The following is a 57,671-nucleotide window of genomic DNA, read 5'->3' as shown; positions in this document are numbered from 1 at the left end:
TCAAGCTGCTGGGGCTGGCCTCCACCGGCATCATCGGCTCGCTGGTCGTCTCGGTCGTGGGGGCGGTGGTGTTGCTGTGGATCGTCTCGAAGGTCAAGTCCAAGGCCTGACGGCGCGATGTCGAGCCCCGTCAGGCGGTTGTCAGCAAGCGCAAGTCGCAAGTGCAAGCAGCAAGTGCAATCGTCAACAGCAAGTGAAGTCCCTTGCGGGTGTCTGGATGGATTCGATGTAGCCACCCGCCGCAGCAACGCCTCTTGTCACCCGGGCTCCTGACTGCCCGGTGATCTGTCACGGCGCCGAGAGGCGCCTTGTCGAGGCGTGTACCTGGACAGGAAGTACCTGGACAGGATGCACCTGGACAGGATGCACCTGGACAAGAATTACGCCGGCAAGAGGCGGCAAGGCCGAATCATCCTTCAGCGCCACATTGGTGGCGCGTTGCGGATCTAGCGAAAACAGGAGCGTTTGAGCATGGCGAGCAATGAGCACGATTCAGCACCTTCTTCCCAGTCGAATGCCGACAGTGCGAAGTGCCCCTATCACGAGGGCCAGAATCGCTCGGCAGAGGGAGAGAACCCCTATACCCACCCCAACCGCAACGGGCCGCACGACATCAGGCCCAATGCCGGTGACGGCCATGCCAAGGACGAGGCGCTGGAGACCTATCGCGCCGACGCCGAAGGGCATGACCTGCGCACCAACCAGGGGTTGCGCATCGCGGACAATCACAATTCGCTGAAGGCGGGGGAGCGCGGTCCGACCCTGATGGAAGACTTCATCTTCCGCGAGAAGATGAACCACTTCGACAATGAACGTATTCCTGAGCGTATCGTTCACGCGCGTGGCGCGGCCGCGCACGGGTATTTTCAGGCTTACGACAATGCCGCCAGGTATTCCAAGGCCGGCGTGTTCAGTGACCCGTCCAAGAAGACGCCGGTGTTCGTGCGCTTCTCGACCGTGCAGGGCTCGCGTGGTTCCAACGACACGGTACGTGACGTGCGCGGCTTCGCGACCAAGTTCTACACCGATGACGGCAACTGGGACCTGGTCGGCAACGACATGCCGGTCTTCTTCATCCAGGACGCGATGAAGTTCCCCGACTTCGTGCACGCCGTGAAGCCGGAGCCGCACAACGAGATTCCCCAGGGCCAGTCAGCCCACGACACCTTCTGGGACTTCGTGTCGTTGATGCCCGAAAGCACGCACATGGTGCTGTGGACCATGTCGGACCGCGCCTTCCCGCGCCATTACCGCAACATGGAAGGCTTCGGTGTCCATACCTTCCGTCTGATCGACCGTGAAGGTGTGTCGCGCTTCGTCAAGTTCCACTGGAAGCCGGTGGCCGGTACCTGCTCGCTGATCTGGGATGAAGCCCAGAAGCTGTGGGGGCGTGACCCGGACTTCAACCGTCGCATGATGTGGGATGACATCAAGAACGGTGCACCTCTGGAGTGGGAGCTGGGCATCCAGGTGGTCGAGGAGAAGGACGAGCATAGCTTCGACTTCGATATTCTCGATCCGACCAAGCTGATCCCCGAATCGCTGGTACCGGTGGTGCCGATCGGCAAGATGGTGCTGGACCGCAATCCGGACAACTACTTCGCCGAGACCGAGCAGGTCGCCTTCAATCCGGCCAACATCGTGCCGGGGATCGACTTCTCCAATGACCCGCTGCTGCAGGGGCGCCTGTTCTCCTATCTGGACACCCAGATGCTGCGTCTTGGTGGGCCGAACTTCCACGAGATTCCCATCAACCAGCCGGTGTGCCCGTTCCACAACAACCAGCGCGATGCCCAGCATCGTCAGACCATCAATACAGGACAGGCGTCCTACGAGCCGAACTCCATCGATGGCGGCTGGCCGGCCGAGACACCGCCGTCCCAGGACGCCCATGGTGGTTTCGAGCCGTATCATGAGCGCGTCGAGGCGCACAAGGTACGTGCGCGCAGCGCCTCCTTCGGGGATCACTATTCCCAGGCCACCCTGTTCTGGAACAGCCAGACTGACGTGGAGAAGGAACACATCATCGCGGCCTACACCTTCGAGCTCTCCAAGGTCGAGCGTCCGTGGATCCGTGAGCGGGTGATCACCGAGATCCTGCCCAATATCGATCTGGAGCTGGCACGTCGCGTCGGTGAGAATCACGGCATCGAGACACCGACCAGCAAGCCCGCGCCGGACGGTGAGCTGGGCACCAGCCAGGTCGAAAGCGATCCGGCGCTGAGCCTGATGGCGCGTCTGCCGGATTCCATCGCCACCCGCAAGGTCGCGATCCTGGCTGCCGATGGCGTCGCCATGGAAGATGTTCGCTCGATCAAGGATCAGCTGGCCGCCGAGGGTGCCGAAGGGCTGTTGATCGCCCCGAGCATGGCGCCGATCAAGGCCGGAGATGGCACCATGCTGTCGCCGGATGCGATGCTCAATGGCCTGCCGTCCGTGACGGTGGATGCCGTTGTCGTCGCTGGCGGCGTGGACAGCGTCGAGGCACTGAGCGGCTCGGGCCTTGGACTCTATTATGTTCAGGAAGCCTACAAGCACCTGAAGCCCATCGTGGCGATCTGCGAAGGCAAGGAGCTGCTGGCCGCCGCGCGTGTGCCGGTCGAGGAGGGCGTCATCCTGGTGGATGATGTACTCGCCGCCAGCCTGCCGCTGCGTGATGCCCTGATGGCTCACCGTGTGTGGTCGCGTGATGCGCGTGCCAATCAGATGCCGGCATGAGGCATTAGCACCCTAAAAAGGTATGATGCGACTCACGAAGCCCCCTGACCTGCGAAGGTCGGGGGGCTTTTTCTTGGTCATGAGGCGGTCATTTGTGGACGTGAAAATGGGGGGACGAAGAAAGGTGTAAACAGGGTTGGTGATACCACCGGATCGAGGGCCATCCTGTGGTTCTCGTCGCTGAGAGTGGCTGATAGGCTCAGTGATAGGGGCTGATTATCGAAGGCATGCTGGTAATTGATTATCACTAGAAGCACCAGATGCGTAAGGTAAGCAGGCATCAAGGGGCCACTAGCCAGCACATGCCGGGCAGGCATCGGCCCCGACCCGATTCGACAATGGGCTGCAGGCCTTCACATCAAGCAGCGCATGAAAATGTGACATCAGCAGTATCTGGCCTTGCCAGTCGAGTTTGATAGCGCTTTTTTCTACCTGACAGGAGAACGTCTACATGTCCCAGACTCCACGCTATACCACAGGTAACGGCGCCCCGGTGCCTCACGATGACATCAGCCAGACAGCGGGCCCGAATGGTTCACTGACCTTCGACAACTGGCGTCTGTTCGAGAAGCTGGCGCACTTCAACCGTGAGCGCATTCCGGAGCGTGTCGTCCACGCCCGTGGCGTCGCCGCTTACGGCACCTTCACCCTGACCCGTGACCTGTCTGATCTGACCATCGCCCGTTTCCTGCAGGGTGTCGGCAAGCAGACCCCGTTGCTGGCGCGTTTCTCCACCGTGGCCGGTGGCCAGGACAGCGGCGACAACACTCGCGACGTGCGCGGCTTCTCGCTGAAGTTCTACACCGAGGATGGCAACTGGGACATGGTCGGCAACAACACGCCGGTGTTCTTCATCCGCGAGCCGTCCAAGTTCCCTGACTTCATCCACACCCAGAAGAAAGACCCGCGTACCAACATGGTCGATTGGCAGAACCGTTGGGAATTCTGGGCCAACCATCCGCAGGCACTGCATCAGGTCACCATCCTGATGTCCGACCGCGGTATCCCGAAGTCGCTGACCACCATGAACGGCTACAGCTCGCACACCCTGAGCCTGTGGAACGACAAGGGCGAGCGTGTCTGGGTCAAGTGGCACTTCAAGACCGATCAGGGCCACGAGACACTGACCGATGACCAGGCGGCGCAGGTCGCCCCGGACTTCCACCAGCACGACCTGTTCACTCGTCTCGAGCGTGGCGAACGTCCGAGCTGGACCGTCAACCTGCAGGTGATGACTGAGCAGCAGGCGCGTGACTACCACATCAACCCGTTCGACCTCACCAAGGTGTGGCCGCACGGTGACTTCCCGCTGATGGAAGTCGGCAAGATGGAGCTCAACCGCAATCCGGAGAACTACTTCGCGGAAGTCGAGCAGTCCGTCTTCTCGCCGTCCAACTTCGTGCCGGGTATCGGCGCCTCGCCGGACCGCGTGCTGCAGGCACGTCTGTGGGCCTACGCCGATGCACACCGCTACCGTGTCGGTGCCAACGCCGAGCAGCTGCCGGTCAACCGTCCGGTCTGCCCGGTCAACCACTACCAGCGTGATGGCGTGATGGCGGGCATGTGCCCGGTCACCGGTCACGGTGGCGGCCCGCTGGGCGGCCAGGTCGGTCAGGGCGTGCCGGGAGAAACGAAGGAAGGTGGCCAGTACTCACGCACCAACTTCTATCCCAACGAGCGTGCCGATCAGGGTGCCCCGGTGCCGGACGCTACCGTCGCCGAGCCGGCGATGCCGCTGGAGCAGAATGCCTGGATGGGCTATCACGACAACAGCGATGAGGATAACTACAGCCAGGCCGGCAACCTCTATCGTCTGTTCGATGAAGGCCAGAAGACGCGCATCACCGACGTCATCGCCGGCACCATGGTAGGCGTCAGCCACGTGGTCCAGGACAAGATGATCGCGCACTTCCGTCAGGCGGATGCCGATTATGGTGATCGTATCGCCACCAAGCTGGCCAAGCTCGATCCGCGCTGAGTCAGTCATGGCATACCCTCGTCAGGTCAGTAGTGCTTCCTTGAGCTGACGAAAACATCAAGGCCCCCGCCGGGTAACCGGCGGGGGCCTTGTCGTATGCGGCTGTCAGGGACTATCTGACAATCAGGGCGCCGTGCAAGAGATACGCAGGCACACACCTCAGTCGTTGTCGCGCATGGCCTCATCAGCGTCGGCTTTCTCGCACACGCCCAGCGCCCACAGCAGGAAGGCATCCTGACGCGCATTGTCACGCCACGCCTTGAAGCGACCCGAGGCGCCGCCATGTCCGGCGCTCATGTCGGTGCGCAACAGGACCGGATGCGGTGTGCAGTCCATCTGGCGCAGCCGGGCATAGAGCTTGGCCGGCTCCCAGTAGGGCACGCGGGTGTCATGCCAGCTGCCCTGAAGGAACAGCGGCGGATAGGGCGCGGCGCTCAGGTTGTCCAGCGGGGAATAGGCGCGGATGCGCCGCCGCGCCTCGTTTTCGTGCGGGTTGCCCCACTCGGTGTACTCCGCGGTGGTCAGCGGCAGTTCCGGATTTTCCATGGTGCGCAGCACATCGACGAAGGGCACATCGAGCACCGCGGCGCAGAAGGCCTCGGGACGCTTGTTGAGGCTGGCGCCGACCAGCAGACCACCGGCGCTGGCACCGTAGGCGGCGATGCGATCCGCGGCCCCGACGCCGTGCTCGACCAGCGCATCACGCGCGGCGAGGAAGTCGTTGAAGCTGTTTTCCTTGTGCTCCAGCTTGCCGGCCAGATACCAGGGCTCGCCACGGTCCCCGCCGCCACGCACGTGGGCGACCGCGAAGGCAACGCCACGCGTCAGCAGTTCCAGGCGGGCGATCGAGAACCAGGGGTCCAGCGTCTCGCCGTAGGCGCCATAGCCGTAGAGCAATACCGGCGGCGGGGCGTGGGGGCGGCCTGCGTCATCACACAGATCGCGCCGCATGACCACCGAGACCGGCACCTGCTCGCCATCGTCGGAGGTCGCCCACAGGCGGCGGCTGATCAGCTGCTCGGGCGTGAGGTCACCATGCACGGTCTGGCGCTTGAGCAGGCGACGCTCGCCTGTGTCGAGGTCCAGCTCGATCCAGCTCGGCGGCGTGGTGAAGCTTTCCTCACGGATACGCAGGCGGCGAGCGTCGAAATGCGGGCAGTCGCCCAGCCCCTGGCTCAGCGGTTGCTCCGGCATCGCCAGGCGTTCGTCGCGGCATATCGTGTGCGCAGGCGCCGTGTCTTCGAATTCGATCACGCGTAGCCAGGCCTGGGCCTGACGGTGATCGCGTTCATCGACCATCAGCCCCCAGCTGAAGGCCTCGACGCCTTCCAGCGTCACTTCATCGCGGGTGGCGATCAGTGGCTGCCAGTCGTCGGGCGCATGCTCGGAGGCGATATCGAGCTGGAAGTGCGGTGCTTGCCTGTTGTGCAGCACATAGAAGTGGCCGGGACGGTGATCGACGCCATACTCGACACCGGTCTCGCGGGCGCGCACCAGACGCATCTCGCCCAGCGGGGTGTCGGCCTTGAGCAACCATGTCTCGCTGGTGTCCTTGGAGGCGGTCTCCAGAATCAGCCAGGCGCGTGAGCGGGTCTTGCCCATGCCGACCCAGAATTCGCTGTCTTCCTCACGATAGAGCAGCGTCTCTGCGCGGCTCGCCACATTCAGGCACCAGATCTCGAAGGGGCGCTGGGTGCTGTCATAGCGCGTGAACAGCAGGTGCTGGCCGTCCTCGGCCCACACCAGATCCGGCCCGATATCCTCCAGCAGACACTCGTCATCGTGGCCGGCGTTGCGTGAGTCGCCATTCGTCGCGTTCAGTGTTGCAAGACGCAGGCTGAACACCTCATCGCCGCTGGTGTCCAGAGTCCATGCCAGTTGCTGTTCATCCGGGGAGATGGCCATCTCGCCCAGTTCGACGAAGTCGTGATGGCGCGACAGGCTCTGCAGGTCCAGCAGGCATTCGTGCTGGCGGGTATCGGCGGGGTCGGCGCCGATCGCATGGCGCCACCAGACCGGATAGTCGGCGTCGGCGGCGGTCTCGCTCCAATAGACGTAGTGATCCAGTGCCTCGGCCAGGCTTGAGACGGCCAGTTCGCGGCGCGCAAGATGGCCGTGATAGAGGGCGTCGCTCAGCGGCGCGAGCGAGGCGAACCAGCGATCACTCTCGGCGTTGACCGCCGTGAGAAAGGTGGTGACCTCTGGCGTGTCGCGTTCTTCAAGCCAGTGCCATTCGGGGTCATCGGCACGATAATGGCGCTGGACGGGGCTATCGGGCATGGCTACCTCGTGAAAGTGGGGTGCTCGAGTGTGTCGGGCGGGCATGGAGTGTAACATTGAGCCTGTCCCACAGCGTGCGCAAGCCCTTGCCTCATGGGAGGCATCGCCGCCGTGAGAGATGAATGCGCAGCCTCTGATGCCACGCAACGTGTGGCCCCGATGATGGGATGACTCGATGGCTGAACTGAGGTGTCGGGTGCTTCTGCACAGGACAGGCACCCCTCAGAATGTCAGTCTCGACAGGATGTTATGACAGGAGTGAAGGGCATGATGATTTCCGATTCGCTGCCGCAGATGTGGCTGATCTATTTTGGCCTGGCGGCGGTAGTGCTGTTTACCGGCTATATGGCGGTGCGAATGCTGCCGCGTTTTCTGCGCTGGATCCTGGTCGGCGGCATCGCCGGCATGATCGCCGTGCCGACCAGTTTTCACGTCACGGCCAGCGTCGCGGAAGATGCCTACACCGGCCTTGCGCCAGCCATCGTGGCCTTTGCCGTCAGCGTGATACAGAAGGATGGTGGTGGCATGGCCTCGGCTTTCGGCATGCTGGTACTGGGTATCGGGGCCGGTGTGGTGCTGGGGCTGGTGATCTGGTGGCTGGGACGCGGGCGTGAACAACGTCGCCGTGCCGCCCAGCAGCGCCACCAGCCTCATGCCCACGGGCAGGAGGATGAGGAAGTGCGCGAGGGTAACGCCGCTGGCGCCAGCTTGCGTAGCGAGAAACGTGGCACCCCGGCCCGTGCGGCGGCGCGTACCCGCGCAGGCCGCGACCGTCAGGAACCGTCGCTCTGATCGAGCGTCGTTCGATCAGCGCCAGCCGTGCATTGTCCGAGCGTGGACTAAGGATCTGTCATGCCCCGTGATGTAGCTGTCACTTCGTTTCTTGAGCCAGTCCGTTCACCAGGGCATGTATCCGGCTCTTCATTCGGCCCTGTCGCAAAGGTTGCGGGGGCGCGCTGGCTGGCTGCCCTGATGCTGGCGGGCATCAGCCTCGCGTCGCCCTCGGCCTTCGCCGAGCAGGCATCGCCGGCGGAAAACGCCTCGGCCAGCGAGGCGATGAGTGAGTCGGTAAGTGGGCTGGTAGATGAGTCGGCCAGCGAACAGGCTGAGCAGATGCCGTTCGTGGCCCGGGATGTCGCGAGTGACGCGAACGCAGGCAATGGCTCGGCGCGCGACATTGCGCCTGACCTGCGCATGGCGATCGATGTCTCCGGCAGCATGAAGCACAACGACCCGACCAATCTGCGCGCCAGTGCGCTGGACCTGCTGGTCACCTTGCTGCCGGAGCGCTCGCGTGCAGGACTGTGGGGCTTCGGTGAGCAGGTACAGCCACTGCTGGCGCTGGGCGCGGTCGATGCGGGCTGGAAACAGGCGGCCCGCGGGCTGGAAGGGCGGCTGGACGATTACGAGCAGTACACTGACCTCGAGGCGGGGCTGCGAGCCGCCGCCGAGGGCGCCGATGCGAGCATCGATGGCCAGGGGCCGCGTCAGGTCATTCTGCTCTCCGATGGCATGGTCGACCTGCGTGAGCCGAGCAGAGAGAAGGCCGCCTCGGACAGCGCCTCGCGTCAGCGCATCACCGATGAGCTGACGCCACAGCTGGCGGCGCACAACATCACGGTGCACACCGTCGCGCTGTCGCGCAATGCCGATATCGATCTGCTGCAGCAGGTCGCCGATGGCACCGGCGGGTTGGCGACGGTTGCCGAGACCCCGGAAGACCTGCTGCGTGCCTTCCTCGGGGCGCTAGACCGTATCGTGCCCGGCGAGCTGGTGCCGCTCGAGGACAAGCGCTTCACCATCGATGGCAGCGTCGAGGAGTTCACGGCGCTGGTTTTCCATGGCCCCGATGACAGCGCGCCGGTGTTGATCGCGCCGGATGGTCAGCGCTATTCGCTGGCCGACAAGGCGTCGCTGCCCGAGGGCGTGCGCTGGGAACACCAGCCGCGCTATGACCTGATCACCGTGACCGACCCCGAGGCCGGGCAGTGGCGTATCGAAGGGCAGGTGGGTGTCGATAGCCGCATCACCGTGGTATCAGACCTGGCTCTGGTATCGCGCCCGCTGCCGGCCACACTGTACCGCGGCTTTGGTTATTCCCTTTCAGCCTCGCTGGTCGACGGCGCACGTGATGTCGACGAGCAGGACTTCCTGGCGACGCTGGACGGCAATGCGCGTCTGGTGCCGGAAGACGAGGGTGGCATGTCAGCAGAAACGGCAGTCGTGACCACCGCCCAGCAGCGCGGTCTTGAGCGTGACGGCGCGCAGTTCAGCGTCAACATGCCGCCGCCGCAGCAACCGGGTGGTGCTCGCCTGACGCTGACCATCGAGGGTCAGCGCGATGGCGCGCCCTTTGCGCGTCAGTTGAGCCAGCGCACCAGCGTGGTAGACCCGCTGCTGGTCGAGCCGATCGGTGGCAATGCGCAGAACTCGACGCCGCCGAGCGCGCTGGAGGTCAGCGCGCGTCATCCGCTGCTCAACACCGCCAATACCCAGCTGGACGCGACGCTGCAGGGTGAGCTGTTGAGTGTGGCGGAAGCGGGCGAGAGTCGCTGGCGTATCGAACTGCCGCCACTGGAACGTGACGTCAGTGCCGATGTGCAGATCAGTGCGCGCATCGTGCTGGGCGGGAGTTCGCGAGTGATCGATCTGGCGCCCTATACCCTCAACGAGAATGCGGCGCGGCGTGCCGCCAATCTGGACCGCTCGCCCATCGAGGGTGAGTCCTTCGGTGAGATTCAGGGCCTGGACCAGGCGGTAGAGGAGCAGGAAGACCTCAATGATCTGCTGATGAAGGGCCGCCTGCCCATCGACAAGGTGCCTGCGTTGATCAGTCAGTGGTTCGAAGGAGCTTCGGACTTTGCCCAGCGTGAGGCAGAATCACCGCAAAGCCGCATGATCGCTTACGCCGTTGCCGGTGTGATCGGCCTGCTGGTGGTGATCATGTTGGTGCGTCGCATGACGCGCAAGCCGACTCAGCGGGAGGAACCCCATGTGTGAACTGCTCGGCATGAGTGCCAATGTGCCGACCGATATCTGCTTCAGCTTCGCCGGTTTTCTGCAGCGAGGTGGTGGTACTGGTCCGCACCGCGATGGTTGGGGAATCGCCTTCTACGAAGAGGGCGGTTATCGCGAATTCCGTGACCCGCATCCGTCGGTGGATTCGCCCATCGCGCGCATGATTCTCGACTATCCGATCAAGTCGCAGATGGTCATCAGCCATATCCGCCAGGCCAATGTCGGCCAGGTGACGCTGGCCAATACCCACCCGTTCACGCGCGAGCTGTGGGGCCGACAGTGGTGCTATGCCCACAATGGTCAGCTGGCGGACTGGCAGGCGCTGCCCCTGCCGTACTATCGCCCGGTGGGCAGCACGGACAGCGAGCACGCTGCCTGCTTCCTGCTCGGCGAGATCCGGCGCGCCTTCCCGAATCCGCCGGCGCGGTGCGAAGACCTGTGGCGGCATCTGCACGCCCAGTGCGAGCGTCTGCGCGGGCTTGGCGTCTTCAATCTGCTGCTCTCCGACGGCGTGCATCTCTACGCCTACTGCTCCACCAGGCTGGCGCACATCACGCGCCGAGCGCCCTTCGGGCAGGCGAGTCTCACCGACTTCGAGATGAGCGTCGACTTCCAGCAGCACACCACCGATGCCGATGTTGTCTCGGTGATCGCCACCGATCCGCTGACCGACAACGAGCAATGGCAGCGCCTGCTGCCGGGGCAACTGGTGGTGTTCCGCGAAGGCGAGCTGGTCGCCAGTCTTGGCGGTGAGTTGCCGCTGAGCCAGGAAGAGCCAGGGCAGGAGCAGGCCGAGAGCGGGGCAGTCGATCGCACCGCGACCGCGCGTCGCAAGCCCGACTGGCTGGCGTCTGACTTGAGCTGCTGACGTTTGGTGATCTGAGTTGCTGACACTGAGCGACCGAGAAAGAGCTTGAACGCCAGATACACGAAGGGCCGCGATTGCGGCCCTTCGTGTTTGCGGCTTTTGCCTGGTCAATACGTGAGGCTCAGCCTTCGACGTCGTCGAACATGCCGGCGAACATCGGTGAGGACAGGTAGCGCTCGCCGCTGTCCGGCAGGATGACGACGATGGACTTGTCGGCGTAGGCCGGGTCTTCTGCCAGACGCAGCGCCGCGGTCATCGCCGCGCCGCAGGAGATGCCGCACATGATGCCTTCTTCCTGCATGATGCGACGCGCCATGGCCATGGCGTCTTCACTGGCGACGGGCTCGACGCGGTCGATCAGCGCCAGGTCCAGGTTGTCGGGAATGAAGTTGGCACCGATGCCCTGGATCTTGTGCGGGGCCGGCGTGATCGACTCGCCCTGCATGCGCTGGGTGATGATGGCGGACTCCGCCGGTTCCACCGCCACGGCTTCGAGTGACTGGCCGCGCACCGTCTTGAAGTAGCGGGCGATGCCGCTGATGGTGCCGCCGGTACCGACGCCCGCGACCAGCACATCCATTTCGCCATCCAGCGCGTCCCACAGCTCCGGGCCGGTGGTCTCTTCGTGGATGCGCGGGTTGGCCGGGTTGGAGAACTGCTGCGGCAGGAAGTAGCGTTCCGGCTCGGCCTTCTGCAGCTCGCAGGCCTTGTCGATGGCACCCTGCATGCCCTTGGCCGGGTCGGTCAGCACCAGATTGGCGCCGAGGGACTTCAGCACCTTGCGGCGCTCCATGCTCATGGAGGAGGGCATGGTCAGGGTGACGGGGTAGCCACGGGCCGCGCCGACGAAGGCCAGCGCGATACCGGTGTTGCCGGAGGTCGGCTCGATGATTTCCATGCCCGGCTTGAGCGCGCCGCGTTCCTCGGCGTCCCACACCATGCTGGCACCGATACGGCACTTGACCGAGAACGCCGGGTTGCGGGCTTCCACCTTGGCGTACAGGCGTGGATGGCTGCTGAGGCGGTTGATCTTGACCAGCGGCGTATTGCCGATGGCTTGCGAGTTGTCCTGATAGATCCTGGCCATGCGAGGTCCTCTGGGTATCTGGCGGCTAGACAGCGAGCAGGCCCGCTGCTTGAGTGAAGTGATGATGCTCAGCAGCGGCCGTCGCGACTGTATGAGCATAAGGTTAAGGGCTAGCCGAGCGCGACTCAAAGGCCTGAAGCGCATAACGACATGGCAAGGTTGGCAGTCGCGCTCAGCATCTGACCAAGGTCGTACAAGAGTAGTGGTCTGATTTTCCGAGTTTTTTTCGGATGTGAACGATGGTTTCAATCGGTCGTTTTACATCATTGGCCTGACTGGTTAAGGTGAAGCGCGGCGGCCCTGGAGGTTTTTGCCGAGATGTTGCCAAGGTGTTGCCGGTGCGTTGTCGACACCTGCGCGCGTATTGTCGTGCCGTCCTTTTCCCCATCACGCCGTCATTCATGTCATTGTTCACATGTGGGCGTGACGCCCTGATAACAACAAGTGCTGAATTCTCGCCTGTGGCTGCCAGTGAAAGACTTCGCGCCCGGCCACGATCCAGCAGACGAATGCAGTCATGGAGCCCAAGCCATGCATGATGCCAATCCTGCCAACGCCTCGGCAGACCCGGAAGCCGACAAGGCGTCTGATCCCGCTGGCCCCGTGACCGGGAACGCCAACCTGATCCTCAGTGGTGAGCCGTTGTCCGGTCTCGAGGATTACCCCTCGATTCTCGAGGTCTTCGAGGCCAGCTGCGCCAACTATGCCAACCGTCCGGCCTTCAGCTGCATGGGCAAGACGCTCAGCTACGCCGATGTGGACCGCCTGTCGCGCAATTTCGCCGCCTGGCTGGAACACGAGACCGGCCTTGAGCCCGGTGACCGCATCGCCATCCAGCTGCCGAACCTGCTGCAGTTCCCGGTGGCGGTATTCGGCGCGTTGCGCGCCGGCCTGGTGGTGGTCAACACCAACCCGCTCTACACCGAGCGCGAGATGCAGCACCAGTTCCATGACTCCGGCGCCCGCGCCATCGTGATTCTGGCCAACATGGCGGACAAGCTCGAGAAGGTGCTCAAGCGCACGTCCATCGAGGAGGTCATCATCACCGAGATCGGTGATCTGCATGACTTCCCCAAGCGTCCGCTGATCAATCTGGCGGTGCGCTACGTCAAGAAGATGGTGCCGAAGTACCACCTGCCCGACGCACACGGCCTGCGTGACGTGCTCAAGCGCGGGGCGGGCCTCTCGCACACGCGTGTCACGCGCCAGCCCGAGGACATCGCCGCTCTGCAGTACACCGGCGGTACCACCGGCGTCGCCAAGGGCACCATGCTGACCCACCGCAATCTGGTCGCCAACATGCTGCAGGCACGTGGCGTGATCAGTGATGTGCTCAATGAAGGCCAGGAGGTGCTGATCGCACCGCTGCCGGTCTATCACATCTATACCTTCACGGTGAATTGTCTCTACAGCATGGAGAGCGGCAACCACAGCGTGCTTATCACCAACCCGCGCGATATCGATGGCTTCATCAAGACGCTGGCCAAGACACCGTTCACCGCCTTCGTCGGCCTCAACACGCTGTTCTCGGCGCTGTGCCAGCGTGATGACTTCAAGACGCTGGACTTCTCGAGTCTCAAGCTGACCATCTCCGGCGGGATGGCGCTGACGCGCAGCGCGGCCGAGCGCTGGGAAGCCGTCACCGGCTGCCCGATCGCCGAGGGCTACGGCATGACCGAGACCTCGCCCATCGTCAGCTTCAATCCGCCGCGTGAGCTGCAGCTGGGTACCATCGGCAAGCCGGTGCCGGGCACCGAGCTCAAGGTGGTGGACGCCGATGGCGTGACGCTGGGGCGCGATGCGCCGGGCGAGCTGTGCGTGCGCGGCCCCCAGGTGATGAAGGGCTACTGGCAGCGTGACGACGCCACGCGTGAGGCGATGGATGACGAGGGCTTCATCCGCACCGGCGATATCGCGGTCATCCAGCAAGATGACTTCGTGCGCATCGTCGATCGCAAGAAGGACATGATCATCGTCTCCGGCTTCAATGTGTTCCCCAACGAGATCGAGGATGTGGTCAGCGGCCATCCGGATATCGTCGAGGCGGCGGCAGTGGGCGTGCCGGACGAGCAGAGCGGCGAGGCGATCAAGCTGTTCGTGGTCGCAAGCAACCCGGATCTCGATCGCGACACCCTGCGCAGCTGGTGCAAGGAGCAGCTGACCGGTTACAAGGTGCCGCGCTTCGTCGAATTCCGCGATGAACTGCCCAAGACCAACGTCGGCAAGGTGCTGCGCCGTGAGCTGCGCGACAGCGAAGAGAGCGGTGGCAATACACCGCTACGCGAGCACTGAGGGCAGCGCTGAATCGGCGGCGTGGCAGGGGACAAGCGCCGCCAAGGTTGGGCGCGGCTACGCGCAGGGCTACAATGGACGGCCCGTCACTTGTTGACGGGCCGTTTTGTCATTCAGGCGTCATGGCTTGCTGTCTCGTGCAGGCGAGCGTGAGGCTGAATTCCCGAGAGTTTCCGGCTGCGCGCGTGGCGTGTGGTCGCTGGTTGAGAAGAGGCAGTCCTTGAGCGACACCGCTACCGCACCGTCCGAACATGCGCGTCTTGAAGCCCTCGCGGCTCGCCTTGAACGCGCCCTGAGCCGTGATCAGCGCGAGCTGGGCAAGCGCCTGGCTGGCCTGCGGCGGCGTCTCAAGGATGGCAAGCCGGTCGATTGTGCCATCAACGACATCGAGAGCCGCCTGGAGGCGAGCATCGCCCAGCGCGCCGCGCGCGAGACGGCACTGGCACGCTGGCAGACACCCGCCGCGCTCAACTATCCGCCGGAGCTGCCGGTGGTGGAGCGTCGCGAAGATATCCTCGCCGCGCTTGCCGAGCATCAGATCGTGGTGGTCGCCGGTGAGACCGGCTCGGGCAAGACCACCCAGCTGCCCAAGCTGTGTCTGGAGATGGGGCTGGGGCGCAACGGCCTGATCGGCCACACCCAGCCACGTCGTCTGGCAGCACGCTCGGTGGCGGCGCGTCTGGCCGAGGAGCTCGAGACGACACTCGGCGAGACGGTCGGCTATCAGGTGCGCTTCAACGACACCACCGGCCCGTCGACGCTGATCAAGCTGATGACCGACGGCATCCTCCTGGCGGAAACCCAGCATGATCCGGACCTGAGCCGCTACGAGGCGATCATCATCGATGAGGCCCACGAGCGCAGTCTGAACATCGACTTCCTGCTCGGTTACCTCAAGCGTCTCACCGCGCGCCGTCCGGACCTCAAGATCATCATCACCTCGGCGACCATCGACGTGGAGCGCTTCAGTCAGCACTTCGCGGCCCAGGATGGCACGCCGGCGCCCATCGTCTCGGTCAGTGGGCGCAACTTCCCGGTCGAGACCCGGTACCTGCCGCTGGTGCGCGATGCCGAGGATGAGGAAGACCTCAGCCTGCAGGAAGGTATCCTGCGCGCGGTGGAAGAGCTGTCGGTGATCGAGCGCGAGAAGGGCTGGATGCGGGGCCCGCGTGACGTGCTGATCTTCCTGCCCGGCGAGCGCGAGATCCGTGCCACCGCTGACACCCTGCGTCGCGCCCAGCTGCGTGATACCGAGGTGCTGCCGCTGTACGCGCGACTCTCCAACGAAGAGCAGAACCGCGTCTTCCAGCCGCATCGTGGTCGCCGCATCGTGCTGGCCACCAATGTCGCCGAGACTTCGCTGACCGTGCCGGGCATCCGCTACGTGATCGATCCGGGCCTGGTGCGCATCAGCCGCTACAGCTATCGCTCCAAGATCCAGCGTCTGCCTGTGGAGCCGATCAGCCAGGCCAGCGCCAACCAGCGCAAGGGCCGCTGCGGGCGTATCGCCGAAGGCCTGTGCATCCGCCTCTACAGCGAGGAGGACTTCCTCGCGCGTCCGGAATACACCGAGCCGGAAATCCAGCGCACCAACCTGGCCTCGGTGATCCTGTCGATGCTGTCGCTCAAGCTGGGTGACATCGAGAAGTTCCCCTTCGTCGATGCGCCGGATTCGCGCTTCGTCACCGATGGCTTCCGCCTGCTGCGCGAACTGGGCGCGGTGGATGAACACAACCGTCTGAGCCGTGATGGCCGCACCCTGGCGCGTCTGCCCATCGACCCGCGTCTGGCGCGCATGGTGCTTGAGGGCGCCTCGCGCGGCTGCCTGCGAGAAGTGCTGATCATCGTCAGCGCGCTGTCGATCCAGGACCCGCGCGAGCGTCCCGCCGACAAGCGCCAGCAGGCCGATCAGATCCACCATGAGTGGGATGACGACAACTCCGACTTCGTCAGCTGGCTGAATCTGTGGGAAGGCTTCGAACTGGCGCGGGATGCGCTGGGTGCCAACCCGCTGCGCCGCTGGTGCAAGGCGCGCTTCCTCAACTATCTGCGCCTGCGCGAGTGGCATGACACCTTCCGCCAGCTCAAGCAGCTGACGCGTGACCTGGGGCTGGAGATGACCAGCGCCCAGCATGAGCGCGACGCCGAGGCGCAGGCCGAGGTCACCGCGCGGGTGCTGGCCTCACCGGGACAGGGCCGCCGCCCGTCGGTGGCCATTGATCACGAATCACTGCATCGCGCGCTGTTGACCGGGCTGCTCTCCAATCTCGGCCTCAAGCAGGAAAATCGCGAGTATCTCGGCGCGCGCAATCGACGCTTCTTCGTTCACCCGGGCTCCGGTGTGGCCAAGAAGTCGCCCAAGTGGGTGATGGCGGCCGAGATGGTCGAGACCACCAAGCTCTACGCGCGTCAGGTCGCGGCGATCAAGCCCGAGTGGGTCGAGCCGCTGGCCGAGCATCTGGTCAAGCGCAGCTACAGCGAGCCGCACTGGGAGATGAAGCGCGCCCAGGTGGTCGCCAGTGAGCAGGTGACCCTGTTCGGGCTGCCCATCGTCACCGCGCGCAAGGTGCATTACGGCCCGCTGGCGCCACAGGAGTCCCGCGAGCTGTTCATTCGCCGTGCGCTGGTCGAGGGCGAATTCCAGACCCGTGCGCCGTTCTTCGCCCACAATCGCAGCCTGATGGATGAGGTTGGCGAGCTTGAGGACCGCGCGCGCAAGCGGGACATCCTCGTCGACGAAGAGACGCTGTTCGCCTTCTATGCCGAGCGGATTCCGGAAGGCATCTACAACGGGCGCAGCTTCGACAAGTGGCGCAAGGAGGCCGAGCGCGACAATCCCGATGTCCTGCATCTGAATCTCGACGACCTGATGGCGCGCGACGCCGAGGAAGTCACCGTCGCGCGCTACCCCGAACAGCTGCACCACAACAGCGTCGCCTACCCGCTGAGCTATCACTTCGCGCCCGGCGCGGTGGATGACGGCGTGACGATGATCGTGCCGGCGGCGATGCTCTCGCAGCTGCCGCGCTATCGCATCGAATGGCTGGTGCCGGGGCTTCTGCGTGACAAGGCCATCGCGCTGATGAAGTCGCTGCCCAAGCAGTACCGCAAGCAGGTGGTGCCGATTCCCAACTGGGTCGATGCCGCACTTGAGGCGCTGACCCCGGACGACGTGCCTCTGACCGATGCGCTAGCCGAGTTCATGCGCGTCAAGACTGGTCTGCGTCTGCCGCAGGATGCCTGGGCGCCCGAAACGCTGGAACCGCACCTGAAGATGAACCTGCGCATCGTCGATCAGGACGGCAAGGTGCTGGGTGAAGGGCGAGATCTCGAAGCGCTGGAAGCTCGCTTCAAGGACTCGGCCGCGGCCGCGGCGCGGGCGATGGCCAACCGCAGCCGTGCAGCCGACAGCGAAGTGCTGGAGGATCTGCCGGAGACGCCGATCGCCACCTCGCACAGCACCACCCAGGCGGGCATTCGCGTCGAGGCTTATCCGGCGCTGGTGGTGAAGGCGGCGGCGCCTGCCGACGGGGGCATGAGTGCCAAGCAGCGCAAGCTGGCGCGCAAGACCGGCAAGAACAGCGCGCCATCCAGCCATGCGCCTGCCAGCGCGACGGCTCAGGTCGAGCAGAATCTGAGCGTGGAGCTGTTCGATCATCCGGCCAAGGCCGCCGCCGCGCACCGTGATGGCATCACGCGTCTGGCGATGGCACGCCTGCCGGACCAGGTGCGCTATCTGGACCGTGACCTCAAGGCGCTGGAGCGCTGTGCGCTGCTGTTCGCCAAGGTCGGCACGCGTCGCCAGCTGGCGGATGACTTCATCTACAGCGTCTTCGAGCAGGTGATGGCCGTCGAGCCGCTGCCGCGTTCGCGCAGCGAGCTGCAGGCGCGTCTCGATGACAAGCGGGCCGAGCTGGTGCCGCACGCCGAGGCGCTGCTCAAGCCATTGGAAGCCGCGCTCAAGCAGCATCTGGAGCTTTCCAAGCGTCTCAAGGGCAAGATCGACTTCTCGATGGCGCTGGTGGTGGCTGATCTCAAGGCCCAGCAGGCGCGCCTGATCACGCCGGGCTTCATCCAGGCCTCCGGTGAATGGCTGCATCAGCTGCCGCGTTATGTGGAGGCGATGTTGATCCGTCTCGACAAGGCGCCGCGTGAGCGCATGCGTGACCAGCGTGACATGGAAGAGGTCAAGGGCTTCGAATCCCGCCTTGATGCCCGCCTGAGCAAGGCGCGTGAGCAGGGACTGCCGGATGCGGAGCTGGAAGAGTTCGGCTGGTGGCTGCAGGAACTGCGCGTCTCGCTGTTTGCCCAGCAGCTCGGCACCCTGGAGACCGTCTCTGCCAAGCGCCTCGAGAAGCGCTGGCAGGAGCTGATGGCGCGCCGCTGATGTCCTGGGGCTGGGCTTTGTTCTGGCTGAGCTTTGACTTGGCTGAAGTTCTGCCTTGGCTGAAGCTCGGCCTTGTCTGGGGCAGCGCCAGGGCGTTGTGCGCGGCATCAGAGTCTTGCGTGACCGGTACGTGGAGGCGTGCCGAGGCGGGATGGCCCAAGCTGCAGACAGGAATTGCTGTTTAAGCATTCACTGTGGTCGCCCGACAAATGCTGACTCGGGCGTCTGGAATCGCCGAGACAGCGTACACTGAACATGGGGCATGACGACGCGGTACCGGGTCGTGCCCCGCTCAATTCTGGTGATATCCCGCGGGATAGCACTGTCAGGAGTGGATGCATGCCAAACAATGACAATGTTCACGCTGCCGATACGCAACACGCCAACGCCGGTCAGTCCATGAGCGCCAGCGGCAATCATCGGGTACTGATCACCGGCAGCGGGCTCTACACGCCGCCCAACGCCATCAGCAACGAGGCACTGGTGGCGTCCTTCAATGCCTGGGTGGCGGCGGACAATGCCGCCAATGCCGACGCCATCGCGCGTGGTGAGCGTGAGGCGCGTACCGAGTCCAGTGCCGAATTCATCGTCAAGGCCTCGGGTATCCACAGCCGCTACGTGCTGGATGCCGAGGGCATTCTCGACCCGGAGCGCATGCGTCCACGCCTGCCAGCGCGCGCCAATGACCAGCCCTCGGTGCAGTGCGAGATGGGCGTGGCGGCCGCGCGTGAAGCACTGGCAGCGGCGGGCGTCAACGCCGCGGACCTGGATCTGGTCATCGTGGCCTGTTCCAACCTCGAGCGCCCCTATCCGGCGGTGGCGGTGGAGCTGCAGGCCGCGCTTGAGGCCGGTGGCTATGCCTTCGACATGAACGTGGCGTGCAGCTCCGCCACCTTCGGCATCGAGACCGCCGCCAACGCGATTCGCAGCGGCAGTGCCAGGCGTGTGCTGATGGTCAATCCGGAGATCTGCAGCGCGCACCTGAATTTCCGCGATCGTGACAGCCACTTCATCTTCGGGGATGCTTGCACGGCCGTGGTGCTGGAGGCTGCGGATGTCGCCACGCGCACCGATGGTTTCGAGGTGCTCGGCACGCGTCTGGTGACGCGCTTCTCCAACGCGATACGCAACAATTTCGGCTTCCTCAATCGCACGGCGGTGCTTGAGGACGATGTGGCATCCGCGATGACACTCGACAGCGCAAGCCTTCGTGAACAGGCCGATGACAAGCTGTTCATCCAGGAAGGTCGGCGTGTCTTCCGCGAGGTCTGCCCGATGGTGGCCGAGCTGATCACCACCCATCTGGGCGAGATCGAGGCGGACGGCGGGGATCTTGATCGCATGTGGCTGCACCAGGCCAACCGCCACATGAACGACATGATCGCGCGGCGTGTGCTGGGGCGTGACCCGTCGAGCGAGGAAGCGCCGATCATTCTCGATCGCTACGCCAATACCAGCTCCGCGGGCTCGGTGATCGCTTTCCACCTCCATCATGCGGATCTGGCGCCGGGGAGCCTTGGGGTATTGTGTTCTTTCGGGGCAGGCTACAGTGCCGGCAGCGTGCTGCTGAAACGCTGCGGTTGAAGCAGGACATTGCGCGAATCCACGTGGCCTGTGCTGGCTCTTGGCGGGCGCGGAACGTATAAAGAAGGCCGGACCTGACAGCCAGGGATGTGGCAAGGACCGCTGCAGGAATCCAATAGACTTACAGGTGACGAGATGCACACGATCAAGACTTCCCTGCCGGCACTGCTGGCCATGTCCCTGCTGGCGGGTTGCGCCAGCACCGGAGACAGCGAGCCGAATCCTCAGGACCCCTGGGAGGGCTTCAACCGTAACGTCTATACCTTCAATGACACCCTGGACCGCTATGCCCTCAAGCCGGTGGCACAGGGCTATGACTATGTGACGCCGGAGCTGGTGCAGGATGGCGTGGGCAACTTCTTCTCCAATCTCGGAGAGGTCCGTACCATGTTCAACTCGGTGCTGCAGTGGAAGTGGGCCAATGCTGGTGTCTCCACCGGCCGCCTGCTGCTCAACTCCACCGTCGGCATCGGCGGTCTGTTTGACCCGGCCAGCGAACTGGGCTGGACAGTGGACGAGGAAGACTTCGGTCAGACCCTCGCCGTCTGGGGAGCAGGGCAGGGGCCATATCTCGTTCTGCCGTTGTTTGGTCCGAGTACCGTGCGTGATACCGCGGGCATGCCGGTGGATTACTTCGCTGACCCCGTCAACTACGTCGAAGATGACAAGGTGCGTTACGGCCTGAAGGCGCTGGATCTGGTCGACACCCGTGCCGGTCTGCTCGAGCAGGAGAAGTTGATCCAGGGCGATCGCTACAGCTTCATTCGTGATGCCTACCTGCAGCGTCGCAACTTCGAGATCAACGATGGCAAGCTGGGCGATGATCCCTTCGCCAGCGACAGCTTCGATGATGCCGATCTCGATGGTGCCTTCGCACCGGAAGACGACAGCCAGTAACGCGTCATCCGCAGCAGGCGGCCGGTGTCGTTGAGCGGCAGCTGGCACCGGCCGTGAGGGCAAGCAGCATCAAGACTGCGAGTGGATGGCAGCAAGGACGGGAATGAGGGGTTGGCATGGCGGATGAGCAAGGCAAGCGTCTGTTGATCGGTCTGATTGATCTTCCCGGCTCGCGGCGTGATGCGCTGGCGAACCTGTTGACGGATGAACGCTGTGCGGTGGCGGCCTGTGATGGCATCGCGGCACTGCCCAGCGGGGTGGCGGTGGTGGTCGCGCATGTCGAGGCCGTTTCCAGTCATGAGTGGGCGCGTCTGGCCGAGCGCCTGCCGACGGTAGTGGTGGCCGAGAGCCGTGGCGATGAGTGCCTGTTGCCGGCGGTGGAGGCCGGGCTGGTCGATTACCTCATCTCGCCGCGCGAGCATGGCTCGGTATTGCGCAGTCTGCTCAAGCGGGCGGCGGAGCATCACCAGCTGGCCCATGAGCACGCCAAGGCACGCGCGCGCCTCGAGGAGCTCAACGAGCACCTGGAGACGCATCTGGCGCTGCTGCGTCAGGACCAGCAGGCCGGGGGCCAGATCCAGCAGCGCCTGCTGCCCCAGAGCGGGCAGCACATCAATGGCGTCAGTTATGAGTACTGCCTGTCGCCGTCACTGTATCTCTCGGGTGACTTCCTCGAGTATCAGGCGATCGACGAACGCTTCAGCCTGTTCTACTTTGCGGATGTCTCCGGTCATGGCGCCTCATCGGCCTTCGTGACCGTGCTGCTCAAGCTGTTGTTCGCGCGGGCGACCCGGCATTGGGAGGAACATACGCCGGAAACCTTCGGCCCCGAGTGGCTGGCATTGCTCAACCGTGAACTGATCGACAGTGGTATCGGCAAGCATGCCACGGTGATGTGTGGTGTGATGGACCGTGACACGCGCACGCTGCATTACACCCTGGGCGCCCAGTTGCCGATGCCGGTACTGGTCACGCCCGAGGGCGAACTGTGTGAGCTGGAAGGCAGCGGTCGGCCGGTAGGGCTCTTCCCAGACACCCGCTATCCAGCGTATCGTGTGGCGCTCCCTGAGCGCTTCCGTCTGTGGCTGGCCAGTGATGGTGTACTGGAATGCCTGCCGGGCGACGCGCTGGAGGACAGGACTCGAGCACTGCATCAACGGATTCTGAGCAGTGAGGATGTGCAAGGATTGCGTCGTGGTCTGGCGCTGGATGGCGAGCTGCCGGATGACCTTACCTTGATGACGCTGACAGGATTCCATGATGGATGAAGGACGTATCCAGGCCGTGTTCGAAGATGGCCTGTTCGTGCTCAAGCTATCCGGTGATGTACGCCTGACGCTGTGTGCCACGCTGGATCAGCAGGTACAGCGCGTGGCTGCGGTTGAGGGACTGGAAAGCGTGATCATCGATCTGCGCGAAGCGACCAATGTCGATTCCACCGCACTGGGCTTTCTGGCCAAGCTGGCGCTGGCGGTCCGCGACCGGCTGGTGATGCCGGCGCAGGTGGTGGCTTCCCATCCCGACGTGCTGACCATGCTCAAGGTGATGGGGTTCGACGAGGTGGCCAGTGTCGTGGACGCCGGCAGCCTGCCGGAGGCGGACCAGGCCGATCTGGACGGGGCTTCCTGCTGCAACGCGCCGGCGCTGAACGAGTCTCAGGATGACGCCGATGCCTCGCCCCAGCAGGAACAGGAGCTGCGCGGGCGCATTCTCGAGGCTCACCGGCTGTTGATGTGCCTGAACGGCCACAATCGCCTGGAATTCCAGCCGCTGATCGAACTGCTGGAAAGCGAGGAGCATCGCCAGCCGCACTGAAGGCGCGTGCCGGGACGTTGAGCCTGACAGCACGATTCAGAATGCACGATGCAAAAGCGCCTGCCGTGAAACACGGCAGGCGCTTTTTGTTGCCTTGGCCATTCAATGAGCTCTTGCTTAACAAGAGTTCACTATCGGCGCTAGGCTCAGTGGCTGCGCAGTTCGGCCAGCAGGGTCTCGAGCTTGCGCTGATCGGCCATGAACTTGCGGATACCTTCGCCCATCTTCTCGGTGGCCATGGCATCTTCGTTCATGTCCCAGCGGAAGTTGGACTCGGTCAGCACTTCCGGCACGTTCTGCTCGGCATCGCCGGCCAGCAGGCGACGTTCCAGCGTGCCGGTGCTCTCGGCCAGCTCACCCAGCAGTGCTGGCGAGATGGTCAGGCGATCACAGCCGGCCAGCGCTTCGATCTCGCCGGTGTTGCGGAAGCTGGCGCCCATCACGATGGTCTTGTAGCCGTGTCCCTTGTAGTGCTCGTAGATGGCCTTGACGGACTTCACACCCGGGTCGTTGTCGCCGCTGAAGTCGGCGTCCGGCTGATTGGCCTTGTGCCAGTCGAGGATACGGCCGACGAAGGGCGAGATCAGCGTCACGCCGGCATCGGCACAGGCCTGGGCCTGGGCGAAGCTGAACAGCAGCGTCAGGTTGGTGCGGATACCTTCGCGCTCGAGCTTCTCGGCGGCGCGGATGCCTTCCCAGGTGGAGGCGGTCTTGATCAGGATGCGTTCCTGACCGACGCCATTGGCGGCGTAGCGCTCGATGATGCGATGCGCGCGACGGATGGTCTCATCGGCATCGAAGGACAGACGGGCACTGACCTCGGTGGAGACATAGCCCGGCACCAGGCCGGCGATCTCGGTGCCGATGTCCACGGCCACGGCGTCGACGGCATCATCGATGTCGGTGGCCTTGCGCGCGACTTCGGTCAGGCGCTCGCGACGTGACGGGTCCTGAGCGGCCTGCAGGATCAGTGACGGGTTGGTGGTAGCATCAGTGGGCGCGAAGCGACGAATGGCCTCGAGGTCACCGGTGTCGGCGACGACGGTGGTCATTTCCTTGAGTTGGGAGAGCTTGTCCTGTGCCATGCAAGAGTTTCCTGTACTGAGCGTGAGCCACCCGAAGGGGTGAGTGGCCCTCATGAATAAGGCAAGAGGTGAAGGGCAGGGGCCGCCGGAGCGAGCGCTGCCACCGAGTGTGCACCCACGCCTGCCGGCTGTGAAGACACCTCGGGCCGATCGCCCCAAGTGGATGATCCGCGGGGATTTCATCAGCTTGATGTGACATTCGTCACCTGTGTAGGTCAACTGTATCAATTGTGCGGCGGCGCGCCCACTGTCGTCATCTGACGGCAAGGGCGTGGCGTTTTCGGCACGTGGCTATACCATCGACGAACGATTGCAGGAGGGGATGTGGACAAGCGTCAAACCCGTCAGCTGGCCTTGCTGGTCGCGGCCAATACGGCCCTGGCTCCATTGGCCATCGATGCCTACCTGCCGGCACTGCCGGCCATGGCGGAAGACCTGGCGACCACGGTGCACCATACGGAGCTGTCGCTGTCGATCTTCCTGCTCGGCTTCTCGCTGGGGCAGTTGATCTTCGGCCCGCTGTCAGACCGTATCGGGCGCAAGCCGGTCCTGCTGTCAGGTATCTTCGTCTTCCTGCTGGCGAGTCTGGCCATCACCCGGGTCGAGAGCCTCGAGGGACTCTATGCGCTGCGCTTCCTGCAGGCGCTGGGCGGCGGCGCCTCGGTGGTCAATTCCTCGGCGATCGTGCGCGATTGCTTCAGTGGCCGAGAGGCGGCCAAGGTGCTGTCCACCGTCGCGGTGATCATGATGCTGGCGCCCTTGATCGCGCCTGCCATCGGCAGTCTGCTGCTGGGCATGGCGGGCTGGTGGCTGATCTTCGCCTTCCTGGCCATGTATGCCGCCTTCCTGCTGGTGGTGCTGCCACTGCGCTTGCCCGAGACCCGGCGCAAGCGCGAGGCGGACGAACCCCCGGCCAGTCTCATGCAGGTTGTGCGTGACTATGCCAGCGTGCTGCGTCACGGGCCGGCGATGGGGTATGCGCTGACGCAGGCGATGGGCTTCGGTGGCATGTTCGCCTTCATCACCGCGTCGCCTTACGTCTATATGCAGCATTTTGGAGTGACGGCGGCCTGGTACCCGGTGCTGTTCGGCGCCAACATCCTGTTCATGTTCACCGCCAACCGGCTCAATGTGCGTCTGCTGTCACGCCTGTCGCCGCCGCGTCTGCTGCGCATCGGCATCGGTATCCAGCTGTCTGCCGCCATCCTGCTGGTATCGGCGCTGGCACTGGGGCTGGACCTGCTCTACGTCATCGCGCCGTTGCTGATGGTGTTCGTCGGGGCCAACGGCATGGTGGCGCCCAACGCGATCTCCTCGGCGCTGGAGTATTTCCCGCGCATCAGCGCCACGGCCAATGCGCTGATCGGCAGCATGCAGTTTGCCAGTGGCGCCGTGATCGGCATGCTGATCGCAGGCCTGGCGATGGATAGCCTGTGGCCGATGATTCTCGGCATGCTGGGCACGGCGCTGGTCAGCAATATTCTGCTGCGGGTGCTGGCAGGGCGCCGCGCTCTGGCGCGCCATGCGACGCCGCCCGACTGAGAATGGCTTGAGTCGGCGACTGTCACACAGTTGTCATGAATGCTTGGCAAGGTACTCCCTGTAGACAAGAAGCCACCTCACTGGCTCATTCCTATCGCAAGGAGTTTCAGGCATGAAGGCGTTCCTCAAGTCCGGTCTCGCAGTGGCTGTCATCGCTGCATCAGTGGGTGCAGCAGAAGCCCGTGAACAGCTGCGTATCGTGGGGTCTTCCACGGTCTATCCGTTCTCCAGCTACGTCGCTGAAGAGCTGGGTGCCACCAGCGATTTCCCGACTCCGGTCATCGAATCCACCGGTTCCGGCGGCGGCATGAAGCTGTTCTGTGAAGGTGTCGGTGACAGCACTCCGGACATCACCAACGCCTCTCGTCGCATGAAGACGTCTGAATTCGAGCGCTGTGAAGAGAACGGCGTGACCGATATCACCGAAGCGATGATCGGCTTCGACGGTATCGCCTTTGCCCAGTCTGTCCGCGATGGAAGCATCGACCTGACCCGTGAGCAGATCACCCTGGCGGTCGCCGCTCAGGTGCCGGTTGACGGCAAGCTGGTCGACAACCCCTACACCAAGTGGTCCGAGATCGACTCCTCCCTGCCGGACCGCAAGATCACCATCTACGGGCCGCCTTCCACTTCCGGTACCCGTGACGCCTTCGAAGAGCTGGTGATGGAAGTCTCCACCGAAGAGATGGAAGGCTACGGCGGTGAGGGTTACACCAACATCCGTCAGGACGGTCACTACATCGCTGCCGGCGAGAATGACAACCTGATCATCCAGAAGCTGGTCGAGAACACCGAAGCCTTCGGTATCTTCGGCTACTCCTTCCTCGAAGAGAATGCTGACAAGGTCGTCGGTGCTTCCATCGATGGCGTGCAGCCGGAAGCCGATGCCATCTCTTCTGGCGAGTACCCGGTTTCCCGCTCCCTGTTCTACTACGTGAAGAACCAGCACAAGGATGACGTGCCGGCTCAGCAGGCCTACAACGACTTGTTCATGAGCGAGAAGATGATCGGCGAGCTGGGCTACCTCAAGGGCATCGGTCTGATCCCGCTGCCGAAGGAAGAGCGCGCCACGCTTCGTGAGCAGGTCGCTGAGCGCACCAAGCTGACTCTGGCCGACCTCCAGAAGTAAGCAACGCAGCTGACCCTCTGACGCGGCCGGTTGCCCTTGGCAGCCGGCCCGTTTGCTTGACTGGTCGCAGGGTTTCGCAAGGCCTGAAGCCTTCCCCCTGTGAACAACGCGACTCCGGGATCCGAAAGATGCAGACTCAGCAGATCTTTCTCTTCTTCATAGGCATCGTGGCGCTGGTTGGCCTGGTGGCCTTCTTCAGCGGCCGCAGCAAGGCACAGCGCGTGCGTGCCAGCGGTGCTGAAATGTACGCCCAGCCGGATCAGTACGGCTGGTTCACGGCAATTTCCAGCGCAGGGCCTGCTCTGCTGGTCGGTCTGGCAGCCGTCGTTGCGATTGCCACCGCTGATATCGATATCGAAGGCATGCAGCTGCTGATCGCCAGTCTGGTCGTCGCAGCCGTCGGCCTGGTCATCGGCCTCGCCCTGGTGAAGCCTGATTTCCATGCGCGCAATGCCATCGAGACCCTCATTCGCTATGTGTTGATCGGCGCGGCGATGATTTCCATCGTCACGACGTTCGGCATTCTGGTCTCCATCATCTTCGAGGCCATCCGCTTCTTCCAGATGGAAAGCTTCTGGACCTTCATCACCGGGACCACCTGGGATCCGGGCAACAGTTTCCAGATGGCCGCCGGCCGTGGCGAAGGTGTCGAGAGCACCGCCAACTTCGGCGCCGTACCGCTGTTCGCCGGTACCTTCATGATCACCCTGATCGCGATGCTGGTGGCCATTCCCATTGGTCTGCTCGCCGCGGTCTACATGGCAGAGTTCGCCCCCGAGAAAGTGCGTACCGTCGCCAAGCCGGTACTGGAAGTGCTCGCCGGAATCCCGACCGTGGTGTATGGCTTCTTCGCTGCCATCACCGTCGCGCCGCTGATCGTCGACATCTTCTCGCCGCTGGGTATCGAGGCGTCCTACAACAACGCGCTGGCACCGGGTCTGGTCATGGGCATCATGATCATTCCGTTCATCTCCTCTCTGTCTGATGACGTCATCACTTCTGTCCCGGACACCATGCGTCAGGGTTCTCTGGCGCTGGGCATGACCCACGGCGAGACCATCCGCAACGTCATCCTGCCGGCCGCGTTGCCGGGCATCATCTCCGCGTCTCTGCTGGCCATGTCACGCGCCCTCGGCGAGACGATGATCGTGGTGATGGCGGCGGGCATGCGTCCGAACCTGACCGCCAACCCGCTGGAAGACATGACCACCGTCACGGTGCGCATCGTTGCCGCGTTGACCGGCGACCAGGAATTCGCGAGTGCCGAGACACTGTCGGCCTTCGCGCTGGGTCTGGTGCTGTTCGTTGTCACTCTGCTGCTGAACATGGTCTCGGTGGTCCTGATCCGCCGCTTCCGTGAGAAGTACAGCGCCAACAATCTCTGAGGCCGAGACTAGACATGAGCCATTCATTCGACGATATCTCGGCCCAGCTGAAGGGCCGTCATCGCCGCACCAAGCGCCTGAAATTCATGTCCATGGGCGCACTTGCCCTGGCCGCCACCTTCCTGGTGGTCTTCATCGGCGACATGGTCATGCGCGGCTATCCGGCCTTCCAGCAGGCAGAACTGCACGTGCCGGTCACCTACAGCGAGCAGTCGCAGGAAATACCGCTGGCAGCGGTGGAGGAAGACGTGCGTGATCTGGTCAGCCGCGGCTGGCTGCGGCAGCTGCCGCGCGACATGGCCGCGGACGCCAGCCTGATGGGTCAGACGATCGACCGCTGGGTGATCGCCGATGACCAGGTCGATCAGTATCTCAAGGGCCACAAGTCACACCTGAAGCCCAGGCAGACCGCCGTGCTGGATCGCATGGTCGAGAACGGCACGGCCGAGCTCAAGTTCAACATCAACTTCTTCACCACCGGTGACTCGAAGCTGCCGGAATACGCCGGTATCTGGTCGGCGGCGATGGGGACGATCCTGACGCTGCTGGTCACGCTGGCCTTCGCCTTCCCGGTCGGGGTGCTGACGGCGGTCTACCTGGAGGAGTTCGCACCGGACAATCGCTTCACCCAGGCGATCGAGGTCAACATCAACAACCTGGCGGCGGTGCCGTCGATCCTGTTCGGTCTGCTGGGTCTGGCGATCTTCATCAACTTCTTCGGCATGCCGCGCTCCTCACCGCTGGTCGGCGGTCTGACGCTGGGTCTGATGACCTTGCCGGTGATCATCATCACCACGCGCTCGGCTCTGCGCAGCGTGCCCGACACCATTCGTCAGGCCGCCTTCGGCGTCGGCTGCTCCCGCTGGCAGGTAGTGCGTGACCACGTTCTGCCGCTGTCACTGCCGGGAATCCTGACCGGTTCGATCATCGGCCTGGCACAGGCAATGGGCGAGACCGCGCCGCTGATCATCGTCGGCATGGTGGCCTTCATTCCGGATGCGCCGACGGCCATCACCCAGGCCGCCACCGTGCTGCCGGCTCAGATATTCACCTGGGCGGGCGAGCCGGAGCAGGCCTATGTTGAACGTACTGCGGCGGGCATCCTGGTGCTGCTGTCAGTGCTGATCTTCCTCAATGCCGCAGCCGTGATGCTGCGCAAGAAATTCGAGCGTCGCTGGTAGGCCGCTGCGAGGCGGCCCGCCGAATGGTCGGTCGCCTGCATCTCCGGCCCGGACCCACGACCCATCAAGGAATACGAGACATGAACAGCACCGTCGCTACTCCCGCCAAGCCTGCCGTCGCCACGCGTGCCGGAAGCCCGGTCGTCATCAATGAAGATGCCAACCATGATCTGGCCATTCGCGTGGAAGACCTCAACCTGTGGTACGGCGAGAAGCAGGCCCTGAAGAACATCAACATCGACATCTTCCAGAAGAATGTCACCGCTCTGATCGGGCCGTCCGGATGCGGAAAATCGACCTTCCTGCGCTGCCTGAACCGCATGAACGACTTGATCCGCAGCGTGTGCATCGAAGGCCTGGTCGAGATGGATGGCCGTGACGTCAACGCGCGCGACATGGATGAAGTGGCCCTGCGTCGTCGTGTCGGCATGGTGTTCCAGAAGCCTAACCCGTTCCCCAAGTCCATCTACGACAACATTGCCTACGCGCCGACCATGCACGACCTGGTCAGCCGTCGCGCCGACAAGGATGAGCTGGTCGAGAGAGCGCTGCGTGACGCGGGTCTGTGGGAAGAAGTGAAGGACATTCTCGACCAGCCGGGCACTTCGCTGTCTGGTGGTCAGCAGCAGCGTCTGTGCATCGCGCGTGCCATCGCGGTCAAGCCGGACGTCATCCTGATGGATGAGCCGACCTCGGCGCTCGACCCGATCTCCACCGCGACCATCGAAGACCTGATGGACAAGTTAAAGACCCAGTTCTCCATCGTCACCGTGACGCACAACATGCAGCAGGCGGCACGTGTCGCGGATTACACCGCCTTCTTCCACATGGGCGAGCTGGTGGAGTACAACGACACCAAGACGATGTTCTCCAATCCGAATACCAAGAAGGCCGAGGACTACATCACCGGTCGCTATGGTTGAACACCTTGGTTGAACACCTGACAGCTTCGTGAGTGCCTTGCAGACCCCATGACGACACTGGCCCGGATCAATGATCCGGGCCAGTGTCGTTGCAGCATCAGGTCGAGTCAGTGTCGAGTGGGATGTCAGTCTTCCAGCTCGACGGCGATCGCGGTGGCTTCGCCGCCGCCGATACACAGCGCCGCGATGCCACGTTTCTTGCCACGGCGCTCCAGCGCGTTGATCAGAGTGACGATGATGCGCGAGCCGGTGGAGCCGACCGGATGCCCCTGGGCGCAGGCCCCTCCGAAGACATTGACCTTCTCATGCGGGATATCGTGGGCATCCATCGCCAGCAGGGTGACCACCGCGAAGGCCTCGTTGATCTCGAACAGGTCGACGTCGTCGGTGGTCCACTCCAGGCGCTTCATCAGCGAGTCGATGGCGCCGATGGGCGCCAGCGTGAATTCGCTGGGGTGCTGGGAGTGGGTGCTGTGACCGAGGATACGCGCCTTGACGGCCAGCCCGCGTCGTTCGGCTTCATCACGGCGCGTCAGCACCAGCGCCGAGGCGCCGTCGGAGATGGAGCTGGCATTGGCGGCGGTGATGGTGCCGTCCTTGGCGAAGGCCGGACGCAGGGCGGGGATCTTGTCGAGATTGGCCTGGAAGGGCTGCTCGTCCTGCTCGACCACGCTCTCGCCCTTGCGGCTCTTGACCGTGACGGCGGCGATTTCCGGCGCGATGTCGCCCGACTCGGTGGCCGTCATGGCACGCCTGAGCGATTCGATGGCGAAGTCGTCCATGCGCTGGCGATCGTAGCCTCGGGCATCGGCCACTTCCTGGGCGAACACGCCCATCAGCTTGCCGGTCTCGGCATCTTCCAGCCCATCGAAGAACATGTGGTCCTTCAGCTCGCCATGGCCGAGGCGATAGCCGCCACGTGCCTGGGTGAGCAGATGCGGGGCGTTGGACATCGACTCCATCCCGCCGGCCAGCATGATGCGGTTGGTGCCTGCGCGTATCAGGTCATGCGCCAGCATGGTGGCCTTCATGCCGGAACCACACAGCTTGTTGATGGTGGTGGCACCGATGCTGTCCGGCACACCGGCCTGGCGCATGGCCTGACGCGCCGGACCCTGCTTGACGCCAGCGGGCAGCACGCAGCCGAAGATGCCCTCGTCGACATCGGCAGGCGTGAGGCCCGCACGTTCGATGGCCGCCTTGATGGCCACGGCGGCAAGCTGTGGCGCGCTCAGCGTCGAGAGTGAGCCCTTGAGGCCACCCATCGGCGTGCGGGCTCCGGCGAGAATCACGATGTCATCGCTGCTGGCGGCAGGGCTTGGCGTAGTGCGGGAAGCGGTCGTCATGACGGTCTCCTGTGTCTTGTTATTGGAAGAACGAGTCGTGCAGTCGGCGTTGTGATCACTGCGTGGCTATGCTTTGATCCATTCAATCCCATAAACCAAGCAAGCGCTAGTTATACGATGAATGTAGCCACCGCCTCACCCCGTCGCAAGGAGCTGGTCCGCATCGCTGCCCGCCTGTTCGTCGAGGAGGGTTTCGATCGCACCACCGTCCGCATGCTGGCCCAGGAAATGGGCATCAAGTCCGGCAGTCTCTTCCATCACTTCGCCGACAAGCAGGAAATCCTGTGCGCCGTGATCGAGGAGGGCATGTTCAGTGCGCTGGCCATCGCCCGTGATCATCTGGCACGCTGCGAGCCGTACCAAGCAAGCGAAGTGACCGCCTCGGCAGCGTCACAGCAGCAGGCGCGTGAGCGACTGCTGGCCCTGGCGCGCGCGCATCTGGACACGCTGCTCACCGACCGCAATGCCCATGTGGTCGCGCTCTATGAGTGGCGACGGCTGGAAGGCCCGGCGCGCGAGCATCTCGTCCAGCTGCGCGATGACTACGAGGACCTGTGGCGTGATGCCATCGTCTCTGCCGTCGCTGCAGGGCTGCTCAAGGGCGACGCCGCGCTGCTGCGCCAGTTCATGCTTGGCGCGCTCAACTGGACGGTACGCTGGTATCGCCCCGATGGAGAGCGCTCGCCCGATGAGCTGGCCGAAGCGCTGGTCGACAGCCTGTGTCGTCTGTCCTGATCGAACGTCCGTTACACGCCATCTGCTAGACAGCGTCCGTTACACGGCGTCCGTTACACGGCGTCTGCTACACAGCGTGCGTTACACGCCGTCTGCAACTTTTGGCCAGTGGAGCGTCACAATGCTTGCCGCCCGACAGGCTTGTCGCTAACTTGACGTTTACGTTAACTGTAGATGGCTGGCGTCCAGTCATCTCACATCGCCCCGGAGCACCACTCAGGAGCCAGTCACGCCATGACGCCAAGCGATACAACAACAAACCGCACGTCACGCGCCGCCTCTGCTGTATCTACGAACTTACACGCCATGCAACCTGCCGCCAGTCAGACGCTGAGCGATTATCTGGCCGCCTTCGATATTCAGGCATTGCGCGATGAACTGTTCACCACGCCGCCTGACGCCGATGTCGAGGGCGAGTTCGGCAATGCCTATGAGGCGTGTGTCGGGCGTCATCTGCGCGCCGGGCAGGGCGAACGTATCGCGCTGGTCCATGAAGATGAACAGGGCCGGGTGCGTGAGCTGAGTTACGCACAGCTCGACGAGCAGAGCGCGCGGATGGCGGCTGCCTTGAAGGCACAGGGCGTGATGGCGGGGCAGCGGGTCGCCTGCATGCTGTCGCGTACGCCGGAGCTGATGATCGCGCTGGTCGCGACCTGGCGGCTGGGCGCCGTCTATCAGCCGCTGTTCACCGCCTTCGGCACCGATGCGCTCGACTATCGCCTGTCGCGCGCCGAGACGCAGATCGTGATCACCGAGACGAGCCAGCGCAGCAAGTTCACTGAGCTTGCCCGCCATCCCGTGATCATCTGCGTGCGTGGTGAGGGAGATGCGCTGGAGGCGGGCGATCTCGACTGGCAGACATTGTTGCAGAGCGAGCCACTGACCGAGCCGCCAGTGTGGCTTCCGGCGGAGGCGCCCTTCCTGCAGATGTTCACCTCCGGCACGGTCGGCAAGCCCAAGGGCGTGGCGGTGGCGCTGAATGCGTTGCCTGCCTTCTGGCTCTATCAACGCCTGGCGGTGGATCTGCGCCCTGGCGAGCGCTTCTGGAACATGGCCGACCCCGGCTGGGCCTACGGGCTCTACTACGCCATCACCGGCCCGCTGTTGCTGGGCGCCACTACCTACTTCATGCAGGCACCGTTCAGTGCAGAAGGCGGGTTGGCCTTCCTGGAGCGTCATCGCATCGACAATTTCGCGGCCGCGCCCACGGCCTATCGCATGCTCAAGGCCTCCGGGCTCGGTGAAGGGGCCTTCGAGCGCTTGAACCTGCGGGTCGCAAGCTCCGCTGGCGAGCCCCTCAACACCGAGGTGGTGGGCTGGGTCGCGCGGGAGCTGGGCTGTGCGGTGATGGACCATTACGGCCAGACCGAGACCGGCATGACCTGCTGCAATCATCACGCGCTGGCCCATGAGGTCGTGGTCGGCAGTGTCGGCTTCCCGCTGCCCGGCTATCGACTGGCCGTGCTCGACGCCGAGTATCGTGAGCTGCCGCCGGGCGAGCCGGGAGTGCTGGCGGTGGATATCGCCCGCTCTCCCGCGCACTTCTTCGCCGGCTACACCTGGCAGGAGAAGCAACCCTGCGTCGAGGGCTATTACCTGACAGGAGACGTGGTGGTGGCAGAGCCCGATGGCCGCTTCACCTTTGCCGGGCGTGATGACGACATCATTACCACCGCGGGCTATCGCGTCGGTCCGGCGGATGTCGAGAACGCTGTGCTGGTGCATCCGGCGGTGGCGGAATCGGCGGCGGTCGGCAAGCCGGATGCGCTGCGCGGCGAGATCATCAAGGCCTATGTGGTGTTGCGCGATGGCCATGTCGGCAGTGACGAACTGGCGGAGGAAATTCGTGCCAGCGTGCGTCAGCGTCTCTCGGCGCACAGCTACCCTCGCGAGATCGACTTCGTCGACAGCCTGCCCAAGACGCCGTCGGGCAAGATCCAGCGTTTCCTGTTGCGGGCACAGGCGCGCGAAAGCTGAACGCCGAGCCATATACGGGACTTTTCTGTCATCGCCTGCCTCTCATCACCTTTCCTGCCATCACCTTTCGGGAGACTCGTTTCATGAAGATCGCCGACCACTGCTTTCTGATCACCGGCGCAGCATCCGGCCTCGGGGCCGCCACGGCATCACGTATCGTCGCGGCCGGCGGCCAGGTGGTGCTGGCCGATCTCTCGGAGAGTGCACGTGAACAGGCCGATGCGCTGGGGGAGGCAGCACGCTTCTGTCATTGCGATATTACCGACAGTGCCAATGTCGAGGCCGCGCTGGATGTCGCGGAGCAGGCCTTCGGAGCCATCCATGGGGTGATCCATTGTGCGGGGGTGGTGAGCGTCGCCAAGCTGGTGGATCGTGACGGCGAGCCTGCTCCGCTGGAGGGCTTCGAGAAGACGCTGTCGATCAATCTGAGCGGTACCTTCAACGTGGCGCGCCTGACGGCGGCACGCATGGCGCGCAATGCCGCCGAGGGCGAGGACGGCGAGCGGGGCATCATTCTCAATACCGCCTCGGTCGCGGCCTTCGACGGCCAGGTGGGGCAGTGTGCCTATAGCGCCTCCAAGGCCGGGGTCGCCGGCATGACACTGCCGATGGCGCGCGAGCTGGCACGCCATGGCATTCGCGTGATGGCGATCGCGCCCGGCGTGTTCGAGACACCGATGATGGCCGGCATTCCGGAGCCTGCCCGCGAAGCGCTGTGCGAGGCGGTGCCGTTTCCCAAGCGACTGGGCAAGCCCGATGAGTTCGCGCGTCTGGCCGAGCACATCATTACCAACAGCATGCTCAACGGGGAGGTGATCCGCCTCGATGGCAGCATCCGCATGGCCTGAGGCTGGCGGACGAGGCCTTTAACATTTGGATCGGGCTCTCTGGATCGGCTCTGGGGAGAGAGCACGGGACACAAGGAATCTTGCAGGACAGGTTATCTCTGGGGGAGATATTGCTCGATCGCGGCTGCGGTCGGGCTTTTTTGTATCTGTTTTTCATGTCTTTTCTTGTTTCTGACTTGCGGCGCGGGGTGGTAAGTACACAGGGCTTGCCACTGACGAGACAGGGCTTGCCACCAATGTCGCAGGCCAGAAATCAAACGACCGCTTGACGGTGTGGCGAAGGAGGGGTTAGTTTCAAACGCATGTTTGATAGTGTTGCGCCAGACCTGTTCGCCGCCAGCGACTCGCTTCTTCATTGCTCGAGCGAGTGCTGCGCCGCCTGACAAGTGTCCTGCCGCCACCTGTCGTTGTTCAGGTCAGTGCCGCCGCGTCGCGACGGCTCAAGGAGTAAAGCATGCCGGACTATCAGGCGCCGTTGCGCGACATCCGCTTCGTGATGAATGAGCTGCTCGACTATCCCGCGCACTATGCCAGCCTGCCGGGTGGCGATGAGGCCAGCGACGATATCGTGACCGCCATCCTGGAGGAGGGCGCACGCTTCGCGCATGAGGTGCTGACGCCGCTGAACCAGTCGGGCGACCGCGAGGGTTGTACCTTCGAGGGCGGCGAGGTCAAGGCGCCGAGCGGCTTCAAGGCTGCCTATCAGCAGTATGTCGAGGGCGGCTGGCCGAGTCTGGCTGCCTCACCGGAACATGGCGGTCAGGGGCTGCCGCCGTCACTGGCGATGGTGCTCTCGGAAATGGTCGCCTCCGCCAACCTGTCGTGGGGCATGTATCCGGGCCTCTCGCATGGCGCGATGAATGCACTCGAGCATCACGGCAGCGAGGTGCTCAAGCAGACCTATCTGACCAAGCTGGTCGAAGGCAGCTGGACCGGCACCATGTGCCTGACAGAGCCGCATTGCGGCACGGACCTGGGCCTGATCAAGACCCGCGCCGTGCCGCTGGATGACAGCGATGACAGCAAGGGCCACCGCATCAGCGGCACCAAGATCTTCATCTCGGCCGGTGAGCACGATCTGTCCGATAACATCGTGCACCTGGTGCTGGCCAAGCTGCCGGATGCTCCGGAAGGCTCGCGTGGCATCTCGCTGTTCGTGGTGCCCAAGTTCCTGCCCGACGCCAATGGCGAGGCTGGTGAGCGCAATGGCGTCAGCTGTGGCTCCATCGAGCACAAGATGGGCATTCACGGCAACGCGACCTGCGTGATGAACTTCGACTCCGCCAAAGGCTTCCTGGTCGGCCCGCCGCACAAGGGGTTGGCCTGCATGTTCACCATGATGAATGCCGCGCGTCTCGGCGTGGGGATCCAGGGCGTCGCGCTGGCGGAGGCCAGCTTCCAGAATGCGCTGGGCTATGCGCGTGACCGTCTGCAGATGCGTGCCCTGTCCGGCGCCAAGGCGCCGGAGAAGGCGGCCGACCCGATCATCGTGCATCCGGACGTGCGCCGCATGCTGCTGACCCAGAAGGCCATCGCCGAGGGCGGGCGCATGCTGGTGATGTATGCCGCCCAGTTCAATGACATCGTCGAGAATGCCCCGGACAGCGAAGACAAGGCGCGTGCCGATACCTTGCTCGGCCTGCTGACGCCCATCGTCAAGGCCTTCCTGACCGAGACCGGCTTCGAGGCGACCAATCACGGCGTGCAGGTCTATGGCGGCCACGGCTTCATTCAGGAATGGGGCATGGAGCAGTTCGTGCGCGATGCGCGCATCACTCTGCTTTATGAAGGCACCACCGGTATCCAGGCGCTGGACCTGTTGGGCCGCAAGATCCTGATGAGCCAGGGCGAATCGCTCAAGGTCTTCACCAAGGAGATCCACAAGTTCTGCCAGGCCAGCGAAGGAAGCGAGTTTGCCAATCCGCTCGCCGAGCTCAACCGCGAATGGGGCGAGCTGACCATGGCGGTGGGCATGGGCGCGATGCAGGACCGCGAAGCGGTCGGCGCCGCCAGTGTCGATTACCTGATGTACGCCGGTTACGTCACGCTGGGCTACCTGTGGGCGCGTGCCGGCGAGACGGCCAAGGCGGCGCTGACGGCCGGCGAAGGGGATACTGCCTTCTATCAGGCCAAGCTGGATACCGCGCGCTTCTACTTCCAGCGCATCCTGCCACGTACGCAAGGCCATGCCGCAATGATTCGCGCCGGTGGCGAGACGCTGATGGCGCCGACGGTGGAAGGCTTCGGCAGCGGCTTCGAGATCTGATGACGGCTTCAAGCCTGACAGTAGTTTCAAGTCCGACAGTAGTTTCAAGACTCAGCAGTTCGATGTATCGGTAACAGTCGTGTCTTATGCCTCCAGTCAGTGCGCTCTGACTCGGTACCTTTGGGGAGACTTCGGTCTCCCCATTTTTTGTGCGTCTTGAGGGAGGTGGGAGTTTCCCCCGGCACGAGCAATCAATCTCGTTTCAGTCTTGGCTTGTGGCAGGCATGCGCCCAAGATAGGCGCATCGAAGACTGTCTCGGTTAACCCGCAGAGCAGCGACGCGCATTTACTTGTGGCAAGTACTGATGGCAAGTACTGATGGCAAGTACTGACAGGATAGGTGGCGCAGGATGCACGCGAACGACACGCCCGACGAAAGATCGCGACACGAGGAAGTACTGCCCGAGGCGCAGATGGCTGAAGCGCAAGCGCCTGACGATAGCGTTGGCGAACCCCGCGGTGTCAGTGAGGGCACTTCCATCGAGGAAGCCGTGACACGCATGCAGGTGCCACGCGACGAGCGTCAGCAGGAGGCACTCGAACGCTCCGGACGTTCTCGTCACGTCCCCAACGTGCGCCGCGCGCTGGAGATTCACCCCTTGCTGGTCGGCATGGCCGCAGTGGTCATCATCATCGGCGGCCTCAAGCTGGCGGCGGACCTGGTGGTTCCGCTGCTGCTGGCGGTGTTCGTCGCTGCGGTCTGCGATGCGCCGGTGCGCTGGCTGGCCCGTCACGGCATCGGGCAACGCTTCGGGGTGCCCATCGTCATCCTGACGGTCTGTGTGCTGTTCTCGTCACTGACGGCACTGCTGGTCTCGCGCTTCACCCTGTTCAGCGATGAGATGCCCAAGCTTGAGGAGAGCCTGCGCGAACAGTACCAGAGCATGCTGGAGTGGCTGGCGGACAGTGGCGTATCCATCGCACCGGCCCGCTTCAGCGAGCTGGTCGATCCGGCCTCGCTGACCCAGTGGGTGCCGAACCTGCTGACCGGACTGGGGGGGATTCTGTCCTCGAGCGTCATCATCGTGCTGACGGCCACCTTCCTGCTCTATGAGGCGCTGTCACTGCGCGACAAGCTGGTCAGCACGCTGCGCAGCCCGCATGTCAGTCTGCGCCGTTTCACGCTGTTCTCGCTGACGCTGCGCCGCTATCTTGCGGTCAAGACCTTGATCAGCCTCGTGACCGGGGGGCTGGTCGCGATCAGCTGTCTGGTGCTCGACGTGGAGTTCGCCTTCCTGTGGGCCACGCTGGCCTTCTGCCTCAACTACATCCCCAACATCGGCTCGGCACTGGCTGCAGTGCCTGCGGTGTTGCTGACGCTGGTGATGCCGGAGGGTGGCGCAGTCAAGGCGCTGATGCTGGGCGGCTGTTACCTGGCGATCAACTTCATTCTCGGCAACTTGATCGAGCCGCGCGTGATGGGGCGCACTCTGGGGCTGTCGACGCTGGCGGCCTTCCTGTCGCTGGTGGTGTGGGGTTGGGTATTCGGGCCGGTGGGCATGCTGCTGTCGGTGCCGATCACCATGACGCTCAAGATAGCCTTCGACTCGCACCCGGGTACGCGCTGGGCGGCGCGCCTGCTGGGCCCCTCCGTGCGCCGGATACGCCGTCGCCGACGCATGGCGGAGGAATGACCCGCGAGCCAGCCCCTTTTGAATGAACCACCAGAATACCGAAGGCCCCGTCACGCTGTGCGTGACGGGGCCTTCAATGATCGAATCAGTGCGCGGTGGCTGTCGGGGCAGTCACCTGTCAGCAAGTCGACTCAGAGGTTCTGCTCGATGAACTGGCTCAGCTGACCCTTGGACTGGGCACCGACCAGAGAGGCGACCTTGGCGCCAGACTTGAACAGGATCACGGTCGGCACGCCACGCACGCCTTGCTCGGCGGCGATTTCCGGCGCGTCATCGACATTGACGTTGACGATCTTCAGGCCTTCGCCTTTCTCGTTGGCGACTTCTTCGACGACCGGCGCCATCATCTTGCACGGACCACACCACGGGGCCCAGAACTTCAGCAGGACCGGGGCTTCAGCGTTGAGAACTTCCTGTTCGAAGTTGGCGCCGGTGACATCGACGTGATTGGACATCTTGTTTCTCCAGGGGATTCGTTTCGCTGTCTGCGGCATTGCCGGACATGCAGGCTGCGTCCGATGGTAGCGCCACTTTGCATCACTGACAAATGAGCATTGCCCATCGGCTCAATAGCACGGGGTTATGATCGCTAGTGTTTTTATAGCTGTTTTATTGGTTTGAGGGAATAGCAACGGGGCAGGCAATGTGGATTGCCTGCCCCGACTTTGGTATTGCCTGTGCGAAGGTCCTTCAGCAAGGAGAGCTCAGAAGAAGGCGTAACGGATACCCAGCCCCAGCAGCAGTGTCGTCAGCAGGCCCTGCAGCAGGCCGCTGGGCATGTGGCGCGTCAGGCGTGCACCAAGGTTGATGGCAGGCAGTGAGCCGACCAGCAATGCGCCAAGCAGCAGGAAATCGACGTTGCCCAGCCATAGATGTCCCAATCCCGCGACCAGTGTCAGCGGTACGGCGTGAGCGATATCGGTGCCCACGATGCGCGCGGTGCTCAACAGCGGGAACAGCATGATCAGCACGGCAGCGCCGAAGGCACCGGCACCCACGGAGGACAGGGTGACGCACACGCCGAGCACGCTGCCGGCCAGCACGGTCAGCGGTGCCGCGTGGCGTACGATGAAGCTTTCCGGGCTGATCAGCCCCAGCAGGCGTTTCTTGAACAGCAGCACGCCGGCGGTGAGGATCAACATTACACCGAGCATGCCCTTGATCAGGCCGGCGTAGGCGGTAGGGTCAGTGAAGAAGGTATGCAGGACCGCAATCGTCAACAGCGCCGCCGGCAGCGAGCCGATGGCCAGACGTCGGGCGATGGTCCAGTCCACATGGCCCTGGCGATGGTGCGCGAAGGCGCCGCCCGCCTTGGTAATGGAGGCATAGAGCAGGTCGGTGCCCACGGCGATGTGCGGCGGGAAGCCGAACATCAACAGCAGGGGCGTCATCAGCGAGCCGCCGCCCACGCCAGTGACACCGACCGCGAAACCCACTCCGGCGCCTGCCAGCACGTATAGCAGCAGTTGTGTGACTTCCATCCCTACCTACCCCCTTGTCAGGTTACTGTCGCCAATCTACTCTTGAGCGTATATTCCCGAAAGGAATCATTATTCATGATTTTATCGCCCGATCATCTTAGCAAGGTGACCGGCCATGTCCGGGCCACTGTCACGCCGCGTCGCGTCGATGGTGCTTCTCAGGAGAGTGAAGCCGCATGAAACTCCAGCAGTTGCGTTATATCTGGGAAGTCACCCGTCACAACCTGAACGTGTCCGCTACCGCGCAAAGTCTGTATACCTCCCAGCCGGGCATTTCCAAGCAGATTCGTCTGCTGGAAGATGAGCTTGGCGTCGAAATCTTCGCGCGCAGTGGAAAGCACCTGACGCGGGTGACCCCGGCCGGCGAGTCCATCGTCGAGCTGGCAAGCCAGGTGCTGCGCACGGTGGAGAACATCAAGCACGTCGCCCAGGAGCACAGTGACGACCGTCGCGGCAGCCTGTCGATCGCCACCACGCACACCCAGGCGCGTTATGCCTTGCCGCCGGTGATCGCCGATTTCACGCGCAAGTACCCGGATGTCGCGCTGCACATGCAGCAGGGCACGCCGAAGCAGATTGCCAACATGGTCAGTGAGGGGCAGGCCGACTTCGCCATCTGCACCGAGTCGCTTGAGCTGTTCAACGACCTCATCCTGCTGCCGTGCTATCGCTGGAATCGCTGCGTGCTGGTGCCCAAGGATCATCCGCTGGCCAATGGTGAGGAGCTGACCCTCGAGTCGCTGGCCAGCTATGCGCTGGTTACCTATACCTACGGCTTCACCGGCCGCAGCCAGCTGGACGATGCCTTCAAGTCCCACGGCCTGGCGCCCAACGTGGTGCTGACCGCCTCGGACGCCGATGTCATCAAGACCTATGTGCGTCTCGGCATGGGCATCGGCATCGTCGCGCATATGGCGGTGGATGAGGTGGCCGACGAAGACCTGGTCGCGCTGGACGCCACGCATCTGTTCGAGAGCTCCACGACCAAGATCGGCATCCGCCGCGGCACCTTCATGCGCAGCTACATGTTCGAATTCGTCGAGCGCTTCGCTCCGCACCTGACGCGGGAACGTGTCGAAGCGGCACTGGCCGCCGGCCCGCGCCACGAGCACGAGATCTTCCACGACATCGAGCTGCCGGTGCGCTGAGTGCCGGTGAACTGAGTGCCGCTCGCCAGATCTGCCACAGCGCAGATGAAAAAGCCCGCCTCCTGAGAGGCGGGCTTTTTGCTAGCTGAGCTATTCGAGCGCACAGCGTCAACCACAGGGCTCAGTGTGCCAGGTGCAGGCCACACTCGCGGTTGTCTTCCGCCTTGGTCGGGTCGACGTAGTCGAACTCGTTGGGCAGGTCGTGGGCGACCAGGTACTCGTGCATCTGCTTGGATGACCAGTTGAGCACCGGGGCGACCTTGATCAGGCCATCGCCGTTCAGCGAGACCGGCTGCATGCCGGCACGGAAGGCGGTGTCACTGGCGCGCACGGCGGTGAACCACATCTCGGGGTTCAGTTCGCGCAGCGCACGCTCGAACGGTTCGAGCTTCACTTCACGGGTGAAGGCTTCGTGGCGCGGGTCATCGATATGCGGAGTGAGGCCATCGACGGCTTCACGGTGCGCACGCGTACGCTGCGGCAGATAGATGATGCGGTTCAGGTTCAGCTTGCGCGTCACCTCATCGGCGAAGCGATAGGTGGCATCGGTATTGTAGCCGTTGTCCATCCACACGATCGGGATGTCAGGACGGAAGCGCGTCACCATGTGCAGGATCACCGCCTCGAAGGGACGGAAGTTGGTGGTGCAGATGGCGTGCTTGTCCAGCGACAGGGCCCAGCGGGTCAGGGCTTCCGGGTCGTTGCCGAATTCGGCGTTGATGCGAGAGAGATCGAAGGTGTCGGACATGAGGAGTCTCCAGAACGAGGGCACGTCCGATGGAGCGGGGCGCAGGGCTGATCAATGGCCAGGAAGGACCATCAGCAGAGGCGGGGAGCGCTCAAGGAGACGTGCAGGAATGCGCCTACCCTATCAAAGGCAGGCACCGCTTCCCCAATACGAATTCGTTCGAACGTTATATGCCATCGAGTTATGGCGCTCGTGACGGCTTATAACGCAGTCTGTCAGCCAAGCGCTTCCATCAGCCGCTGGATCTTGGCCAGGCTCTCGCGGTATTCGGCTTCTTCCTCGGAGTCGGCAACCAGGCCGCCGCCGCCCCACAGATGCACCTGTCCTTCGGCGATCACCGCCGTGCGGATCGCGATGGAGGTATCCATGTGGCCGCGGATATCCAGATAGCCGAGGCTGCCGCAATAGGCGCTGCGGCGTACCGGCTCCAGCTCCTCGATGATCTGCATGGCACGGATCTTGGGCGCGCCGGTGATGGAGCCACCGGGGAAGGCGGCGCCGAGCAGGTCCAGCGCATCACGTCCTTCATCCAGGGTGCTGGTGATGGTACTGACGGAATGGTGCACGTTGGCGTAGCTCTCCAGCGCGCACAGCGATGGCACCTTGACGCTGCCGGGCGCGGAGACGCGGCCCAGGTCATTGCGCAGCAGGTCGACGATCATCACGTTCTCGGCGCGGTCCTTGGGGCTTTCCAGCAGCTCGGTGGCCAGCCGCGCGTCCTCTTCCGGTGTCGCGCCACGTGCGCGGGTGCCCTTGATCGGCTTGGTCTCGACCGCGCGGTGATTGACCTCGACGAAGCGCTCCGGCGAGACGGAGACGATCGCCATCTCCTCGCCCTTGGCGTCCTGCCAGCTCAGATAGCCGGCGTAGGGTGTCGGCGTGGCCTGACGCAGGCGCAGATAGGCATCCCAGCTGTCGCCACTGCAGTCGGCGGAGAAGCGCTGGGTCAGGTTGATCTGATAGCAGTCCCCGGCATGCAGATACTCCATCACCTGGCGGAAGCGCTCTCCGTAGCCTGCGCGATCCAGCAGCGGCGAGAAGGGGGTGTCGAGGGCGAAGTCAGCGCTGCGCGGCGCCGGTTGCTCCAGCCACTCAAGCACCTGCCTACGCCGTTGGGGCGAGGCGATCAGCCAGCTCTGCTGGCGCTGATGGTCACTGATCAATGCCCAGTCATAGAGACCGAGACGCGCCCAGGGCAGCGCGATGTCGTCCTCGGTCGTGGCGGGCAGGTCTTCCAGCGCGCGCCCGAAGTCGTAGCTCCAGTAGCCCATCAGGCCGGCGATGAACGGCAGGTCCTCGGCTGTCAGGTCATGCCGGGCGAGCTCTTCGCCTGCCAGCGTCTGCGGAAGCAGGGTCAGCAGCTGGCGCTGGGCTTCGATCACCGGCAGGCGGGCGAGGCGCTCCAGTGCTTCACTGAACTGGCTCAGGTCACGCATCGTCTCCGGCAGCGGGCCAGTGAGCTTGCCACCCTGTGGGCCTTGCTCCAGTACGGCCAGCGGGTCGCTGCTGATGATGTCGAAGCGACCGCCGGCCAGCGAGGGCTGGCCGCTGTCGAGCAGCACGGCGTCGGGACGTGAGCGCAGGCGTGCGAAGCGCGACAGCGTGGAGGCTTCATCCTCGGCGGCGAGGGCATAGGGTAGGGCGTTGATTTCGAGCGAGATGGTCATGACAGCTTCCGTTGGCGGACAGGGCATTCTAGGCATCCGAAGGCGTTTTGTCCGCCCATGCGTGCGGATTCCGGTGAGGGGCGGCCCTTGTTGGCTTGCCGTTCTCCCGCGTGCTGATTAAGGTGCCTGCCTCTGAATGCCCTGCGTTGTCATCGATGACGGCGTTGGCGCACGTGCAGACATTCGCCCAGCCCTATTGCCCAGCCCCTGGCACCCCACCGGAGCCCCTGCATGCATCCCGAGTTCGAACATGGCCAACACCTGCTGTCACGTCCCGATCAGAACATCTTCTGGCAGCGTCTCAAGCGGCATGACGCCCAGGGCGGGCGCCGACTGCTGATGTTGCACGGCGCGGGGGTGGCCGGCACGCTGACCTGGGCACCGCTGGTCGGGCATCTCACGGCCCATGATGAGCTGATCATCCCCGACCTGCGTGGCATGGGGCAGACGCTGGCGCCACAGGGTGGCGAGCCTCCTTTCACTCTCGAGCAGGTGGTCGAGGACGTGATGGCGTTGATCGAGACCCAGCGCATCACGCATTTCGACCTGATCGGCTACAGCTTCGGCGGGCTGGTCGCCATGCGTCTCGTCCAGCGCCTGCGCGCCGAGCGCCCGGAGGTGAAGGTCGGCGACATCAGTCTGCTGGAGCCGGCGCTGCTGGAGCGCGAATGCCACGCCACCATGGTCAAGGTGCGTGACGGCTACGCCGAGGCGGCGCGTGCCATGCGCGAAGCCCCAAGCCCCGAGGCGGGCATCACCGCCTTTCTCGACCTCATCTCGCCGCATCGTACGCGCAACCCGCGCGCCGAGCGCATGATGGTGGCACGTCTGGCGCATCGCCATCTGGGCTTTGCCAATGCGCTGGACTGTGTCACCCATGCCGTGCGCGAGATCGACCGCGAGGCGCTGCTGGCCGACGTGCTGGCCTCAGGCAGCGAGGTGCGCAGCCTGGTCGGTGGCAAGAGCCCGCAGACCCTGCGCGACTATCACAGCCTGCTGGCCGAGCGTCATGTAGGTTGGCAATCGCTGGAAATTCCCGGCACCGATCACTCGCTGCCTTTCCAGAAACCCCGCCGCATCGGCGCGGAGCTCAGCTTCACATAAATCGCGCGATTGTCGACAAGCCGGCCGATGAACGGTCTGGCCTTGAGACGAAAGACGCCCCGTCAGCCTGTGCTGACGGGGCGTCTTTCGTCTCGGCCTCTGCCAGCTGGAATGCCTCTGTCCTGTCGGTGTGTGAAGGCTGGCATGGCGGCTTCTCAGGCGGTTCGTCCTTGTTCTTGCAGCCGTTTATCCAGCGCATGCCAACTCTCTTACGCCAAAGGTGTAGAGGATTTGGCGGATTGCGTCTTGACCCACTCAGGCTCGCTGGCTAGTCTGGCAGTCATTGAATGATTGTCGACAATGGTGCTGGAAGTCCCTCATTGCCATTGTCCTGTCTCAGCCCCTCGTCCAGCCGGATCGCCTGACCACCATGACCACCGATGCCTTTCACAATGCCACCACCGCTCGAAGCCTCGCGCGCGGCGCCACTGCCGAGGAGGCAGGCCACACCGCCTCCGCGAGTGCTCCGGCGCCTGAGGTGCGCACCCTGGCCGAGCGCGTCTTCCACCAGCTGCAGGACGCCATCGTGCGCGGCGAGCTGGCACCTGGCAGCAAGATCACCGAGCCGGGGCTGGCACAGGCCTATGGCATCTCGCGCGGCCCGCTGCGCGAGGCGATGCGTCGCCTCGAGGTCCACCGCCTGATCGAGCGCGTGCCTCACGTCGGCGCGCGGGTGGTCAAGCTCTCGATGACCGAGCTGCTGGAGCTGTTCGACGTGCGTGAGGCGCTGGAGAGCATGGCCGCGCGCCTGGCGGCGCGGCACATGACGCAGGAGGAGGTCACGCGACTACGCAGCGTGCTCAAGACCCACGAGCAGCAGTCGGACCTCAAGACCGGCACCGCCTACTTCCAGAAGGAAGGCGATCTCGACTTCCACTATCAGATCGTCCTCGGCAGCCACAACCACATGCTGATGACGATTCTCTGCGACGACCTCTACTACCTGGTACGCATGTATCGCACCCAGTTCAGCGCCAGTGGTTCGCGTCCGCAGAAGGCCTTCGTCGAGCACCACCGTATCGTCGATGCCATCGAGGCCGGCGACGAAGAGCTGGCAGAACTTCTGATGCGGCGCCACGTCAGCGCCTCGCGGGAGAACGTCGCCCGCCGCTATGCCGCCACGCTCAAGGAAGAGCAGGGCGAGGAGTGAACTGCCACACCGCTTGCGACCGGATCATCACCAACAATTCCAACCCCGTCATGGGCCCAGCCCGGGAGATGTCATGTCACGCCATCTGAGTTCCACCGCCTTGCCAAGCCCCGGCGCCCGCTTCCGCGCGGCGCTGGAAGCCAACCGTCCGCTGCCCATCGTCGGCACCATCAATGCCTATACCGCCATCATGGCCGAGCGCGTCGGGCATCAGGCGATCTATCTGTCCGGTGGCGGCGTGGCCAACGCCTCCTACGGTCTGCCGGACCTGGGCATGACCAGCATGAATGACGTGCTGGAAGACGCGCGTCGCATCACCGCCGCCAGCGAGCTTCCGCTGCTGGTGGACATCGACACCGGCTGGGGCGGCGCCTTCAACATCGCGCGCACCATTCAGGAGATGGAGCGTGCCGGTGTGGCGGCCGTGCATCTGGAAGACCAGGTCGCCCAGAAGCGCTGTGGTCATCGCCCCAACAAGGCCATCGTCTCCAGTCAGGAGATGGTCGACCGCATCAAGGCCGCTGCCGATGCCCGCCGTGATGACGACTTCTATCTGATCGCGCGTACCGATGCCTTCCAGAAGGAAGGGCTCGAGGCCGCCGTGTCGCGTGCCAACGCCTGTGTCGAAGCCGGAGCGGACGCCATCTTCGCCGAGGCGGTGCATACCCTCGAGGACTACCGCGCCTTCTGCGAGGGCGTCGACGCGCCGATTCTGGCCAATATCACCGAATTTGGTGCCACGCCGCTGTTCAATCAGCGCGAGCTGGGCGATGTCGGCTGCCGGATGGTGCTCTATCCGCTGTCCGCCTTCCGCGCCATGAACGCCGCCGCCCTCAAGGTCTACCAGAACATCCACGACAAGGGTGATCAGAAGGACGTGGTCGACGACATGCAGACCCGCATGGAGCTCTACGACTTCCTCGATTACCACACCTTCGAGCAGAAGCTGGACACCCTGTTCGAGGCCGAAAGCCGCAAGGATTGATGCCAGACGCTCGAGGCGGACGCCATGTCTCGTCTCATGAGGCCATTGGCTTCACGGGCCGGCACTTTCGGCCCGACCGTTTCTCCCTCGCTGGCAGACGCCTGGCCGGCGAGGGGCTTGACGCTTTATGCCCTACAAGAAAAAGAACAACCCAATGACGTCACTGCCAAGGAGATCGCGCCATGTCAGATACCATCGCCAACCCGGCCACCGCTACCCCGAGCACAGGTGCTCCCAGCGGCCTGCGCGGCCAGAGCGCCGGCGAGACCGCTCTGTGCACCGTTGGCCAGACCGGCTCCGGCCTGCGCTATCGCGGCTACGATCTGGAGGATCTCGCCGCCCACGCAAGCTTTGAAGAAGTCGCCTATCTGCTGCTCAAGGGCAAGCTGCCCAATCGTGAAGAGCTGGACGCCTACATCGCGCGCCTCAAGGGCCTGCGTGGCCTGCCGGATGCCCTGAAGGCGGTGCTGGAGCAGATTCCGGCCAGTGCCCACCCGATGGACGTGATGCGCACCGGGTGTTCGATGCTCGGCAATCTGGAAACCGAAGAGAGCTTCGAGGAACAGTCCGACCAGGCCGACCGCATGCTGGCGGTGTTCCCGTCTATCATCAATTACTGGTATCGCTTCAGCCATGACGGCGTGCGCATCGACACCGAGACTGATGATGACTCCATCGGCGCGCACTTCCTGCACCTTTTGCACGGCGAGGCCCCTAGCGAGCTGCATGCCGCGGTGATGAACACCTCGCTGATCCTCTATGCCGAGCACGAATTCAATGCCTCGACCTTCACCGCGCGTGTCTGCGCCTCGACGCTCTCCGATCTGCATTCCTGCGTGACCGGGGCCATCGGCTCGCTGCGCGGCCCGCTGCATGGCGGTGCCAACGAGGCGGCGATGGCGATGATCGAGCACTGGCGCTCACCGGAGGAAGCCGAGCGCGAGATTCTCGGCATGCTGGAACGCCGCGAGAAGATCATGGGCTTCGGCCACGCCATCTACCGTGAACGTGACCCGCGCAACGCCATCATCAAGGAGTGGTCACGCAAGCTGTCCGAGGATGTGGGCGACACTCAGCTCTACGCCGTCTCCGAGCGCGTCGAAGCCGTGATGTGGCGCGAGAAGAAGCTGTTCTGCAATGCCGACTTCTTCCACGCCAGCGCCTATCACTTCATGGGCATCCCCACCAAGTTGTTCACGCCGATCTTCGTCTGTTCACGCCTGACCGGCTGGGCGGCGCATGTCTTCGAGCAACGCGCCAACAATCGCATCATCCGCCCGAGCGCCGATTACACCGGCCCGGAGCATTGCGACTGGCTGCCCATCGAGCAGCGCGACTGACCCTTTCCTCGGCCAGTCCGCGTGCTGGCCGATCGTTTTCTTGACCGCCTGATGAGTCCGGATGCCCATGAATACCGAGTATCGCAAACCCCTGCCTGGCACGGCGTCACCGGGTACCCCGGTCGACTACTTCGATGCGCGTGCCGCCGTGGAAGACATCGCCCCCGGCGCCTATGCCGGTCTGCCCTATACCTCTCGCGTACTGGCCGAGAACCTGGTGCGTCGCTGCCCCCCGGACCAGCTGCGCGACAGTCTCGTGCAATTGATCGAGCGTCGGCGTGATCTCGATTTTCCGTGGTACCCCGCGCGCGTCGTGTGCCATGACATCCTCGGTCAGACCGCGCTGGTCGACCTTGCCGGTCTGCGCGATGCCATCGCTGAGCGCGGCGGAGACCCGGCCAAGGTCAATCCGGTGGTGCCGACCCAGTTGATCGTCGACCACTCGTTGGCGGTGGAGCACGCCGGCTTCGACAAGGACGCCTTCGCCAAGAACCGCGCCATCGAGGAGCGGCGCAACGAGGACCGCTTCCACTTCATCGACTGGACCCGTCAGGCCTTCGAGAACATCGACGTGATTCCGCCGGGCAACGGCATCATGCACCAGATCAATCTGGAGCGGATGTCGCCGGTGATCGAGTCGCGCGCCGATGAGAAGGGCCATCAGGTCGCCTTCCCGGATACCCTGGTGGGTACCGACAGCCACACGCCGCATGTCGATGCGCTAGGCGTGATCGCCGTCGGCGTCGGTGGGCTCGAGGCCGAGAGCGTGATGCTGGGGCGCGCCTCCTACATGCGCCTGCCGGACATCATCGGCGTGCGCCTCACCGGGCGTCCGCAGCCGGGCATCACCGCCACCGACATCGTGCTGGCGCTGACCGAATTCCTGCGCGCCGAGAAGGTCGTCTCCTCCTATCTGGAATTCTTCGGCGAAGGCGCGGCCAGCCTGACACTGGGCGATCGTGCCACCATCTCCAACATGACGCCGGAGTACGGCGCCACGGCGGCGATGTTCTACATCGATCAGCAGACACTGGACTACCTGACCCTTACGGGGCGTGAGCCGGAGAACATCGCGCTGGTCGAGCGCTACGCGCGTGAGACCGGGCTGTGGGCCGATGAGAGCGGCCATATCGAAGGCGCGGTGGAATATGAGCGCGAGCTGACCTTCGACCTGTCCTCGGTGGTGCGCACCCTGGCGGGCCCCTCCAACCCGCACAGTCGCGTGCCGACCAGCGAGCTTGCCGCGCGTGGCATCTCCGGGGTGATCGAGCATGAGCAGGATGAGGATGGGCGCGACCTGATGCCGGATGGCGCGGTGATCATCGCCGCCATCACCAGTTGCACCAATACCTCGAATCCGCGCAATGTCATCGCCGCCGGCCTGCTGGCCAGACGCGCCAATGCGCTGGGGCTGACGCGCAAGCCGTGGGTCAAGACCTCGCTGGCGCCGGGCTCCAAGGCCGTGCAGCTGTATCTGGAAGAGGCGGAACTGCTGCCGGAACTCGAGCAGCTCGGCTTCGGCATCGTCGGCTTCGCCTGCACCACCTGCAATGGCATGAGCGGTGCGCTGGACCCGGCGATCCAGCAGGAAATCGTCGAGCGCGACCTCTACTCCACCGCAGTGCTGTCCGGCAACCGCAACTTCGATGGCCGTATCCACCCCTACGCCAAGCAGGCCTTCCTGGCCTCGCCGCCGCTGGTGGTCGCCTACGCCATCGCCGGCACCATCCGCTTCGACATCGAGAAGGATGTTCTCGGGCATGCGCCGGACGGCTCGCCGATCATGCTCAAGGACCTGTGGCCGAGCGACGAGGAAATCGACGCCATCGTCGGCGCCAGCGTCAAGCCGGACCACTTCCGTCAGGTCTACATCCCGATGTTCGAGGCCCGTCAGGATCGCGACGACACGACCAGTCCGCTCTACGACTGGCGCGAGATGAGCACCTACATCCGTCGTCCGCCGTACTGGGAAGGCGGCCTGGCAAGCGCGCCGACGCTCAAGGGCATGCGGGCACTGGCGGTGCTGGGGGACAACATCACCACCGATCACCTGTCACCCTCCAATGCCATCATGGCCAGCAGTGCGGCGGGCGAGTACCTGGCCGCGATGGGCCTGCCGGAGGAGGACTTCAATTCCTACGCCACCCACCGTGGCGATCACCTCACCGCGCAGCGGGCCACCTTCGCCAATCCCAAGCTGATCAACGAGATGGCCGTGGTGGAAGGGGCGGACGGCAAGCGCGAGGTCAAGCAGGGCTCGCTCACACGCCTGGAGCCGGAAGGCAAGGTGGTACGCATGTGGGAGGCCATCGAGGCGTACATGCAGCGCAAGCAGCCGTTGATCATCATCGCGGGCGCGGATTACGGCCAGGGCTCGTCGCGTGACTGGGCGGCCAAGGGCGTGCGGCTGGCGGGTGTCGAGGCCATAGTCGCGGAAGGTTTCGAGCGTATCCACCGCACCAATCTGGTCGGCATGGGCGTGATGCCGCTGCAGTTCGCCGCCGGTACCACGCGCAAGACGCTGGCGCTGGATGGCAGCGAGATCTACGCCGTCGAGGGCGAGCCGGCGCCGGGGGCAGAACTCACGCTGGTGATCGAGCGCACCGCCGGTGACAAGGCGGGTCAGCTCGAGCGCGTGCCGGTCACCTGCCGTCTCGATACCCGTGAGGAGGTCTCCATCTACTCGGCGGGTGGTGTGCTGCAACGCTTCGCCGAGGACTTCCTGAACTCGCAGGCACCGGGCGAGACGGCGGCGGAGGTGACGGCATGAGCCAGCAGGCACAGCTCAGGATTCCCGCCACCTACCTGCGTGGCGGCACCAGCAAGGGCGTGTTCTTCCTGCGCGATGAACTGCCGGAAGCGGCGCAGGTGCCGGGCCCGGCGCGCGATGCCCTGCTGCTGCGCGTGATCGGCAGTCCCGATCCCTACGCCAAGCAGATCGACGGCATGGGGGGCGCGACTTCCAGCACCAGCAAGACGGTGATCATCAGTTGCAGCGAACAGCCGGATCACGACGTCGACTACCTGTTCGGCCAGGTATCCATCGACTCGCCCTTCGTCGACTGGAGCGGCAACTGCGGCAACCTCTCGGCGGCGGTCGGGCCCTTCGCCATCGAGAAGGGCCTGGTGCCGACCGAGCGCCTGCCGCGTGATGGCATCGCCGAGGTGCGTATCTGGCAGGCCAACATCGCCAAGACCATCATCGTACGGGTGCCGATGTGCGAAGGGCGCGTCCAGGAAACCGGCGACTTCGCCCTGGATGGCGTGACCTTCCCGGCCGCCGAAGTGGCGGTCGCCTTCCGCGACCCTGCCGCCGGCGAAGGCAGCATGTTCCCCACCGGAAATGTGGTCGATACGCTGAAAGTGCCGGAATCGGTGGTCGCGGGCGGGAGAATCCGGGCGACTCTGATCAATGCCGGCATCCCGACCATCTTCGTCGATGCCCGCGATCTCGGCTATCAGGGCACCGAGCTGCAGGAATCGATCAATGGTGACGCCGAGGCCCTCGCGCGCCTCGAGACATTGCGCGCCCACGGCGCGCTGCGCATGGGACTGATCAATGATCTCGCAGAGGCGGCCACGCGCCAACACACCCCCAAGGTCGCCTTCGTGGCGCCGCCGGTGGATCACGTTGTCTCCAGTGGTCGCGAGATCAAGGCCGACGAGATCGATGTGCTGATCCGCGCCGTGTCGATGGGCAAGCTGCACCATGCCATGATGGGCACCGCGGCCGTCGCCATCGCCGCGGCGGCTGCGGTACCGGGCACGCTGGTCAATCTTGCCGCCGCTGGCGGAGCCAGTGCTGAGTCTGGGGCCGGGCAGACAGTCACCGCGCGTGACTCGGTGTGCTTTGGTCATCCCTCCGGCACGCTCAGGGTCGGTGCGAGTGCCCATCGTCAGTCACCCTCGGGCCAGGTCGGTGGCGGTCAGCAAGGCGAGGGCGAGTGGACCGTCAGTGAAGCGGTGATGAGTCGCAGTGCGCGTATCCTGATGGAAGGCTGGGTGCGGGTGCCTGCGGAGACCTTGATGCGCTAGCGCCGGTATTGGCAGGCGATGGTCTATTGTCACTATATCCCTCTTTGCGGCACACCGATGAAAGCCGGCCTGGCATGCATGTGCAGAGGGCCGGCTTTCGCGTGTCTGTGGTGTGTACACAGGTATTTCGGGGGATGTGCTGGTGTCGCGGGAGCCGCACACGGGCAAAGACGATTCACGACAGGAGGTCATGTATGAGCACGCCATCCTCTGATCAGAAAGGCGAAAGCCGTCTCAGCGCCACTCAAGCCAGTACAAGTCAGGCCAGTACCAGCCAGGCCAGTACCAACCAGGCCAGCGCCAATCAGCGCCCGGACTATGACTCGGAGCTGCAGCAGATTGCCGACTATGTGCTGGGGTATTGCGACGATCCCCTTATCGCGGATTCGGATGCGGATGTCCGGGCTGGCAAGCACGAGCGCTCAGGTCCCACGGCGGAGGCGATGGACACCGCTCGGCTGTGTCTGATGGATACCCTCGGCTGCGGCATCCTGGCGCTGCGCTTCCCGGAATGCACCAAGCATCTCGGGCCGCTGGTGGCCGAGACCGTGGTGCCGCATGGTGCGCGGGTGCCTGGCACCGCCTTCAGTCTCGATCCCGTCAAGGCGGCGTGGGATATCGGCTGCACCATCCGCTGGCTGGATTACAACGATACCTGGCTGGCGGCGGAGTGGGGGCATCCCTCGGACAATCTCGGCGGCATTCTGGCGGTGGCGGATCACCTCTCGCGCCAGCGTGTCGCGCAGGGCAAGCCGCCTCTGGTGATGCGTGATGTGTTGGAGAGCATGGTGATGGCCCACGAGATCCAGGGTGTGCTGGCGCTGGACAACAGCTTCAATCGCGTCGGGCTCGACCATGTCATGCTGGTCAAGGTGGCGACCACTGCCGTGACGGCGCGCTTGATGGGGGCGAATCGCGAGCAGTTGCTGTCAGCGCTGTCGCACGCGTTCGTCGATGGCCAGAGTCTGCGTACCTATCGTCATGCGCCCAATGCCGGCTCGCGCAAGAGCTGGGCGGCGGGGGACGCCACCTCACGCGGCGTGCGGCTGGCGGATATCGCCCTGCGTGGCGAGATGGGCATCCCCGGCGCTCTCAGTGCGCCGCAGTGGGGCTTCAATGATGTTTCCTTCAGTCACGGCAACAGCGATCTCGCCCTCAAGCCTGAAAACGAACGGCACCTGACGCTGGCGCGCCCTCTGGGTAGCTATGTGATGGAGAACGTGCTCTTCAAGGTCTCCTTCCCGGCCGAATTCCATGCCCAGACCGCCGCCGAGGCGGCTATCCGGCTCCATCCCGAGGTTCGCGACCGGCTCGAGGAGATCGAGCGCATCGAGATCACCACCCACGAATCGGCGATCCGCATCATCTCCAAGCAGGGTGCGCTCGCCAATCCGGCGGACCGCGATCACTGCCTGCAATACATGGTCGCGGTGCCGCTGATCTTCGGCGAGTTGAACGCGGACCACTATGAAGATGGCTTCCATGCCGCTCACCCGGAGATCGACCGGCTGCGTGACAGGATGGTCGTCAAGGAAGAGGCGCGCTTCACCCGCGAGTATCTGGAAGCCGACAAGCGCTCGATCGCCAATGCCCTGCGGGTGGTTTTCCACGATGGCAGTGCCACTGAACAGGTGACGGTGGAATACCCGCTGGGACATCGCCGGCGGCGTGAAGAGTCGCTCGTCCCGCTCGAGGACAAGTGCCGGGCCAATCTGGCCACCTGCTTCCCGCCTTCGCGTTGCGACACCTTGATGGCGTTGCTGGGCGATCGCGAGCGACTCGAAGCACTGCCGGTGCACGAGTTCATGGCGCATTGGGTGCCGTGAGGTTGCCGGCCGCATGATGCCCCGTTGGCAATCAGTCATCCAATTGTCTGGTGCCGTCATCCGGTATGGGTAAACTGGAAGCGGATTGCACAGGAAGCCCGGCAGGGGCGCTTGTAAAGACTCGCTGGAGAGCGGGGCAACGCCTGCCGAGCCTTCATGGCAAAGGCATCATGGCAAAGGCTTCATCACAAGGGACTCATCATGAAAACATTTCTGCTGCTGGGCGCCATCGCGCTGATCGTCATCTACGTGATCTCGATCTACAACAAGCTGGTCAGCCTCAAGGCGCGCTTCGAGAATGCCTTCGCGCAGATAGAGGTGCAGCTCAAGCGGCGCTACGACCTGATTCCCAATCTGGTCGAGACGGCCAAGGGCTATCTGAGTCATGAGCGTGGCACCCTGGAAGAAGTGATCAATGCCCGCAACAAGGCGATGGCTGCCTTGAATGCCGCAGCGGCGCACCCCGGCAGCATGGACAAGCTGGCCAGCCTGGCCGGTGCCGAGCAGGGGCTGGCAGCGAGTCTGGGCAAGCTGGATGTGGTGGTCGAGGCCTATCCGGAGCTCAAGGCGGACCAGACCATGAGCGACCTGATGGAAGAGCTGACTGCCACCGAGAACCGCGTCGCCTTCGCGCGTCAGGCCTACAACGATGCCGTCACCGACTACAACGTCTATCGCCAGAGCTTCCCGCAGGTGATGTTCGCGCCGACCTTCGGTCATCGCAGTGATGCAGGTCTGCTGGCCTTCGATGACAGCGTGAAGATCCGCCAGGCGCCGGATGTCAGTTTCTCGTGAGTCGACCGGCTGATGCTTCTCTCGCAGCGGTCTTGCGCTGTGATCCGTGACTGGGTAGATGGCGAGCGCGAATGAATTTCTATCATGAGCAGGACAGTGCGCGGCGTCGTACACGGCTATTGCTGATGGCCTTCACGGTCATGTCGCTGGTGGTGTCTCTTGCCGCCGGCGCCGTGGTGCATGTCGCGATCAGCAGTTTCCTGGGGCGCCCGGCCACCACGACGTTTGAATATGTCTGGCCAGTGGCGAGCATCATCTTCCTGTGCAATGCACTGGTCGCAGCGCGTGAGCTGCGGCGTCTGCAGCAGGGCGGCGCGGTCGTGGCCGCACGCCTGGGTGGCAAGCTGGTGGATGTCGAGACGCAGGACTCGAGCGAGCGGCGGGCACTGAATGTGGTGGAAGAGATGGCGATCGCCGCCAATCTGCCCACGCCGCAGCTGTTCCTGCTTCCGCATGAGGCGATGATCAATGCCTTCGCGGCGGGCTATCGGCCACATGATGCGGTGATCGCGCTGAGTCGCGGGGCATTGGAGCAGCTGGATCGCAATGAGCTGCAGGGCGTGGTCGCTCACGAGTTCGCCCATATCGCCAATGGCGATATTCGCCTCAACCTGCGTCTGGCGAGTGCGGTCCATGGCCTGGTGTTTCTCTCCGAGGCGGGACGCTTCCTGATGGGGGCGGGGCGCATCGGCTTCGTGTTGGGCAGGGTACGTTCCTCCGGCTCCGACAGGAAAGGCGGCATGCCACAGCTGATGCTGGTCGGTGTGGCGCTGTGGTTGCTCGGCAGTCTCGGCGGGCTGGGCGGCAGGCTGCTGCAACGCGGGGTAGCGCGCTCACGCGAATATCTCGCCGATGCCAGTGCGGTGCGTCTGACGCGCTTCCCGGATGGCATCGCCTCGGCCCTCAAGCGTATCGGTGGCATGGGCTGGCAGGGGCGCATCCAGCATCCGCGCGCAATGACCTACAACCATCTCTTCTTCGTCGAAGCGCGTCCGCCATGGCTGACGGGCTGGTTCGACTCGCATCCGCCGCTGGATGAACGCATCAAGCGCCTGGAACCCCGTTGGGACAGGCAATATCTGAGCGCGCGTCAGCAACCGGTGCATACCTTCGAGCAGCAGGGGCCCATCGGGGCAGAAGTGCTTGGCGGGGTCGTGGCGGGTATCGCCGGCGCGGCTGTCCTGGGCGAGCTGTCGCGTTCCCGGGGTGAACTCGAGAACCTGACGCTGTCACGCTTTCTCTGCCCACAGCTGGTGGTGGCGATGATCGCGCCCTCGGAGCTCACCCGGCGTGGGGTCTGGCTCACCGAGCTTGAGCGTCAGCATGACTGGCTGGATGGCAAGCGCGTGCGCGAGGCGCGGCGCAAGCTCGAGTCCTTGCCGCGAGTCGAGTGGATCCCCTTGCTCAACCGGCTGATACCGCGCTGGCGGGAAGCGGATGAGCGCGCTCATCGCATGCTCAAGGCGCAGACACCTCCGCAGGACATGTTCATCTGGTGTCTGTGGCAGTTGTTGTTGGAGTCACTGGACCCGCGAATCGATCGCAAGAGTGACTCGCTGGCCTTGCAGCAATGTCAGCCGGCCTGTCAGCACTGGCTCATGCTGATGGTCGGATTCATCGACGATGAAGCGCTGCGCGAGGGCATCTTCCTGGACGCCAGTGCGGAACTTGGTCTGGCGCTTGCGTATCCGCAGTCGCAGCCGGATGGGGATAATCCTGCGCTGCGCTGCCGTCATCTCACGCAGCTGGCTCACCTGCGCCCGATGGACAAGCAGCGCTGGTTCACGGCGCTTGCCCAGGTGGTGCATGCCGACCAGACACTGGCCGATGAGGAGGTGGCCCTGCTGACACTGCTGGCCCGCGTCATGCAGCTGCCGGAGGCACGCCTGGAAGCGGCGCTTGAGACACAGTCCCATTCGCGTGGTGGCTGGCAGGCGCGCCCAGTATCACGGCCTGCGGATGGCAGGGCGGTCTGAGTATCGACCAGGCGAGCGGCTATTTTCTGCGTCAAAGCTCTTGCCATCAAACCGATTCCTGCGTAAAGTACGCATCCGCTGCCGGGGACGCATGGCGTTGCCAGCGGTGAAAGAGGTTTGCAGGTGTTTGTTTTGCTTGATGTTTTTGAAGTCCGCTTCGAAATCATCGATTGACAATCCCGGGCGATTCGCTAGAATGCGCCGCACTCCTTGTGGAACAGGTGATCGAGCAACGCTCCTCACCGCTTGATGATGCTTAGAGGCAGTCGATTGACTCATCATCAAGTGCTTGACTTATCAAGCGTTTCGGGTAGAATATGCCTCCTCGCTTCACAGCGACGCTCTTTAAAAATTTGATCAGGTAATTCGTGTGAGCGCTTGCCGATGAGTGGTGACAAGGTCACCAAATATCGGAGCAAGCCTCTCACGAGAAGTTTGACT

General features: G+C 63.9%; 40 protein-coding genes (1 of these 40 running past the window's edge). 32 read left to right on the top strand and 8 right to left on the bottom strand.

The window, feature by feature from the left end:
- From MKZ40_RS15335 to MKZ40_RS15325, 3 genes are all read left to right on the top strand, one after another.
- A protein-coding gene (locus MKZ40_RS15335) for a GlsB/YeaQ/YmgE family stress response membrane protein (protein ID WP_043333988.1) crosses the window boundary here: on the top strand, positions 1-110 show its final stretch. The gene continues 136 nt to the left of window position 1, outside the view; only the last 110 of its 246 coding nucleotides appear in the window; its start codon lies off the left edge, out of view; it ends in the stop codon at positions 108-110.
- 361 nt (positions 111-471) lie between these two features.
- Entirely contained in the window at positions 472-2,718 is a 2,247-nt protein-coding gene (katE, locus tag MKZ40_RS15330; RefSeq protein WP_175090472.1) for a catalase HPII, read from the top strand.
- A gap of 451 nt (positions 2,719-3,169) precedes the next feature.
- Positions 3,170-4,696 (top strand): catalase, encoded by a 1,527-nt coding sequence (locus MKZ40_RS15325; protein WP_175090473.1) that lies wholly within the window; start codon positions 3,170-3,172, stop codon positions 4,694-4,696.
- Positions 4,697-4,855: 159 nt separating this feature from the next.
- Here the strand turns inward: MKZ40_RS15325 and MKZ40_RS15320 are convergent, their stop codons facing one another.
- On the bottom strand, positions 4,856-6,976 hold the full coding sequence (locus tag MKZ40_RS15320; protein ID WP_254627191.1) for a prolyl oligopeptidase family serine peptidase: 2,121 nt from the start codon (positions 6,974-6,976) through the stop codon (positions 4,856-4,858).
- A gap of 267 nt (positions 6,977-7,243) precedes the next feature.
- Between MKZ40_RS15320 and MKZ40_RS15315 the strand changes: the two genes are divergently transcribed.
- The 3 genes from MKZ40_RS15315 to MKZ40_RS15305 are packed head-to-tail and all read left to right on the top strand — an operon-like array spanning position 7,244 to position 10,862.
- Positions 7,244-7,768 carry a hypothetical protein gene (locus tag MKZ40_RS15315; protein WP_175090475.1) on the top strand — a complete coding sequence of 175 codons (525 nt, stop codon included), beginning with the start codon at positions 7,244-7,246 and terminating at the stop codon, positions 7,766-7,768.
- Positions 7,769-7,828: 60 nt separating this feature from the next.
- Entirely contained in the window at positions 7,829-9,976 is a 2,148-nt protein-coding gene (locus MKZ40_RS15310; protein WP_175090476.1) for a vWA domain-containing protein, read from the top strand.
- Positions 9,969-10,862, top strand: a complete 894-nt coding sequence (locus MKZ40_RS15305) for a class II glutamine amidotransferase (protein ID WP_175090477.1) — start codon at positions 9,969-9,971, stop codon at positions 10,860-10,862. The genes MKZ40_RS15310 and MKZ40_RS15305 overlap by 8 nt, the downstream gene beginning before the upstream one ends.
- A gap of 121 nt (positions 10,863-10,983) precedes the next feature.
- Here the strand turns inward: MKZ40_RS15305 and cysK are convergent, their stop codons facing one another.
- Positions 10,984-11,949, bottom strand: coding sequence for a cysteine synthase A (cysK, locus tag MKZ40_RS15300; RefSeq protein ID WP_175090478.1), 966 nt, complete (start codon positions 11,947-11,949; stop codon positions 10,984-10,986).
- 603 nt (positions 11,950-12,552) lie between these two features.
- Between cysK and MKZ40_RS15295 the strand changes: the two genes are divergently transcribed.
- The 6 genes from MKZ40_RS15295 (at position 12,553) to MKZ40_RS15270 (ending at position 22,924) form a co-directional block, all read left to right on the top strand.
- On the top strand, positions 12,553-14,241 hold the full coding sequence (locus tag MKZ40_RS15295; RefSeq protein ID WP_175090508.1) for an AMP-binding protein: 1,689 nt from the start codon (positions 12,553-12,555) through the stop codon (positions 14,239-14,241).
- Between the two features lie 220 nt (positions 14,242-14,461).
- Positions 14,462-18,628, top strand: a complete 4,167-nt coding sequence (hrpA, locus tag MKZ40_RS15290) for an ATP-dependent RNA helicase HrpA (RefSeq protein WP_175090479.1) — start codon at positions 14,462-14,464, stop codon at positions 18,626-18,628.
- A 399-nt stretch (positions 18,629-19,027) separates the two neighbouring features.
- Entirely contained in the window at positions 19,028-20,212 is a 1,185-nt protein-coding gene (locus MKZ40_RS15285) for a beta-ketoacyl-ACP synthase III (protein WP_175090509.1), read from the top strand.
- A gap of 135 nt (positions 20,213-20,347) precedes the next feature.
- Positions 20,348-21,109 carry a VacJ family lipoprotein gene (locus MKZ40_RS15280; protein WP_107335497.1) on the top strand — a complete coding sequence of 254 codons (762 nt, stop codon included), beginning with the start codon at positions 20,348-20,350 and terminating at the stop codon, positions 21,107-21,109.
- A 116-nt stretch (positions 21,110-21,225) separates the two neighbouring features.
- Positions 21,226-22,377: a PP2C family protein-serine/threonine phosphatase gene (locus MKZ40_RS15275; protein ID WP_175090480.1), complete on the top strand. Its 1,152-nt coding sequence runs from the start codon at positions 21,226-21,228 to the stop codon at positions 22,375-22,377.
- Positions 22,370-22,924 (top strand): STAS domain-containing protein, encoded by a 555-nt coding sequence (locus MKZ40_RS15270; RefSeq protein ID WP_175090481.1) that lies wholly within the window; start codon positions 22,370-22,372, stop codon positions 22,922-22,924. Before MKZ40_RS15275 ends, MKZ40_RS15270 begins: the two co-directional genes overlap by 8 nt.
- Positions 22,925-23,070: 146 nt before the next feature.
- Here the strand turns inward: MKZ40_RS15270 and tal are convergent, their stop codons facing one another.
- The gene (tal, locus tag MKZ40_RS15265; protein WP_175090482.1) at positions 23,071-24,009 is read right to left on the bottom strand and encodes a transaldolase; all 939 of its coding nucleotides are present in this window, start codon (positions 24,007-24,009) and stop codon (positions 23,071-23,073) included.
- Between the two features lie 324 nt (positions 24,010-24,333).
- Here tal and MKZ40_RS15260 point away from each other — a divergent pair, with 324 nt between their 5' ends.
- The 5 genes from MKZ40_RS15260 to pstB all read left to right on the top strand — a co-directional run bounded on the left by MKZ40_RS15260 (position 24,334) and on the right by pstB (position 30,169).
- Positions 24,334-25,551 carry a Bcr/CflA family multidrug efflux MFS transporter gene (locus MKZ40_RS15260; protein WP_175090483.1) on the top strand — a complete coding sequence of 406 codons (1,218 nt, stop codon included), beginning with the start codon at positions 24,334-24,336 and terminating at the stop codon, positions 25,549-25,551.
- A 112-nt stretch (positions 25,552-25,663) separates the two neighbouring features.
- Positions 25,664-26,680, top strand: a complete 1,017-nt coding sequence (locus MKZ40_RS15255; RefSeq protein WP_175090484.1) for a substrate-binding domain-containing protein — start codon at positions 25,664-25,666, stop codon at positions 26,678-26,680.
- Between the two features lie 128 nt (positions 26,681-26,808).
- A complete protein-coding gene (gene pstC, locus MKZ40_RS15250; RefSeq protein WP_175090485.1) occupies positions 26,809-28,065 on the top strand; it encodes a phosphate ABC transporter permease subunit PstC in 1,257 nt (418 codons plus the stop codon).
- A gap of 14 nt (positions 28,066-28,079) precedes the next feature.
- On the top strand, positions 28,080-29,246 hold the full coding sequence (gene pstA / locus MKZ40_RS15245) for a phosphate ABC transporter permease PstA (protein ID WP_175090486.1): 1,167 nt from the start codon (positions 28,080-28,082) through the stop codon (positions 29,244-29,246).
- 80 nt (positions 29,247-29,326) lie between these two features.
- Positions 29,327-30,169, top strand: a complete 843-nt coding sequence (gene pstB / locus MKZ40_RS15240) for a phosphate ABC transporter ATP-binding protein PstB (RefSeq protein WP_175090487.1) — start codon at positions 29,327-29,329, stop codon at positions 30,167-30,169.
- Positions 30,170-30,294: 125 nt separating this feature from the next.
- On the opposite strand, the gene MKZ40_RS15235 is transcribed toward pstB, so the two are convergent.
- Positions 30,295-31,515 (bottom strand): acetyl-CoA C-acyltransferase, encoded by a 1,221-nt coding sequence (locus MKZ40_RS15235; RefSeq protein WP_175090488.1) that lies wholly within the window; start codon positions 31,513-31,515, stop codon positions 30,295-30,297.
- Between the two features lie 117 nt (positions 31,516-31,632).
- Here MKZ40_RS15235 and MKZ40_RS15230 point away from each other — a divergent pair, with 117 nt between their 5' ends.
- The 5 genes from MKZ40_RS15230 to MKZ40_RS15210 all read left to right on the top strand — a co-directional run bounded on the left by MKZ40_RS15230 (position 31,633) and on the right by MKZ40_RS15210 (position 38,975).
- The gene (locus MKZ40_RS15230) at positions 31,633-32,250 is read left to right on the top strand and encodes a TetR/AcrR family transcriptional regulator (protein ID WP_175090489.1); all 618 of its coding nucleotides are present in this window, start codon (positions 31,633-31,635) and stop codon (positions 32,248-32,250) included.
- Positions 32,251-32,556: 306 nt separating this feature from the next.
- Positions 32,557-34,227 (top strand): AMP-binding protein, encoded by a 1,671-nt coding sequence (locus MKZ40_RS15225; protein ID WP_175090490.1) that lies wholly within the window; start codon positions 32,557-32,559, stop codon positions 34,225-34,227.
- Positions 34,228-34,310: 83 nt separating this feature from the next.
- Positions 34,311-35,075: an SDR family NAD(P)-dependent oxidoreductase gene (locus MKZ40_RS15220; RefSeq protein WP_175090491.1), complete on the top strand. Its 765-nt coding sequence runs from the start codon at positions 34,311-34,313 to the stop codon at positions 35,073-35,075.
- A gap of 454 nt (positions 35,076-35,529) precedes the next feature.
- Positions 35,530-37,341 carry an acyl-CoA dehydrogenase C-terminal domain-containing protein gene (locus tag MKZ40_RS15215; RefSeq protein ID WP_175090492.1) on the top strand — a complete coding sequence of 604 codons (1,812 nt, stop codon included), beginning with the start codon at positions 35,530-35,532 and terminating at the stop codon, positions 37,339-37,341.
- 413 nt (positions 37,342-37,754) lie between these two features.
- The gene (locus MKZ40_RS15210; protein WP_254627192.1) at positions 37,755-38,975 is read left to right on the top strand and encodes an AI-2E family transporter; all 1,221 of its coding nucleotides are present in this window, start codon (positions 37,755-37,757) and stop codon (positions 38,973-38,975) included.
- Positions 38,976-39,106: 131 nt separating this feature from the next.
- Here MKZ40_RS15210 and trxA read toward each other — a convergent pair whose 3' ends face one another.
- Positions 39,107-39,430, bottom strand: a complete 324-nt coding sequence (gene trxA, locus MKZ40_RS15205) for a thioredoxin (RefSeq protein ID WP_043333971.1) — start codon at positions 39,428-39,430, stop codon at positions 39,107-39,109.
- Between the two features lie 249 nt (positions 39,431-39,679).
- The gene (locus MKZ40_RS15200) at positions 39,680-40,456 is read right to left on the bottom strand and encodes a sulfite exporter TauE/SafE family protein (RefSeq protein WP_175090493.1); all 777 of its coding nucleotides are present in this window, start codon (positions 40,454-40,456) and stop codon (positions 39,680-39,682) included.
- Positions 40,457-40,632: 176 nt separating this feature from the next.
- Here MKZ40_RS15200 and cysB point away from each other — a divergent pair, with 176 nt between their 5' ends.
- Positions 40,633-41,604, top strand: coding sequence for an HTH-type transcriptional regulator CysB (gene cysB, locus MKZ40_RS15195; RefSeq protein WP_043333969.1), 972 nt, complete (start codon positions 40,633-40,635; stop codon positions 41,602-41,604).
- A gap of 121 nt (positions 41,605-41,725) precedes the next feature.
- Here cysB and MKZ40_RS15190 read toward each other — a convergent pair whose 3' ends face one another.
- Both MKZ40_RS15190 and pabB read right to left on the bottom strand, forming a co-directional pair.
- Entirely contained in the window at positions 41,726-42,352 is a 627-nt protein-coding gene (locus MKZ40_RS15190; protein ID WP_175090494.1) for a phosphoadenosine phosphosulfate reductase family protein, read from the bottom strand.
- 215 nt (positions 42,353-42,567) lie between these two features.
- Complete coding sequence (pabB, locus tag MKZ40_RS15185) at positions 42,568-44,019, bottom strand: aminodeoxychorismate synthase component I (RefSeq protein WP_175090495.1); 1,452 nt, start codon at positions 44,017-44,019, stop codon at positions 42,568-42,570.
- A gap of 231 nt (positions 44,020-44,250) precedes the next feature.
- Here pabB and MKZ40_RS15180 point away from each other — a divergent pair, with 231 nt between their 5' ends.
- From MKZ40_RS15180 to MKZ40_RS15140, 9 genes are all read left to right on the top strand, one after another.
- Positions 44,251-45,123, top strand: coding sequence for an alpha/beta hydrolase (locus tag MKZ40_RS15180; protein ID WP_175090496.1), 873 nt, complete (start codon positions 44,251-44,253; stop codon positions 45,121-45,123).
- A gap of 370 nt (positions 45,124-45,493) precedes the next feature.
- The gene (locus MKZ40_RS15175; RefSeq protein ID WP_175090497.1) at positions 45,494-46,273 is read left to right on the top strand and encodes a GntR family transcriptional regulator; all 780 of its coding nucleotides are present in this window, start codon (positions 45,494-45,496) and stop codon (positions 46,271-46,273) included.
- Positions 46,274-46,346: 73 nt separating this feature from the next.
- Positions 46,347-47,258 (top strand): methylisocitrate lyase, encoded by a 912-nt coding sequence (gene prpB / locus MKZ40_RS15170; protein WP_175090498.1) that lies wholly within the window; start codon positions 46,347-46,349, stop codon positions 47,256-47,258.
- Positions 47,259-47,440: 182 nt separating this feature from the next.
- The gene (prpC, locus tag MKZ40_RS15165) at positions 47,441-48,598 is read left to right on the top strand and encodes a 2-methylcitrate synthase (RefSeq protein ID WP_175090499.1); all 1,158 of its coding nucleotides are present in this window, start codon (positions 47,441-47,443) and stop codon (positions 48,596-48,598) included.
- Positions 48,599-48,665: 67 nt separating this feature from the next.
- Positions 48,666-51,368, top strand: coding sequence for a Fe/S-dependent 2-methylisocitrate dehydratase AcnD (gene acnD / locus MKZ40_RS15160; protein ID WP_175090511.1), 2,703 nt, complete (start codon positions 48,666-48,668; stop codon positions 51,366-51,368).
- On the top strand, positions 51,365-52,633 hold the full coding sequence (gene prpF, locus MKZ40_RS15155; protein WP_175090500.1) for a 2-methylaconitate cis-trans isomerase PrpF: 1,269 nt from the start codon (positions 51,365-51,367) through the stop codon (positions 52,631-52,633). The genes acnD and prpF overlap by 4 nt, the downstream gene beginning before the upstream one ends.
- Positions 52,634-52,827: 194 nt before the next feature.
- Positions 52,828-54,459 carry a bifunctional 2-methylcitrate dehydratase/aconitate hydratase gene (locus MKZ40_RS15150; protein ID WP_175090501.1) on the top strand — a complete coding sequence of 544 codons (1,632 nt, stop codon included), beginning with the start codon at positions 52,828-52,830 and terminating at the stop codon, positions 54,457-54,459.
- Positions 54,460-54,660: 201 nt separating this feature from the next.
- The gene (locus MKZ40_RS15145; RefSeq protein ID WP_166019876.1) at positions 54,661-55,254 is read left to right on the top strand and encodes a LemA family protein; all 594 of its coding nucleotides are present in this window, start codon (positions 54,661-54,663) and stop codon (positions 55,252-55,254) included.
- A 71-nt stretch (positions 55,255-55,325) separates the two neighbouring features.
- Positions 55,326-57,230 carry a M48 family metallopeptidase gene (locus MKZ40_RS15140; protein ID WP_175090502.1) on the top strand — a complete coding sequence of 635 codons (1,905 nt, stop codon included), beginning with the start codon at positions 55,326-55,328 and terminating at the stop codon, positions 57,228-57,230.
- Positions 57,231-57,671: the final 441 nt, after the last annotated feature.

Source organism: Cobetia sp. BMC6 (genome assembly GCF_029991385.1).
Lineage (GTDB): Bacteria > Pseudomonadota > Gammaproteobacteria > Pseudomonadales > Halomonadaceae > Cobetia.
The sequence above is the reverse complement of the archived record's forward strand: the minus strand, read 5'-3'. Positions and strand labels throughout refer to the sequence as shown.

What these genes read in the sequence shown, in the direction of transcription:
- katE (WP_175090472.1), top strand. Translation starts at nt 472, where the DNA reads ATGGCGAGCAATGAGCACGATTCAGCACCTTCTTCCCAGTCGAATGCC.
- MKZ40_RS15325 (WP_175090473.1), top strand. Translation starts at nt 3,170, where the DNA reads ATGTCCCAGACTCCACGCTATACCACAGGTAACGGCGCCCCGGTGCCT.
- MKZ40_RS15320 (WP_254627191.1), bottom strand. Translation starts at nt 6,976, where the DNA reads ATGCCCGATAGCCCCGTCCAGCGCCATTATCGTGCCGATGACCCCGAA.
- MKZ40_RS15315 (WP_175090475.1), top strand. Translation starts at nt 7,244, where the DNA reads ATGATGATTTCCGATTCGCTGCCGCAGATGTGGCTGATCTATTTTGGC.
- MKZ40_RS15310 (WP_175090476.1), top strand. Translation starts at nt 7,829, where the DNA reads ATGCCCCGTGATGTAGCTGTCACTTCGTTTCTTGAGCCAGTCCGTTCA.
- MKZ40_RS15305 (WP_175090477.1), top strand. Translation starts at nt 9,969, where the DNA reads ATGTGTGAACTGCTCGGCATGAGTGCCAATGTGCCGACCGATATCTGC.
- cysK (WP_175090478.1), bottom strand. Translation starts at nt 11,949, where the DNA reads ATGGCCAGGATCTATCAGGACAACTCGCAAGCCATCGGCAATACGCCG.
- MKZ40_RS15285 (WP_175090509.1), top strand. Translation starts at nt 19,028, where the DNA reads ATGAGCGCCAGCGGCAATCATCGGGTACTGATCACCGGCAGCGGGCTC.
- MKZ40_RS15280 (WP_107335497.1), top strand. Translation starts at nt 20,348, where the DNA reads ATGCACACGATCAAGACTTCCCTGCCGGCACTGCTGGCCATGTCCCTG.
- MKZ40_RS15275 (WP_175090480.1), top strand. Translation starts at nt 21,226, where the DNA reads ATGGCGGATGAGCAAGGCAAGCGTCTGTTGATCGGTCTGATTGATCTT.
- MKZ40_RS15270 (WP_175090481.1), top strand. Translation starts at nt 22,370, where the DNA reads ATGGATGAAGGACGTATCCAGGCCGTGTTCGAAGATGGCCTGTTCGTG.
- tal (WP_175090482.1), bottom strand. Translation starts at nt 24,009, where the DNA reads ATGGCACAGGACAAGCTCTCCCAACTCAAGGAAATGACCACCGTCGTC.
- MKZ40_RS15255 (WP_175090484.1), top strand. Translation starts at nt 25,664, where the DNA reads ATGAAGGCGTTCCTCAAGTCCGGTCTCGCAGTGGCTGTCATCGCTGCA.
- pstC (WP_175090485.1), top strand. Translation starts at nt 26,809, where the DNA reads ATGCAGACTCAGCAGATCTTTCTCTTCTTCATAGGCATCGTGGCGCTG.
- pstA (WP_175090486.1), top strand. Translation starts at nt 28,080, where the DNA reads ATGAGCCATTCATTCGACGATATCTCGGCCCAGCTGAAGGGCCGTCAT.
- pstB (WP_175090487.1), top strand. Translation starts at nt 29,327, where the DNA reads ATGAACAGCACCGTCGCTACTCCCGCCAAGCCTGCCGTCGCCACGCGT.
- MKZ40_RS15235 (WP_175090488.1), bottom strand. Translation starts at nt 31,515, where the DNA reads ATGACGACCGCTTCCCGCACTACGCCAAGCCCTGCCGCCAGCAGCGAT.
- MKZ40_RS15230 (WP_175090489.1), top strand. Translation starts at nt 31,633, where the DNA reads ATGAATGTAGCCACCGCCTCACCCCGTCGCAAGGAGCTGGTCCGCATC.
- MKZ40_RS15225 (WP_175090490.1), top strand. Translation starts at nt 32,557, where the DNA reads ATGCAACCTGCCGCCAGTCAGACGCTGAGCGATTATCTGGCCGCCTTC.
- MKZ40_RS15220 (WP_175090491.1), top strand. Translation starts at nt 34,311, where the DNA reads ATGAAGATCGCCGACCACTGCTTTCTGATCACCGGCGCAGCATCCGGC.
- MKZ40_RS15215 (WP_175090492.1), top strand. Translation starts at nt 35,530, where the DNA reads ATGCCGGACTATCAGGCGCCGTTGCGCGACATCCGCTTCGTGATGAAT.
- MKZ40_RS15210 (WP_254627192.1), top strand. Translation starts at nt 37,755, where the DNA reads ATGGCTGAAGCGCAAGCGCCTGACGATAGCGTTGGCGAACCCCGCGGT.
- trxA (WP_043333971.1), bottom strand. Translation starts at nt 39,430, where the DNA reads ATGTCCAATCACGTCGATGTCACCGGCGCCAACTTCGAACAGGAAGTT.
- MKZ40_RS15200 (WP_175090493.1), bottom strand. Translation starts at nt 40,456, where the DNA reads ATGGAAGTCACACAACTGCTGCTATACGTGCTGGCAGGCGCCGGAGTG.
- cysB (WP_043333969.1), top strand. Translation starts at nt 40,633, where the DNA reads ATGAAACTCCAGCAGTTGCGTTATATCTGGGAAGTCACCCGTCACAAC.
- MKZ40_RS15190 (WP_175090494.1), bottom strand. Translation starts at nt 42,352, where the DNA reads ATGTCCGACACCTTCGATCTCTCTCGCATCAACGCCGAATTCGGCAAC.
- pabB (WP_175090495.1), bottom strand. Translation starts at nt 44,019, where the DNA reads ATGACCATCTCGCTCGAAATCAACGCCCTACCCTATGCCCTCGCCGCC.
- MKZ40_RS15180 (WP_175090496.1), top strand. Translation starts at nt 44,251, where the DNA reads ATGCATCCCGAGTTCGAACATGGCCAACACCTGCTGTCACGTCCCGAT.
- MKZ40_RS15175 (WP_175090497.1), top strand. Translation starts at nt 45,494, where the DNA reads ATGACCACCGATGCCTTTCACAATGCCACCACCGCTCGAAGCCTCGCG.
- prpB (WP_175090498.1), top strand. Translation starts at nt 46,347, where the DNA reads ATGTCACGCCATCTGAGTTCCACCGCCTTGCCAAGCCCCGGCGCCCGC.
- prpC (WP_175090499.1), top strand. Translation starts at nt 47,441, where the DNA reads ATGTCAGATACCATCGCCAACCCGGCCACCGCTACCCCGAGCACAGGT.
- acnD (WP_175090511.1), top strand. Translation starts at nt 48,666, where the DNA reads ATGAATACCGAGTATCGCAAACCCCTGCCTGGCACGGCGTCACCGGGT.
- prpF (WP_175090500.1), top strand. Translation starts at nt 51,365, where the DNA reads ATGAGCCAGCAGGCACAGCTCAGGATTCCCGCCACCTACCTGCGTGGC.
- MKZ40_RS15150 (WP_175090501.1), top strand. Translation starts at nt 52,828, where the DNA reads ATGAGCACGCCATCCTCTGATCAGAAAGGCGAAAGCCGTCTCAGCGCC.
- MKZ40_RS15145 (WP_166019876.1), top strand. Translation starts at nt 54,661, where the DNA reads ATGAAAACATTTCTGCTGCTGGGCGCCATCGCGCTGATCGTCATCTAC.
- MKZ40_RS15140 (WP_175090502.1), top strand. Translation starts at nt 55,326, where the DNA reads ATGAATTTCTATCATGAGCAGGACAGTGCGCGGCGTCGTACACGGCTA.